Below are 56,793 nucleotides of genomic sequence, written 5' to 3'. Positions count from 1 at the left end.
AACCAGAAATATTTCGCGCTGACGGATGACGCCGGCAAGCTCGCGCCGCGCTTCATCGTCATCTCGAACCTCATCGCCGAGGATGGCGGCGAGGCCATCGTCAACGGCAATGAGCGCGTGCTGCGCGCGCGTTTCTCCGATGCCCGCTTCCTCTGGGAGCAGGACAAGAAAGCGACGCTCGAAAGCCGTCTGCCCAAGCTCGAAGAAGTCGTCTTCCAGGCAAAGCTCGGCACGGTGCGCGAAAAGGCCGAACGCATCGCGAAGCTTTCGCGCGAGCTTGCCGCCGTCATTCCGGGCGTTGATCCCGTGAAGGCGGAAATCGCGGGCCGTCTCGCCAAGGCCGATCTCACCTCCGGCATGGTGGGCGAGTTCCCCGAACTGCAAGGCCTGATGGGCGGCTACTACGCCAAGGCTGACGGGTTGGGCGACGACGTCGGCGATGCGATTGCCGAACATTATTCGCCGGTCGGCCCCTCCGACGCCGTGCCTGCTTCGGCGCTGGGCAAGATCGTATCGCTCGCCGACAAGATCGACACGCTGACGGGCTTCTGGTCCATCGACGAAAAGCCTACGGGATCGAAAGACCCGTATGCCCTCCGCCGCGCCGCGTTGGGCGTTATTCGTATCATTCTCGAGAGCGGCATTCGCATCGACCTGCTGCGTCTGTTCGGTGCGAATGGCCAGGACCTCCTCTCCTTCTTCGCTGATCGCCTGAAGGTCTACCTCCGCGACCGTGGCGCACGGCACGATCTCGTCGATGCTGTTTTCGCGTTGAACGAACTCGGCCAGCCGCAGGATGATCTCGTCCTCATCGTGAAGCGCGTCGAGGCGCTGTCCGATTTCCTCGGCACCGAGGACGGCAAGAATCTGCTCAGCGGCTACAAGCGCGCGGTGAACATCCTCAATATCGAGGAAAAAAAGGACAAGGCGACTTACGGCGGCGAGCCCGATCCGGCCCTGTTCAAGCAGGGTGAGGAACGCGACCTCTTCGACCGCATCGAGGAAGCCCGCGCCGAGGCGACCCACGCCATCGGTCGCGAGGATTTCGCCGCCGCGATGACGGCGCTGGCCCGCCTGCGCGCGCCGGTCGACGCCTTCTTCGACAAGGTCACCGTGAACGCGGACGAGTCGCAAGTCCGCGCGAACCGGCTCCGCCTGCTTTCGCTCATCCGTGCAGCTTTGCATGAGGTTGCGGATTTTTCGAAGGTCGAGGGGTAGGCTCGACAAGATATGTCCGTCATGGCCCGGCTTGTCCGGGCCATCCACGTCTTTTCGTTGAGCGCGTTTCCGAAGAAAGACGTGGATGCCCCGCATGAAGCGGGCCATGACGAAAGTGGTAATGTAGAAGGCCAACCAGAGGCGTAAGCGATATGGCTGATAAGAAGTGGGTCTATTCTTTCGGTGACGGCAAGGCGGAAGGCGCGGCTTCGATGCGCAATCTCCTTGGCGGCAAGGGCGCGAACCTCGCCGAGATGTCGAATCTTGGCCTGCCGGTGCCTCCCGGCTTCACCATCACCACGGAAGTCTGCACCGCCTTCTACGCCAACGACCGCAACTATCCGGCCGAGCTCGAAGGTCAGGTTTCAGCCGCGCTCGAAAATGTCGGCAAGACGGTCGGCGCGAAATTCGGCGATGCGGCGAACCCGCTTCTCGTCTCCGTGCGCTCCGGCGCCCGCGCCTCGATGCCGGGCATGATGGATACGGTTCTGAACCTCGGCCTCAATGACGTGACCGTCGAAGGTCTCGCCAAGCGTTCGGGAGATCGTCGCTTCGCCTTCGACAGCTATCGCCGTTTCATCCAGATGTATTCGGACGTGGTGCTTGAGGTCGATCACCACAATTTCGAAGAGATACTCGAATACTACAAGGAAGAGCATGAGCGCTCACTCGACACCGATCTGACGGCGGAAGACTGGCTCGCCGTGATCGAGCGCTACAAGGCGCGCGTCGCGGAAGAGCTTGGCCGCCCCTTCCCGCAGGATGTGAACGAGCAGCTCTGGGGCGCGATCGGCGCCGTCTTTGGCTCGTGGCGCAATGCGCGCGCGGAAACCTATCGCCGCCTGCACAACATTCCCGAAAGCTGGGGCACCGCCGTCAACGTGCAGGCGATGGTCTTCGGCAATATGGGCGAGACGAGCGCCACGGGTGTTGCCTTCACGCGCAATCCCTCAACTGGCGAACGCGCCATCTATGGCGAGTTTCTCGTGAACGCGCAGGGCGAGGACGTGGTGGCGGGCATCCGCACACCGCAATCGCTGACGAAGAAGGCGCGTCTTGAATCGAAGGACACGAAGCCTTCGATGGAAGAGGCGATGCCGGAAGTCTTCGGCGAGCTGACAGCCGTTTTCGAACGCCTTGAGAAGCATTACCGCGACATGCAGGACGTGGAGTTCACGGTGCAGAGCGGCAAGCTCTGGATGCTCCAGACGCGTTCGGGCAAGCGCACGGCGAAGGCCGCGCTGAAGATCGCGGTCGAGATGGTGGGCGAAGGGCTTATCGACGAGAAGACGGCGATCACGCGCGTCGATCCCGCGGCGCTTGACCAGCTTCTCCATCCGACGCTCGATCCCAACGCGCCGCGCGAAGTCATCGCGACTGGCCTTCCCGCATCGCCGGGCGCGGCATCGGGCGAAGTCGTCTTCTCTTCCGACGAAGCGGCGGCCGCCAAGAGCGACGGGCGCAATGTCATTCTCGTCCGCATCGAGACGAGCCCTGAAGACATTCACGGCATGCATTCGGCAGTCGCGATCCTCACCACGCGCGGCGGCATGACGAGCCATGCGGCGGTGGTTGCGCGCGGCATGGGCCGGCCTTGCGTTTCGGGCGTCGGCTCGATCCGCATCGACTACAAGGCCGAGCAGTTCACGGTCATGGGCGTCACCATCAAGAAGGGCGACATCATCACGGTTGACGGTTCGACCGGTCAGGTCATCAAGGGCGAGGTGCCGATGCTCCAGCCGGAGCTTTCGGGCGATTTCGCCACGCTGATGGCCTGGGCCGACAGCCACCGTCGCATGAAGGTGCGCACCAATGCCGAAACGCCGCTCGACGCGGCGACGGCGCGCAAGTTCGGCGCGGAAGGCATCGGCCTTTGCCGCACCGAGCACATGTTCTTCGACGAGACGCGCATCGTTGCCGTCCGCCAGATGATCCTCGCCGACGATTCCAAGGGTCGCCGCGAGCCGCTGACCAAGATCCTGCCGATGCAGCGGGACGACTTCCGCCAGCTCTTCGTCATCATGAAGGGCCTGCCGGTTACGATCCGCCTGCTCGACCCGCCGCTCCACGAGTTCCTGCCCAAGACGGCGGAAGAGATCGCCCAGGTTTCGGAGGTGACCGGCATTTCGGCAGACAAGCTCGCCCGCCGCGTTCAGGAGCTTCACGAGTTCAACCCCATGCTCGGCCATCGCGGCTGCCGGCTTGGCATCACCTATCCCGAGATCTACGAAATGCAGGCCCGGGCGATCTTCGAGGCCGCCATCGAGGCTGCCAAGGAGACCGGCGAGGCAGTCATGCCCGAGATCATGATCCCGCTCGTCTCGATGAAGGGCGAACTCGACATGATGAAGGAGAAGATCGTCGGCGTGGCCGCCGAGGTCGAAAAGGAGAAGGGTGTGAGCCTGGTCTACCAGATCGGCACCATGATCGAGCTGCCCCGCGCCGCGCTCCTGGCCGGGCAGATCGCCGAATCGGCCGAGTTTTTCTCCTTTGGTACCAATGACTTGACCCAGACGACCTATGGCATCAGCCGGGACGACGCGGCCAATTTCATGAACGACTACATGGCGAAGAAGCTCATTTCGCAGGACCCCTTCGTCTCGCTGGATACCGAAGGCGTGGGCGAGCTGGTCAGCATCGCAGCCGAGCGGGGCCGCAAGACCCGCCCCGACATCAAGCTTGGCATCTGCGGCGAGCATGGCGGCGACCCGGCTTCGATCGCCTTCTGCGAGGAGGTCGGGCTCAACTACGTCTCCTGCTCGCCCTACCGGGTGCCCATTGCCCGCCTCGCGGCGGCCCAGGCGGCCCTTTCGGTCGCCGCCAATGCCGGCCACGAATGAGGGCGGCGGCCTCTGAAAGGCCGATTTACCGGGCATTTTAACGATTGCGTTAACGATTTGAGGGGGCCGAAAGGCCCCCTTTTTCGTTGCCTCGGACGGGCGCCCGGACCCTTCCCGTGATCGCGTCGGCCGGGGCACCGAGGGGGTGGCTAAGCCGGCATAAATATATCCGTATGCGAATAATAGTTTAAATGTCACGTATAAGGATAATTTGTACACAGAATAGTTACCGAGAAAAATTCAAAACCGATTTTTCAAGCATGATTGCTCTATGGGGGTGTGACGCAGCGGAAAGATGCTTGGGCCCCATGCTTTTCTTCGCTTCCGGGTGCCTTTTTTCCGCCGCAGTTGTGCCTGAATCAGTCTGCGCATCAATGCGCGAAATGCGTCGATCGGCACTTCAGATCGCGAAAAAGCCGGCAAACCGGCCCTATTTTCCGATTTATTTCCCTGAAAAAGCCACGAAAACACAATGACATAGCGGAATGTCGCTGGGGCACAGCAATGAAATGGTTGTCGCCCCGTTTCGTGTGTGCTACTTCGGCGGAACTTGTTAAGTGTGTGAATGCCCAGGTGTCGGGATGGCATCGGGCTCTGGCACGTACTGTCGGCGCTGTCCGCAGTATCTCGGTAACGCCCAATGGGGGGCTGACGGCAAATCGCGCAAGCGATGCGCTCCGAGGACTGATTGAACAACAAAGCGGTCGGATTGGAGAACGATGCGTAAACTTCTCGAGTGGCTCGATGCGAGCCACATCATCTCTGGTGCTCTGCATGTCACGGTGGGCCTTATCGGCATCACCGTGGTGTCCGCCACGCTTCTCACCAGCATCACCTCGACTGAGGCGCTTCCCGTCATTGCCCGCGCGAAGCTGGTTGCCGATGCGAAGCCGGAAGGCGCGCGCGTCGTTCCGGCAAGCCTCGATGGCGACGCTTCCGCATCGGTCGCCATTCCCGCCGTTTTCCGCCCGTCCAATTCCAGATCGTCTCTTGTCGAGAATGCGGTGCCACTGAAACCCGCGATCAAGATCGATCTGCGCGATCTCGAGAAAGAACGCCGCTGCCTCACCGAAGGGATTTACTTCGAAGCGCGTGGCGAAAGCGCCATCGGGCAGCTCGCCGTCGCCGAGGTGATACTCAATCGCGTAATGTCGGGCGTCTATCCGGCGAGCATCTGCGGCGTCGTCTTCCAGGGGCAGAAGTCTAAGCAGTGCCAGTTCTCATTCGCCTGCAACGGCGATCTGGACCGTCCGCGCGATCCGGTGGCATGGCGTAAATCGCAGCGCCTCGCGCATTACGTGCTGTCGGGCAGGGTGCGCAGCAGCATCGTCGGGCCGGCGACCTATTATCATGCGAGCTATGTGAACCCGAACTGGGCGCAGCGTATGGTCGAGGTCGCGAAGATCGGGCAGCACGTTTTCTACCGCACGGTTGACGACAGCGATTCCAATCCGTCGTAACGGCTGGTTCTCGGCAGATTGAAAAATGGCGGAGCCTCGGGCTCCGCCATTTGTCGTTTCCGGCTGTTGCAAACCGAAGGGTTCAACCCGCCTTCGCGGCTTCCTCGGCGAGTTTCAGCATGTCGGCAATGGGCCCTGTGGTCGCAAGCTGCTCGCGCACAAGTTCCGGTGTGTTGCCTGCCGCCTTGTCCAGCTCGACGAGTTCCGGCGGCACATACCAATGGAGTTTGTCGGAGCCATAAGCCTCCCACACGGTCTTGGCGACCTCGACCGGCGGAATGGCGCGGAAGATGCCTTCCTTCGGCGCATTTGCGGCAGCGCCTGGCGGCAGGATCGGCGTGTCGATGAGGCCGGGCAGAACGTCGGCAGCGCGCACGCCATAGCGGCGGAATTCGATCGAGAGCGCTTCGGTCAGTCCCTTCACCGCGTGCTTCGTTGCGGAATAGACGGCGATCCCCGGCATGCCATAGGTGGCGGAGGAAGAGGATGTGGTGAAGCACATCGAATTCGGCGTCGCCTTCAGAAGACCGATGGCGGAATGAATACCGTTCAGTACACCGATGAAATTGACATTGACGACGCGCAGCACATCCTCGAAGGGCTGCTCGTCGAAAAAGCCGCCCGCGCCGATGCCTGCATTGTTGAAAAGAACGTCCATCTTTCCGCCGGTGGCGGCGCCGAATTCGGCCAGCGCCTGCTCATAGTCCTTCTTGTCGGTGACATCGAGGCGGCGGGTGATGCAGTTCGCCGCACCCAGTTCGGCTTCGAGCTTTTTCAGTCCTTCGACGTTCACGTCATAGCCGCCGACGAACCAGCCCTTCTGGTTAAAGAGCCGGGTCGTTTCGAGGCCCATGCCCGATGCGGCGCCCGTGATGAAAATGGACTTACGCCCGTTAGCGCTTCCCATAATACCTCCCAAGTGGTCGTTTCTGGTTTTAATAGACCGCATCCTAGTCAGGTTGCGGCCTCAAAGGCGAATAGAAAGCCCGGGGGGAGGTGGGATGCGCGAGGGGCCCATTATCGATCTGGCCTCGAAGCCGCGTCATGCGCCTGCTGAGGGCCGGGAAACACCGTTACGGGCGGTGGGCTGAGATCAGGCGGTCAGGCTGTCGAAATCGAGGCCGAGATCGAGCGTTTTGGCCGAATGGGTGATGGCGCCCGAGGAAATGAGGTCGACGCCTGCCGCGGCGATGGCGGGCGCGGTTTCGACGGTCACGCGGCCTGACGCCTCGGTGATCGCGCGGCCGGCGACCAGATCGACCGCCTCGCGGAGCTGGGCGGGGGTCATATTGTCGAGGAGCACCAGCTCCGCCCTGGCGGCGAGCGCCTCGCGAAGCTGGTCGAGCGTATCGACCTCGACCTCGATCTTGACCATATGGCCGACATGGGCGCGGGCGCGCTCTATGGCGGCGGTGATTCCGCCTGCGACGGCGATGTGGTTGTCCTTGATGAGGACGGCATCGTCGAGGCCGAAACGATGGTTCTGTCCGCCGCCCGCGCGCACAGCATATTTCTCCAGCGCGCGGAGGCCGGGTGTCGTCTTGCGCGTGCAGCAGATGCGGGCCTTGGTCCCTTCGATGGCGCGTGCAATGGCGCGTGTGGCCGTCGCGATGCCCGAAAGGTGCCCCATGAAATTGAGCGCGACGCGCTCGCCGGTGATGATCGCGCGCGCCGAGCCTTCGATGGCGCAGACGACATCGCCGGGCAGGACATCCGTGCCGTCGGGCTTCTGCACGGCAATCTTCAGCGAATGGTCCATCAGGCGGAAGGCCGTGCGGGCGCAATCAAGGCCCGCGATGCGGCCATCCTCGCGCGCACGGATGACGACGCGCGCCTTGGCGCTTGCCGGGATCGTCGCATTGGTCGTGATGTCGCCCGCACGGCCGAGATCTTCCAGCAGTGCAGCCTTGACCGCCGGCTCGATCAGCATCGAGGGCAGGGGTTCGAGTTCCAGTGCGGTCATGCTTGAGCGCTCGCCTTGCGTGTCCTGTTCAATGCATCGGCGGCGATCCTATCCGCCTCCGCCAGCGTGATGAAAGTGCGGTGGCGCCACGCCTCGCGAGGTTCAGGGAAGTCGCTGCGGAAATGTCCGCCGCGGCTCTCCTCGCGTGCCAGCGCGGCTGCCGCAATGAGGCGGGCGGTGGTCGTCATGTTGACGAAGAGGCTTGTCTCGCCGGCTTCCGCTTCGAGGCGGGCAATCTCGGCCAGCGCATGAGCCATGCCTTCGCCGTTGCGGATGACACCGACGCAATCCGTCATGACGCGGCGAAGCTGCTTCACGAGTTCCGCCGGGCTCGCATTTCCGCCGGAGAGTTTCGGCAGGCTGATCTCGCCTTCAACGGCGGGAAGCTCGCGTCCGTCAATGTCCTCCGCGATGCGTGCGCCATAGACGATGGCTTCGAGGAGCGAATTGGAGGCGAGACGGTTTGCGCCATGCGCGCCGGTCGACGTGACCTCGCCGCAGGCCCAGAGACTGTCGAGGCTGGTGCGGCCCGTCGCATCCACGCTGATGCCGCCCATGTGATAATGCTCGGCGGGCGCGACGGGGATCGGGTCACGCACGGGGTCGATGCCCATGCCGACGCAATTCTCGTAGACCGTCGGGAATGCATCGGGCAACCGCGCGCCTACGGCGGCGCGCGTGTCGAGATAGACGGTGTGGCCTGCCGCGATTTCGCGGAAGATCGCGCGGGCGACGATATCGCGCGGCGCAAGCTCCGCATCGGGATGAATGGCCGGCATGAAGCGGCGTCCCGTCTCGTCGATCAGGATTGCGCCTTCGCCGCGCAACGCCTCGGTAACGAGCGGCGCCGGATCGCGCGTGCCCGCGATGGCGGTCGGATGGAACTGCACGAACTCGGGATCGGCGATCGCGGCGCCCGCGCGGGCCGCAAGCGCGACGCCCTGTCCGCGCGCCTGGGGCGGGTTCGTGGTCACGGCATAGAGCTGGCCGACGCCGCCGCTCGCGAGAACGGTCGCGCGGGCGGTGAGAAGGCGGCTTTCGCCGGTCGCGACATTGCGCGCGTAAACGCCGGCGACGCGATTGCCGGCCATGGCGAGTTCATAGGCGGAGTAGTTTTCGATCACGGTGATGGAAGGCGTCTGCCGCACGGTGGCGATGAGCGCTTCCATGATGGCCTTGCCCGCACGGTCGCCGCGAACATGCACGATGCGGCGGTGGCTATGCGCGGCCTCGCGGCCCACGGCGAGATGGCCTTCGAGATCGCGGTCGAAGGGAACGCCATAGCTCAGCAGGTCGGCGATGCGGGCGGGCGCCTCCCTGGCCATGGAGAGCGCCACAGCCTGATCGACGATGCCTGCGCCTGCCGCGACCGTGTCCGCCGCGTGGGATTCCGGCGTGTCGCCTTGCTCCACGGCGGCGGCGATGCCGCCTTGCGCCCAGGCGCTCGACGCGCCGTCGCCGAGCGGCGCGGCGGCCAGCACGGTGACCGGGCGGGGGCTGAGTTTCAGGGCCGTGAAAAGTCCGGCAAGACCTGCGCCGACGATGAGAACATCGCCGGCATCCATTGCATTGACATGGGACATGGGCTTGGGCCCCTCATGCGCGAAGCTGCGCGCGTCAGTTCCCGAGATTGATCATCCGTTCGACGGCCCGGCGAGCGGGCGCGGCGATGGCGGGGTCGATCGTCACTTCCTCGCGCATATAGACGAGGCTTTCGAGAATGTTCTTGAGCGAGATGCGCTTCATATGCGGGCAGAGATTGCAGGGGCGCACGAATTCGACGTCCGGATTCTCGACCGCGACGTTGTCGCTCATCGAGCATTCCGTGACCATGACGACGCGGGCAGGCTTGTGCTCCTTCACCCAGGAGATCATGCCGCTGGTCGAACCGGCGAAATCGGCTTCCGCCACGACTTCCGGCGGGCATTCGGGATGCGCGATGATGACGATGTTCGGATCGTCCTTGCGATACTGGCGCAGCTCTTCCGGCGTGAAGCGCTCATGCACTTCGCAATGGCCCTTCCAGGCGATGACCTTCACCTTGGTCTGCTTGGCGATGTTCTTCGCGAGATATTCGTCGGGGATGCAGAGCACGCGGTCGGTGCCGAAGCTCTCGACCACCTTCAGTGCGTTGGACGAGGTGCAGCAGATGTCGCTCTCGGCCTTCACTTCGGCCGACGTGTTCACATAGGTGACGACCGGCACGCCGGGATAGCGCTGGCGCAGCAGGCGCACATCGGCGCCCGTGATCGACTCGGCAAGCGAGCAGCCCGCGCGCATGTCGGGAATGAGGACGGTCTTTTCCGGGTTCAGCAGCTTCGACGTCTCGGCCATGAAATGGACGCCGCACTGGACGATGACATCGGCATCGACCTTGGTGGCTTCCTTGGCGAGCTGCAGCGAGTCGCCGCGAATGTCGGAGACGCAGTGGAAGATTTCCGGCGTCTGATAGTTGTGGGCGAGAAGGACGGCGCCGCGCTCCTTCTTCAGCTTGTTGATGGCGTGGATATAGGGCGCGAAGAAGGGCCATTCGATCGAAGGGATGACATGGCTCACCTTCTCGTAGAGCGGCGCCATCTCCTTGGCGAGGCCCGGCGTGTACTCGAGATGAGGCATCTCGAGCTGCTTGAACTTGCGGGGTTCGGGTTTGCGAACCGCCGTGTCGCGCTGCATTTCACCTGCGAGGGCCATCCCTGCCTCCTTTATGCTCATTGTGAGCATATTATTGGGATCAAAAACGCCGGCACCTCCTTACAGGGCCGGTTTGCGATCTGGGGATATGCTACGGCTGAGCATTAGCCGCGGTCAACACCGAATATGAAGGGATCGCGACAGGCGGATTCAAGGGCCGATCCGCCGGGAAAGCGGTTCTCTGTCAGAAAGCGGGTCGGCCCGGGACATCCCGGGGGCAAAATCAGCCCTCCGCCGGATTACGGAACACGATCTTCTGGTAGAAGAGGCCGATGACGATCAGGGCCCCTCCCAGGCCCAGGAACGAGGCCGCGCGCAGAATGCCGGTGAGGCCCGCCATGTCCAGGATGAAGACCTTGGCGACCACCAGCATGACAACGGCAAGCGAAGCGAGTCTCACCATTTGGGAGCGGGTGAAGAAGGCGGCGGCGAGAAGCGCGACGCCAAGAACAAGCCATGCAGCCGAGAAGGCGTAGCTCTCGGCTTCCGAACCCGGTGCCGCCGAAAGGGCGATGCTTCCCGTATGGAACAGGCGGCGCACTTCCAGCGAGTAATAGGCGAAGCCGGCGATGAACGAAGACGAGGCCATGATCAGCGCGAGGCGGCGCTGGCCGTCGCGGTGAGCAAGCGCTGAATAGCCGGCGGCCAGCAGGGCCGGCAGGAAATAGGCAAGCAGCATTCTGTCGAGGAACAGCGGCTCCGTTATCGGCTCGTCGTCGATCAGGGGATTGAGGACGGTCAACCCGATGAACAGCAGAATGTAGGAGAGAACGCGCAGTATGGTCGCTCCGGTGCGGTAATGGACGCGTGGCATGCCCATGTAGCGCCTGAAGAGCAGGAGAGAGCCGAGGAGCCAGACGATCAGATGCGCGCCGTTCTGGGCAAGATCGTATCCGGTCAATGTGAAGGCGTGACCCTGCGCGAAGGCGTGGTTGATCTCGAGGTTGCACAGGACCACGGCGAGCAGGATGGCGGCTGCTTCGAGCGGATCGGCGATCTCGCTCAGCGCAAGACGACGATAGAGCCAGGCCCCCAATGCGAGGAAAGCCGCCGGTGCGCCATAGCTGTAAAGCAGCGCGTTGAAGACGATCGTTTCTCCAATGTCGTAATGGAGCAGGGCAGGGTTGAAGATCAGCCGTACAATGACGACACCTGCCAGCACGATGGCCAGCCGTCCAAGCATGCGCAGCGGCAGGTAGCTCCGCACCCATCCGAGACCCGGCACCAGAAGTGCGAGCGCGACCGTCAGCCATTCATTTCTGAGGATGATGGCGCAGGCCGCGGCGAGAAAGCCGACCGTTGCGGCCGCATAGGCGCCGGTTGCGGTTTCATATCCGGGCTCGTTCAAACGCAGGCTCATTTGCCGCGTGACCGCGCCGGAAAGAATGGCGAGGCCGATCGCCAAGCCTGCCCATGGCGCTTCCTGCGCAAAGCCCGTCATGCGCGCATAGGCAACGACAAAAAGGGCGAGAGGCGTGAAGGCGGAAGCCAGCGACCATGTTCTGTGCGGATGCCCTGAGGCAAGTCGGGCATATCCGGCGATGGCGTAGAGCGCTCCGGCAACCGACGAAGCCCGGAGAAAGGCGGAGACCTGATCCGGCGGCAGGGTCTGCGCGAGGAAATGCGTGAACCAGAAGTCAGGCTCGGCCATCCACTTGCCGAGCGGGATCGACCACAATGCAATGCCTGCAATAACGATCGGCGCCGACACGGCGACCGCGGGCAGAAACTTCTCGCGCGCCCACGCCGCTCCGACCGATCCACCCGCATAAATGGCGAGGATTGCGAGGGCTGCCGGACTGTCATGGCCCATGTCGAGAAGCGCGATGACGAAGAGGCCGGTCAAGATGGCGCTCGCGTGGATCAGTGCCCCGGCCGACAGGGGGCTTCGAGCCTCCATGTCTGCCTTTTCGCTGGTTTGGCCGAGGTTGAGAAAGAGGCGGAAGCCATAAAGGGCGAGCAGGTGAAGCCCGATAATGAGCTCGTCACCCGGCTGCCACGGCCCGGCGATCCAGAGCACGGGCCAGACGGCACTCGCCGCAAGCGTCGCTGCGTCGAGCCGGCGCCAACACCTTATGTCGCTTGTCGCGATGGAAGTGCCGAGCACGAAGGTCAGATATAGAAACAGCGTCTCCGGCTTGGGGCTTTCGGATTGCACCAGCGCCGGCGTGAGCACGCTGCCGATGAGGCCGATGGCGCCGACATAGCTGGCGTGCAATCCGGCAAGCAGCATCGCCGCAACGGAGAGAAGGCCGAGAAGGACGAATGCGGCCATCGGGCCGATCATGCCGTAGAGGGCGTAGGCGGCATATGTCGTCGCATATGCGGCGACGAGGCCCGCAGCCGTCAGGATCGGCGGCACTTGCGCGGCTCTGTCCTGCGGCAGCGGCGCGATGTGGGGAAGGCGCCGCATCAACTCGCCTGTTGCCAGCAATATTGCCGACAGCAATACGCTTAACGCGATGCGGACACCGGGACCGAAAAAGCCGCTCTGAATGGAATATTGAACGAGGAAGATAGCGCCGAGGGCGATTGCGACCCCGCCGAGCCATACGGTCCAGCGCGTGCCAAAGGCCTTTTCGAAACCCTCTCTCGCGGCAACGGGCCTGACAGGCGCGGCGGGCTGGGGTACGGCTGCGGGCGGCGCGACGCCCCAGCCCGGTTGAGCATGTGGCTCTTCGACGGCCGGTTCTTCCGGCGCCACAACCGCGACAGGACCTTCGGCGCCGGTCGTCTTCTCAGCTTCGGCCGACGGCGCTCTCGACTGCTGCAAATCGTGTTTGAGGGAGGCGACCTCGCGCGCAAGCGCGTTAATTCGGGATCGTGCGGTGGCCGTCGACACCGTGATCCAGATGAACCAGCCGAAAAGCCCGAGCGCGAGTAATGAGAAGAATTCCATTCCATCCCCCCTCAAGGATGGAAAAGCATAGCTGCGGATGAAGTGGACGGCCAGCGAGGAAGGCTCAGGAGTTCGCGCGGCTCTTCGAAGGTGCGAGCCGCAACCCCGGGGCGGGACGCTCGTTCAGCACTTCGCGGCGGAAGCGGAACTGCTCGGCGGGGCGTCCGCCGGTGCGCGTCGTCATGCGCCCGGTGCGTTCGACAAGACCTGCATTCTCGACGAGGCGGCGGAAATTCTGCTTGTGGACGTGAAGTCCCAGCAGTGCCTCGACCGTCTTCTGCAATTCGAACAGAGTGAAGGTCGGCGGCATCAGCTCGAAGGCGACGGGGCGATATTTGAGCTTGGCGCGCAGGCGGCTCATGGCCGTCGCAAGGATGCGGCGATGATCGAACTGCATCGGGCGGCCGAGGACGGGATCGTTCGCGCCGCCGCGAGCGATGGCGTTGGGGCGCCCGTCGCGCGCCGCCTCGCGCACGAGACCCGCCTCATAAAGAAGCTCATAGCGCTCCAGCACCTTTTCGTCGTCCCACGGTACGCCATCGAGGCCGAAGCAGAGGCGCATGCGGTCGCGGCGCTTACCGCGCGTGAGTTCGTCGTCGCTGGCCTCTGCCTGATGCGAGGCCCATTCGCGCAGCAGCGGCGCGATGACCTGTTCGATGATCGCGGGCTTGCCCTGCCGCCAGTCTTCCCACGGGCAATGCTCGTACCAGTCGCGCCAGGCGGCGCCCGAAAGCTCGCCATCATGGGTTCGCGTCAAGGCGAGATAGCCGACGGAAACGACATGCTCGCCCGGCGCCTCGACCTCGAGGGCGTGGCGGCCGCGATCGCCGAAAGTGTAAAGCTGCTCGACATAGCCAAGCGCCAGATGCGTCTGCTCCTGCACCCAGTCGCGAAGGCCGATTTCGAGCGTGCGATGCTTTTGCGGGTCGAAGGGGCCGAAGGGCAGGGCATCCCAGCTTCCGGCGGTATTGGAGCGCTCGGCCGCCTGGGGCACGACGAGAATCTTGGGCTCCTCCTCCGAGACGGTGACGATTGCCGCATTGAGGCCGATGATGACGGCCTTGCCCGCAAGCCCGGTTCCCAGCATGGCGCTGTATGAGAGCTGAGGCTTCGAGGATGCGGCGTCCCGCTCGGTCGATGTCATGGGGCCTGCCGATCTGGATGAACGGGAATGGCGAAGAGTTCTCCCTCCCAGGTTGCGCGGCCGGGACCGAGCGCCTCGACTGCCGCGCGCATGCGGCCCTGACGGCCGAGAAGATCGTCGGCAATGCGAACCATCAGCCTGTTGGGATGTGCATGCGAGCCGCGCGCCCGGACAAGGCGGGCCAGCATGTCCTCGGGATGGTTTTCATTCAGTGTACAGAGCGCGATGAAGGCCGCCGCCGTCGACCGACTGATGCCCGCCCAGCAATGAACCAGCATCGGGCTCTGCTGATCCCACTCGCGAACGAAGGAAATGAGGTTCGACACATGCGCCTCGCTGGGCGAGACGAGCAGGTCGTTTGGCTCGGCAATGTCGTTGACCGAAAGGCGCAGATGGCGTTCGCGGGCGATGCCTTCCGGCGTGTCGATCATGCTCTCGGGATCGAGCAGGCTTACGAGGTGCGACGGACGGACGGTCCGGATCGCCTCGGTAACGGCACTGAGTGGGCTTACGTAAATCATGTGCTGACAATAGCACAGATTCGTGAAAAGCACCCCTGGAATGCCTTTGTTTACGTGCTTTTTGACAAATCGGCGACGGCGCGAGTTTGCGTCGCGGCATCAGTCCCGGGACAGTTCGGCGAAGCGCTTGAGGAAGCGTGCCTGTGCGTCGCGCGTCGGCAGTGGCTTCAGGCGAAAGGGCGTGAGGCCCCTCGGGCGGCCGAATATCTCGGCGGCTTCCTGATCCTCGAAGCCCGCGATCTGCGTCGCCTCGAAAAATGCGGAAGCCTTGTCGGCGCGCTTGATGAGGTCCTCGACGGATTGGGGCAGCTCGGGCGGCAGGCCGAAGCGGCGATGGATCGCGGCGGCAAGGCGATGCTCGAACGCCTTGTAGTCGACGCCAAGCGCCGCCTTGAAGGGGCTGATCATGTCGCCGATTACATATTCCGGCGCGTCGTGGAGAAGCGCCGCGAGCCGCCAGCGCTTCGGCCAGCCGGGCCGGAGACGGGCGCAGATGTCGTCAACGAGGACGCAGTGCTCGGCGACGGTGAAGGCGTGGTCGCTGCTCGTCTGGCCATTCCACCGCGCGACGCGGGCAAGGCCATGCGCGATGTCCTCGATCTCGATGTCGAGCGGCGAGGGATCGAGCAGGTCGAGCCGTCTTCCGCTCAACATGCGCTGCCAGGCCCGCGGCGTTTTGAGCGGCTTGCCAGTCTTGTTGCGGGTCGGCTCGGCCATGATCTGTCCCATTTCAGAAAGGTTGAAACTTAAGGCGCGGTCGGCGCCTTGTCATCATGGAGTGCGAAGAGGGTGGGGGTTTGCCCGGGGGAAGGGATAGACTTAGACTCGGCGCCGAATGAATTCGCCCGATAAGACAAGTGCCGCATTCCGCTGCGGCGAGCAAAAGGCGACAAAGGAAGAGCATGGCTGTCGATCCGATCCCGGTGGATCTCCTCTATCGCGCTTGCGACCTCTCGCAGTTCACCTTCGATACGACGGCGGAACTTGAGGAACTGCCGGGCCTTATCGGGCAGGAGCGCGTGCTCGATGCGCTGAGGTTCGGCACCGGCATCAAGCGCTATGGCTACAACCTCTTCGTGCTCGGCCCGGATGGCGCCGGGAAGCACGAAGCCGTGACGCGCTTCCTCGCCACCGTCGCACCGCAGCAGAAGGCGCCGTCCGACTGGGCCTATGTGAACAACTTTCAGGCGCCCAACAAGCCCATCATGCTGGAGATGGCGGCGGGCTCGGCGCGTCTGTTGAAAGAAGGCATGGGACGGCTCGTCGAGGAGCTGAAGGCGACGGTGCCCGCGGTCCTCGACAGCGAGGAATATCAGAACCGCCGGCAGTCGATCGACGAGGAATATCGCGACAGGCAGGAGCAGTCTTTCGAGACGCTGCGCGACAAGGCGGCAGGCGAAGGCATCGCCCTGTTGCGCACGCCTGCGGGCTTTGCGCTTGCGCCGGTTCATCACGGCCATGGCCGCGAGGGCGAAGTGCTGAAGCCCGATGAGTTCAGCAAGCTCTCCGAGGCCGAGCGCAAGCGCATCGAGATGACAGTACAGGGCTTGCAGAAAGAGCTGGCCGACGTTCTCGAACATATTCCCGGATGGGAGAAGGAGCATCGCGCCCGCATCCAGAAGCTCAACAGCGAGGTGGCGGAAAAGCTCGTCGAGCAGGCGATGCGCGATATCAGGACCCGCTTCGACACCATGCCCGTGGTGCGCGAGTGGCTTGCCTCGGTGGCGGGCGACCTCATCGAGAACATCGCCATCTTCGCGAGCCCCGGCGACCAGCAGCAACAGCAGATGGCGCTGGCGACGCAGGCTCTGGTGCAGGGCCAGCCGGTGCCTTTCGGCGCACTCAATCCTTTCCGACGCTATGAAGTCAATGTGATCGTCGAGAATAACGATCTCAAACGGCGTCCGGGCGGTTCGCCCTGGCAGGCAGCGGAGCCGGTTGTTGCCGATGCGGGCGGCTATATCGGCGGCGGCGCGCCCATCGTCTATGAGGATCATCCGACGCTTCAGAATCTCGTCGGCCGCGTCGAGCACATGCCGCAGATGGGTGCGCTCATCACCGACTTCATGCTGATCCGGAGCGGTTCGCTTCACCGCGCCAATGGCGGCTATCTGCTGATCGACGCCTTGAAAATCCTGCGCGAGCCGCTGGCCTGGGATGCGCTGAAGCGCGCGCTTCGGCGGCGCAAGGTGGTGATCGAGTCGCCGGGCGAGTTCCTGAGCCTTGTCAGCACCGTGTCGCTCGAGCCCGATCCGGTGCCGCTCGACGTCAAGGTCATCCTTCTTGGCGATCGCTACCTCTATTACGTGCTCTCGAATGCCGATCCGGAATTCGGCGAGCTGTTCAAGGTGGCGGCCGATTTCGAGGACGAATTCGACCGGGAGCCTGAAAACGACATTCTCTATGCGCGGCTTCTGGCCGGCCTCGCGCGGAAGGAAGAACTCCTGCCGCTCGACAAATCGGCCGTGGGGCGCGTCATCGAGCGGGCCTCGCGCCTTGCGGAAGACGCGGAAAAGATTTCGACCGCGGTGAGGCCGATTGCCGACCTGCTGCATGAGGCGGATTTTCTGGCGCGGCGAGACGATGCGACGCGCATTTCCGCGAAGCATATAGACGAAGCCGTCGATGCGCAGATCGCGCGAGCCGATCGCCTGCGCGAGCGCAGCCTCGAAATGATCACGCGCGACATCGTGATGATCGATACCGAGGGCTCCGTCATCGGTCAGGTGAATGGTCTTTCCGTGCTCTCCATGGGCTCTGTTTCCTTCGGGCGGCCGAGCCGCATCACCGCGCGGGTGCGCATGGGCATGGGGGGCTCGCGCGTTCTCGATATCGAGCGTGAGGTGGAGCTTGGCGGGCCCATTCACTCCAAGGGCGTGCTCATTCTCTCCGGCTATCTCTCGGCGACCTTCCTGCCGGAGATTCCCTTCTCAATGAGCGCGAGCCTCGTCTTCGAGCAATCCTATGGTGGTGTGGACGGCGACAGTGCTTCTTCGGCGGAACTTTATGCGCTGATCTCCGCGCTTGCCGAAGTGCCGATCGCGCAGGGGCTTGCGGTCACGGGATCCGTGAACCAGCTCGGCGAGGCGCAGGCGATCGGCGGCGTCAACGACAAGATCGAGGGTTTCTTCGACATCTGCATGCGGCGCGGGCTTACGGGCGATCAGGGCGTGCTGATCCCGGCGGCCAATGTGAAGCATCTGATGCTTCGTCAGGACGTTGTCGATGCGGTCGAGCGCGGCATGTTTGCGATCTATCCCGTGGAGCGCATCGAGGAGGGCGTCGAGCTTCTCATGGGCAAGCCGGCGGGCACGCGTGGGCCGGACGGCAAGTTCACGCCGGGCAGCGTGTTTGCGCTTGCCGAAGAGCGGCTGGCGGCCTTTGCCGAAAACCAGCGCCGTTTCGCGATGCGGCCCTTCGAAGGCAACGGAAAGAAATAGAGATGGCGGAGAGGAAGGGAGTGACAGAACCCTCCAATCGCTCCCATGAGGGAGAAGGGGCTTCCGCGTCTGCTGAAAAGCACAAGACGCTGAATCGCGTCGTCGTCGGGCTTGATACCCATTCCGTGGCGCGCGAGGCTCTTTCGCTGGCGGTGCGCCTTGCGGCCTCTGTCGATGCGCGACTCAAGGGCATATTCGTCGAGGATGAAAACCTTCTGTCGCTCTGCGGGTTGCCTTTTGCAAGAGAGATATCGCTGTCCGGCGAAGTGCGTCAGATCGAACATGGGCGGATGCTGCGGGACATGAGGGCGCAGGCCGAGACCGCGCGGCGCGTATTGCAGCGCGTTGCCTCCGAGGCGCATGTGGACTGGAGCTTCGACATTGCGCGCGGGCGCCCGCTGACATCGCTCGCCACCTTCGCAAGCTCGGGAGATACGCTCGTTCTTCGCGCGCCGGAAGGAACAGCGGGAGAAATCGGGCGTGCCGTGCGTTCCGCCACGCATGAAGTGCGGGCGGATGTCCTGCTGGTCGCGCGAGGTGTCGGCGTGGGGGCGCTTTTTGCAGGCGCGGCCTCGCGGATGGACAGACCCGCTGCCGCGGCGCGGATGGCGCGGCCGATCGCCGCCGTCGACGATGGGTCGAGCATCGGGCAGATCTGCAGCGGCTTTGCGGAAGCATTGGCGGCGCGGGCCGGGCTTCCCTTCTATCGACTGCCTATCGTCGGCCGCGACATGGCCGAAATCGCCGCGGCGGCGCGACGGGCGAACGCGGGATTGATTGTCATCAATGCGGAGCGACTCGGCAGCGATGAAGATGCGGCGAGGCTTTCGGCCGCGGCCGGTTGTCCTCTCCTCCTCCTTGGCGCCGGGCGTGATCTGCAAGGCGCCTCCATCAACCCAGAAGACCTGAAAAAGGAGACCGGGCGATGAGCATTCGCAAGATTCTCGTTCCGCTTTCTGGCGTGAATGCAGAGGCGCCCGTGGTCAGCACGGCGCTGGCGGTCGCGCGGAAATTCGGCGCACAGGTGGTGGGTCTTTTCGTGCGGCCCGACCCGACAGAAGCCTTGCCTTATCTTGGCGATGGCGTCTCCGGCCAGGTGATCGAGCAATTGATGAAGGCGGCGAAGGAGGCCTCCGACGTTTCTTCCGGCAAGGCGCGCGAGAGCTTTGCCAATGCGGTGCAAAAGTCGGGCATTCCTCTGGTCAGGGAATCCGCCGCGGGCACGCTCCCTTCCGCGCGCTTTCTCGATGTGACCGGCCATCGCGACGACGTCGTGGCGGCGCATGCCCAACTCTCGGACATCATTGTCTTCGGTGAGGCGACATCCGGCGTCGCCGGCGGCAGCACGCTCGAAGCGGCGATGATGAGCGCGGGCCGCCCGGTTCTGATCGCGCCCAAGGCGGCGGTGCCCGCCATTGGCGGCACGGTCGCCATAGGCTGGGACGACAGCCCGGTCGCGGCCCATGCCGTCACGGCGGCGATGCCCTTTCTTGACGGCGCCAACAGGGTCATCATCTTCAGTATCGGTCGGAAAGAGCTCGATCCGGCGCCAGCCAGCATGCTTGCGGATTATCTCGCGCTGCATGGCGTTTCGGCCGAAATCCATCTGGTGGAGGCGCAGGGCCAGCCGATCGGCAGTGTTCTGCTTGCAAATGCGGAAAAGGCCGGCGCCGATCTGCTCGTCGTCGGCGGATATGGCCACAGCCGGCTCCGCGAATTCATTCTTGGCGGCGCGACGCAGCACATCCGCTCGCATGCTACGATCCCGGTTCTGATGGCGCATTGATCGTCGCGCCGCATTGAAGGAAGAAAGATATGACTCTCTATCGCGTCCGCATGGTGCTGGCCCGCAACGACGAATTTCCCGAGGGCTCAAACGCCCATGGCTACGATCTCGTCGTGCCGCTGGACAACGCAGGCAAGCTCGATCCGGTGGCCTGGAAGAACCATACGAAGGATTGCATCGTGCATCGCTTCTGGAAGAACGCGGATGACCGCCGCGGGATTCTGCGCCATTCAGGCAAGAGCTGGTTCATCGATTATGACCTGAAGGCCGAGGGCGACGAAGAACCCTTCTTCAAGCTCGACCGGCACGATGTGAAGGTCGGCGAATATCTCTCGGTCACGGAAGCCGATGGCGTCAGCCACACGTTCCGCGTCGTCACTCTGGAGCCTTATGTGAAGAAGTGACACCCGTCCGGGTGTTGCCCCGGCTTACGCCGTCATGCCGGACCCTATCCGGCATGACGGCAAGCGGGAAATGCAGGGAGCGCTTTTACGCCCGCTTGCGAACCAGAATGTTGCCGGCAGAGTAGCCCGCGCCGAAGCTGCAGATGAGGCCGAGATCGCCGGCCTTCAGGTCTTCATTATACTTGCTGAAGGCAATGATCGAGCCGGCAGAACTCGTATTCGCATATTCGTTGAGAATGTTCGGCTGCTCGCCGGGGCCCGGTTCGCGACCGAGCACCTTCTTGCCGATCATGTCGTTCATGCCCTTGTTGGCCTGATGGAGCCACATGCGCTTCAGCTCATGCGGGTCGAGGCCCATATCGGCCATGTGCTCGAGAATGAGCTTCGAGACCATCGGCACGACTTCCTTGAAAACCTTGCGGCCTTCCTGAACGAAGAGCTTGTCCTTCGCGCCGATGCCTTCCGGCGTCGCGCGGTTGAGGAAGCCGAAATTGTTGCGGATGTTGTTCGAGAACTTCGTCAGCAGGCGCGTGCCGAGAACTTCCCAGGCGCCCTTCGCGGTGCAGGTTTCTTCGCGCTCGACGATGATGGCGGTGCAGACGTCGCCGAAGATGAAGTGGCTGTCGCGGTCGCGGAAATTGAGGTGGCCCGAGCAGATTTCCGGATCGACGATGAGGACGCAGCGCACCGAGCCCGAGCGCAGCATGTCAAAGGCGGTCTGAATCGCGAAGGTGGCGGACGAGCAGGCGACGTTCATGTCGAAGCCGAAGCCCTCGATGCCGAGCAGGTCCTGCACTTCGACGGCGATGGCGGGGTAGGGACGCTCGAGGTTCGAGCAGGCGACGAGCACGGCGTCGATATCGGCGGGGGTCTTGTTCGCGCGCGCCATGGCCTTCTTCGCGGCATCGACTGCCATTTCGGCGAGAATGCCAGGCTCCTCGTTCGAGCGCTGGCGCAGGCGCGGCGCCATGATCTCGGGGTCGAGGATCGCGTCCTTGTTCATCACATAGCGGGCTTCGATGCCTGACGCCTTCTGGATGAATTCCGCGCTCGATTCGTTCAGCGGTTCGACTTCACCCTTCGCGATCGCGGCGGCGTTCTTCTCGTTGAAGTTCCGGACATAGGTGTTGAAGGATTCGACGAGTTCCTGATTGCTGATCGAATAGGGCGGCGTGAATACGCCGGTCCCGCTGATGACGACTTTTGTCAATTGCACACCTGATTATTGTCGGCACGATATCCGGCGGCCTGCGGGTTAGCTCCCGTTTTGGTTCGCCCGGACGCAACGTCCCACCCCAGAATGGGCGCTAAACTAGAACACCCCGGCGATGGTTTCCACTCCCTAACCGTAATATCGATCGGTGCGGGTGGAACACCGAAAGCGCCAGACCTTTTTCAAGGCCAGCGTTCCGCTGCGTCGGGCCGGATGAGGTGGTTAATCGCAAGAACGAGGCTCAGCTTCGCGGACACCGGCGTGCGCGCCCCCGGGAGAGCGTCCGAATACGCGCACGCAGGCTGGGTCCCCTTGCGTCGGCTTATTCAGGCGATTCAACGGGACTTCTGGAGACAGGCGAAGCGGCCGGCGCCGACGGACGGGTGCCGCTGCCTGCGCCCGCATCGGCGGCCTCAATCTGGCCGGTCAGGCGGCCTCCCTGTTCGACCTTGAGTTCTCCATAACGGATCGTGCCGGTGACTTTGCCGGTCGAGTTGATCGTCAGGCATTTGCGGACGACGAGCGTTCCGTCGAAGCGGCCCTGGATTTCCGCCTGATCGACGGTGGCTTCGCCGCGCACTTCGCCCGTTTCGCTGATGGTGAGCGTGCCGCTCTCGATGGTCGCCTGCACGTCGCCCTCGATGACGAGGCTGTCGCAGGACTCGATCTTGCCTTCGAGCTTCAATCCACGGCCGACATGGAGATTGGCCGGCGTCGCGTTGGCAGAAGAAGATGAAAAGCTCTGAAGCGTTCGCACGGCTGGTTTCCTTATCTCATAGGCGGGGGTCACTGCGCGATTGGCGGACGAAGCATCGCCCTCGGTCCGCGCCGTTTTCTCGACGATGCGTGTGCCGCCTGGCGGCGACCTGTCTTCCGTCGGCTTCGAATCCGGCGTGTCCTTTGGGCGTTTGAACATCGTCCCAAGCCTCCCTGCGTTGTGTGTCGATACGACGCGAAACTAGAGCGGCAACTTGACGTGCATGCGTCCACAATGTGGCGAAACAAGGCGAAGCGGAAATAGAGCCGTTATTTCAGCGCTTTTTACGCGCGAGCTCTGCACATTCCTTGTGGCGCGTACATCCGATCATATGATCGTTGACCATTCCGACCGCTTGCGCAAATGCATAAACGATCGTCGGGCCGCAAAAGCGGAAGCCTTCGGCTTTCAGCGCCTTTGAGAGCTTCTGGCTCATCTCGGTTTCTGCCGGAACCTCGCGGATATTTTTCCACTTGTTCTGCAGCGGTTTTCCGTCGACGAAGCTCCAGATGAAATTTGAGAAGCCGTCGCGCTCCATAATATCGGCATAGGCGCGCGCATTGCCGATGGTCGCTTCGATCTTGCCGCGATGGCGGATGATGCCTTCGTTCTTCAGCAGTTTCTCGACGCGGGCGGGCGTATAGCGCGCGATGCGCTCTGGATCGAAATAGTCGAAGGCCTCGCGGAAATTCTCGCGCTTCCTGAGGATCGTGATCCAGGAAAGCCCCGCCTGGAATCCGTCGAGGATCAGCTTTTCGAAGAGCGCCCGGTCGTCATATTCCGGCACGCCCCATTCGGTGTCGTGATAGGTGAGATAGAGCGGATCGGTGCCGGGCCATGTGCATCCCGTCGAAGCTTCAGGCTTCATCGTTCGCTCCATCGAGTTCGAAATTCGCCCAATCGGGCTTTTCCGGCGTAAGGCTGGCGTCGCCTGCTTCGAGCACTGCGCCGTCGATGAGATCGAGGCGGAGAAGCGCGAGAACGCGGCCCGTCTCCGCGTCGCCGGAAAACACCATTCCCGCCTCGCGGCCCGAGGAGCGCACAGGCGTATGCGGCTTCGGCAGGTCGCCTTCGACCCGGCAGGGGATCAGGCGCTTTCTCACGCTGCCGCGCCGCTTGGTGCGCGAGGTCACTTCCTGTCCGACGAAGCAGCCCTTCTTGAAGTCGATGCCGTGCAGTTCGTCCAGATTCACTTCGAGAGGGAAGGTGCGGTCGGGCTCGAAATCATGCGCGGCATCGCCCACGCCAAGCGCGATGCGGTGGCGGTGATATTCGGCGGGGGTCGCCGGGGCGGCGTCTTTCAGCGCTTCCTCCGGCGAAGAGGTGACAAGACGGTAGCCGAGCGCCGCCAGTCTCGGGTCGGACAACGCCCCGGCGGGCGCCGCGCCCTCGCCCCAGAAGGCGATGACGGCCCGGTTGGCGCTCAGGTTTTCCAGCGTCACATCCGCGCGGAGCTTGTAGAAGGCGAGGCGCTTCAGGAGATCGGCGGCTCGTGCGCCGTCGCAATCGAGGAGAAGCGCATCGCCGTCGGCGGTGATGAAGAAGTCGAACAGGAACTTGCCCTGCGGCGTCAGGAGGCAGGCATAGACCGCATGCGCTTCCTCTACCAGATCGACGTTGTTGGTGATGAGCCCTTGCAGGAAGGGCCGCGCATCGGCACCGCCGACCCTCAAAATGCCCCGTTCCGGCAAAATCGACGCCTTCAAGCCGCTCATGTCTCTCTTATGACTTTCGTTCTGCTGTCCCGCCCGGTCCGGGCATCATGGGACATTTGGTGAGCCGTTTTGCCGCCCGCAAGCGCCCCGCCTTGGCACGGCCTGACAGCGCACCTATACTCCGCACGCTTTTTCATTTCACGGCAAGGTCGGCGTTCCGCCGGATGCGTATTCTCTTCATCACCTCAAACCGGATCGGCGATGCCGTGCTCTCGACCGGCCTTCTGGCCGGTCTGATGGAGCGCTATCCGGGCGCGAAAATCTGGGTGGCTTGCGGGCCGCTCGCGGTTCCCATTTTCGAACATGCGCCGGGCGTCGAAAAGGTCATCGTCCTCAAAAAGGCCCCTTGGGCCGGTCATTGGCGCAAACTTCTGCGGCAAACCATGTTCCGCCACTTCGAAGCGGTGGTCGATCTGCGCGGTTCCGCAACGGCTTACCTGCTCTGCGCGAAGAAGCGCCATGTGCTGAAGGCCAACCACACTCTGCACAGGGTCATTCACAATGCCGGCGTGGCGGGCTTCGACCCCGCGCCATGGCCGCGCGTCTGGCCGGGCGAGGCCGCGCGCAAACGCGCCCGCGAGCTTATTCCGGATGGCCGTGTGGTGCTGGCCATCGGCCCTTCGGCAAGCTGGCCGCGCAAGATGTGGCCGGTCGAATATGGGGCAGAGCTTGTTCGCCGCCTGACGGGCCCGGGCGGTCCGCTCCAGGACGTTCACGTTCTCATCGCCGCCGCGCCGGGCGAGCGCGAGCTTGCGAAGCCGATCATCGACGCGGTGCCGGACGAGCGGCGCATCGAACTGATCGGCGAGGATCTGAGCCTCGTCGCGGCTTGTTTCGAGCGCATCAGGCTTTATATCGGCAATGATTCCGGTCTGATGCATCTCTCGGCGGCCTCCGGCGCGCCCACGCTCGGTCTTTTCGGGCCGACGCCGGACGGGCGCTACGATCCCTGGGGCACTAACACGGCGCGCGTGCGCGGCCCGCGCTCCTACGAGCAGATACTAGCGGAAGAGGGCGAGAAATATGCGGGCGAGAGCGCCATGCGCGACCTCTCCGTCGACAAGGTTTATGATGCCGCCTGCGCCCTTCTCGCGCGGACGGACACCAAATCTCAGGCAAAGGACATCGCGTGAGCGCCAGCTACGATCTCATCTTCCGGGGCGGCACCATCGTCAATCATGACGGCGTGGGCCGAGGCGACGTCGCGGTGAAGAACGGGCGCATCGCCGCCATCGGCGATCTCGGTCAGGCAAGCGCCGGCGAAATTGTCGATGTGACGGGGCTCCACGTGCTGCCCGGCGTCGTCGACAGTCAGGTGCATCTGCGCGAGCCCGGCAACGAGCACAAGGAAGACCTGGAGTCGGGCGGCCGTGCGGCGGCGCTGGGCGGCGTGACCTCCGTCTTCGAAATGCCGAATACCAAGCCGCCGACGACGACGCCGGATGCGCTTGCCGACAAGGTCGCTCGCGCGACCCACCGCATGTATTGCGACTTCGCCTTCTATGGCGGCGCGACGACCGAGAATGTCGATCTGCTGCCGGAGATCGAGCGCATGGCTGGGTGCTGCGGCATCAAGATTTTCATGGGCTCATCCACCGGCACGCTTCTCGTCGCGAGCGATGAGGACGTCGCCCGCGTGCTCGGCGCGATCAGCCGCCGCGCGGCGGTTCACTCGGAAGATGAATTCCGCCTGCGCGACCGGCGTCCGCTTGCCGAGCTCGGCAAGGTCGAGACGCATCCGGTTTGGCGCGATGCAGAGGCGGCGGTGCTTTGCACGACGCGGCTTCTCCGGCTCGCGCGCGAGGCGGGCAAGCGCATTCATGTGCTGCATGTCTCGACCGCCGATGAAATTCCGCTGCTCGCCGCCGCGAAGGACATTGCCAGCGTCGAGGTGACGCCGCAGCATCTGACGCTTGCCGCGCCGGAATGCTACGAGGAACTCGGCTCCTACGCCGTGATGAACCCGCCGATCCGCGACGCGCATCACCGCGCCGGGCTCTGGGCGGGACTCGCTGCCGGTGTGGTCGATGTTCTCGGTTCCGACCACGCGCCGCATACCCGCGAGGAAAAGGCCGAGACCTATCCGAAATGCCCCTCCGGCATGCCCGGTGTGCAGACGCTGGTGCCGATCATGCTCGACCATGTGAATGCGGGCAGGCTGACGATCGAGCGTTTCGTCGATCTCACGTCGCATGGGCCGCAGCGCGTGTTCGGCATGGCGCGCAAGGGCCGCCTCGCGGTGGGCTACGATGCCGACCTTACCATCGTCGACATGAAGGCGAAGCGCACGATCACCAACGACTGGATCGCCAGCAAATGCGGCTGGACGCCCTATGATGGCAAGACCGTCACCGGCTGGCCCATCGGTACGGTGGTGCGCGGGCGCCGCGTCATGTGGAACGACGAGTTGATCGGCGCCGCGACCGGCGAGCCGATCGTCTTCCTGGAGGCGCTGCCGAAGGGGTAGGCCCTAGTGAAGCATTGCTGTCAGGCTTTTAAGCAGTATATCGATGCGAAGTTTTACGGCGTTTTAGGTTCGCTGATGGCTGATGTTCGAATTAGCGTCGACTAATTCAATCACTGTCCCTGCAGCGGATCTGAGGGGCTCAGTTAGAGCCTTGGTTGCTTAGCCACCTCTCCTCTCTCTCTGCCTCGAATTTGCGCCGATCGTGCCTGTTGAGAACAGGGGTGGTTACACGATCTGTGGCGCGCTCCAAGGCGTATTCACAAGTGTACACGTCACGCAAGAGCGCTCCGAAGCTGTTCTGAGCATCGTATTCAAGGAATACAGTTCGCTTTATTGGAGCATATCCATCGCTCGCTTTTTTCTTGAGCTGCGCGAGGTCGAACTCGGCAATCTTTATATCTCCTCGATAATTTTCGATCTCCAATTCGTATATCTTCACCTTCATCTGGTTGGTGGCGTCAAAATCTCGAGGGGGCGGGGTGCCAACTATGAGTCGAAGATATTCTTCGTCAGAGACGCTCTCGTTAAATACTTTTGCTGAGATCAGATTAAAAGATGATGGCGCCGCCAACTGCTTGATGAGCTCTTCCTGGCACGCACTCACTTCTGTTGGGGGGCGGAATAATCCATAGTAGATTGAAAAAATGAGAAAGAGCGGGGTTGTCAACCAAAGTAGATATTTCATGAGTCTTTGTGCAGGAAAATGAATGATGTTTTTCCTAACGCATATAGATAAGTTCGTCCAGCCGATCGCCGGGAGAAGAGGCGCAGGTGGGTGGCTGCTGTATAACTGTGTGACGTTTGACGACCCCATGACCTTTTTCAGGGCGCTTCCGAGGGGCTGACGTCGTTCGCTTTAGTGCAACGTCGCCATATAGTTTGCATACGGAAATTCGGCCGGGCTGATGATCCGCTTCGTCGCAACGCGCACGGAGTGCAGCGGGCCTTCGAGGTTTTTCTCCCAATGGTCGAGGAACTTCGTCAGCGCCGGATAGCGCGGCGCGAGGTCGTATTCCTGCCAGATGAACGTCTGGAAAAGGCCGGGATGATCCGGCATGTGGTAGAGGATTTCGGCGGTGATCAGCCGGTACCCGTCGAGCATCCTGGCGAACTCGGAAACTGTCGTCACGCAAGCACCCCCTGCTGTCCAAATGACGGACGCGTGAGGCCCAACGACTCGTTCGGCTCATCGCGCCGATGAACGAATCCTAGCGAAGGGGCAGGCGGCGCGTCGACGCCGGCGCGCTCATCTGCCTGCAATTTTTCCTTTGTGTGACATTCGCATTGGCACTCGCGAAGCGGGGCTGCTGCCGGCGGCCTCGACGCGGCGGAAGGCCTGGCTTGACCGGGGCGGCGATTTGGGTTCGTTTGTTTCCCAAAATGCCGGGCCGTCAGAAGCCCTTAGTCAGAAAAACCCGCGGGGAAGCCCATGACCGAGACATTTCACGCCATTCGCGTGTCGAAATCCGATGCCGGCCAGAAGACGGATTTCGTCGATATCACGCTTGCCGATCTCATGGAGGGCGATGTCACGGTCGCCGTCGATTACTCGACCGTCAATTACAAGGACGGGCTGGCGCTGACGGGTTCGGCGCCCATCATCCGCAGCTTCCCGCTGATCCCCGGCATCGACTTTGCGGGCACGGTCGAGACATCCTCCCACGCAGGCTTCAAGCCGGGCGACAAGGTGGTGCTTAACGGCTATGGCGTCGGCGAGGGCCATCATGGCGGCTACGCGCAGAAGGCGCGGGTGAAGGGTGACTGGCTGGTGAAGCTCCCCGCCAATATCTCGACCGCCCATGCCATGGCGATCGGCACGGCAGGCTATACGGCCATGCTTTGCGTGCTCGCTCTTGAGCATGAAGGCGTGACGCCCGACAAGGGCGATGTGCTGGTGACGGGCGCGGCGGGCGGTGTCGGCTCGGTGGCCATCGCTCTTCTGGCGAAGCTCGGCTATCGCGTGATCGCCTCGACGGGCCGCGCCTCCGAAGCGGATTACCTGAAGGGTCTTGGCGCCGCCGACATCATCGATCGCAACGAGCTTTCTGCGCCGGGCCGTCCGCTCGGCAAGGAGCGCTGGGCGGGCGCGGTCGACGCGGTGGGCAGCCACACGCTCGCCAACGTCCTGTCGATGACGCGTTATGGCGGCGCGGTCGCGGCATGCGGCCTCGCGCAAGGGCTCGACCTTCCGGCCTCCGTCGCGCCTTTCATTCTGCGCGGCATCACGCTTTGCGGCATCGACAGCGTCATGGCGCCGATGGCGAAGCGCGAGAAGGCGTGGGCACGCCTCGCCAAAGACCTCGACCTCGCCAAGCTCGATGCGATGACGTCGCGCGCGACGTTGAAGGATGTGCCGCAGCTTGGGCAGGACATCCTCGCGGGCAAGGTTCGCGGGCGCGTCGTCGTCGACGTCAACGCCTGACGCATTGGGGGGAGAAGCATGGATATGTCGAAGCCGCCGTTCCGTGAGCCGAAATATGTCGAGCGCAAGGTGGAGGTGGAGCGCAGGGAGGATGGCTCCATCATCCTGCGCAATCCGCATCCGCTTCGTGGTGTGCCGGAAAATCTGATCGCGCCTTTCCGCCGCTGGGCGGTGGAAGCGCCGGATCGCATCTGGCTCGGCATGCGCAGGCCCGCGAAGGAAGGCTTCGGCGAGTGGGAGCTTCTGACCTACAAGGATGCCGAACGGAAGATCAGCGCGATCGCGCAGGCGCTTCTCGATCGGGGGCTCGGTCAGAAGACGCCGCTGATGATCCTGTCCGGCAATTCGATCGAGCATGCGCTCATCACCTATGGCGCGATGCTGGCGGGTGTGCCCGTCGCGCCGGTGTCTCCGTCCTACAGCACGATCAGCTCGGCTTTCGACAAGCTCGAATATGTCTTCGGGCTGATCGAGCCGAAGATGATCTTCATGCAGTCAGGCGCGCCCTTCGAACGCGCGCTCGGTTCGCTCAATCTCGAAGGCATTGAACTCGTCTCGGTGGATGGGTCGCATGGCACGCGCTTCGCCGATCTTCTGGCGACGGTGCCGGGGCAGGCGGTGGAAGACGCCTATGCGCGCCTCAATGACGACACGGTCGCGAAATACATGCTGACTTCCGGTTCCACCGGGATGCCCAAGGCCGTCATCATGACGGCGCGCATGATGTGTGTGAATTCGGTCATGCCGCGCAGCCTGACGCGGCCGGAAGAAGACGATGTGCCGCCGGTGCTGCTCAACTGGCTGCCCTGGAACCATTGCTTCGGCGCAAATGCCATCCTCAACAACAACACGGTTGCGGGAGGGACGCTCTATCTAGATGGCGGACGTCCTGTCCCCGGCGGCTTCGCCGAGACGGTGATGAATTTGCGCGAGATCGCGCCGACCAATTTTTCAAGCGTGCCGGCAGGCTACAACATGCTCGTCGAGGAGCTTGAAAAGGACGACGAACTGGCGCGGCATTTCTTCTCGCGCCTGCGGACGCTTGCCTATGGCGGCGCCGCTCTCTCGCAGGACCTCTACGAGCGCATCCAGCAGGTCGCGATCCGCCTCACGGGCGAGCGCATCGTCTTCTCGTCGGGTTACGGCGCGACGGAGACCGCGCCCACGATCATGAATGTGCATTGGGCGACGGAGCGCATGGGGCTCATCGGCCTGCCGCTGCCCGGCGTCGAGATCAAGCTCGCGCCTGTGGGCCAGAAGCTCGAAGTGCGCGCGCGCGGCGCCTGCATAACGCCCGGCTATCTCAACAATCCGCTGAAGACGCAGGAAGCCTATGACGAGGAAGGTTTCTATCGTCTCGGCGATGGGGCGCGCTTCGTCGACCCGGAGCATCCGGAGGAGGGCCTTGTCTTCGACGGCCGTGTGGCGGAAGACTTCAAGCTCTCCACCGGTACATGGGTGAGCGCGGGCAAGCTGCGCGTCGATGCGCTGGCCTTCACGAACGGGCTTTTGCAGGATGCGCTGGTGGCCGGGCTCGACCGGGACTATATCGGCATTCTCGGCTTCCCCAATCTCGTCGCCTGCCGCGCGGCGGCGGGCGAGCCAGACCTCAATGTCGAGGACGTGGTGCGACATCCTGCCGTCCTCGAAGGCCTCGCGGCGGGCCTGCGGGCGCATAACAAGGACAATCCCGGATCGAGCACGCGCATCGAACGGGCGCTCCTGATGGTCGAGCCACCGAGCATCGGCGCTGGCGAATTGACCGACAAGGGGTATATCAATCAGTCTGTCTCACTTGCCCGACGGGCCGCATTGGTGGAAAAGCTTTATGCAGATCCGCCCGGCAACGACGTCGTGGTTGTGTAACGAGGAAGACGGACGGCGATGCTTGATCTTGGGCTTGTGGTGAGCGGATTGGCGATCGGAATCGCGGTGGCCGCTCCCATCGGCCCCGTTAACCTCATCGTCATCCGGCGCACCCTGCGCTTCGGCTCCCTGATCGGATTTCTTTCCGGCGCGGGAGCGGCTATCGGCGATGGCCTGTTTGCGACAATTGCCGGCTTCGGCCTCACCGCCGCAATCGACTTCGTCGTGCGCCATGAAATGACGCTGCAGCTTATCGGCGGAATTTTCCTCATTGCGCTCGGCCTTCACACCTTTCGGACGCACCCTCACCTTTATGAAGGCGTGCAGGAAAATCTGTCGGGTGCCCTGGCGCGCGTCTTCGCGACGACTTTCGCGCTCACCATCACCAATCCGGCGACCATGCTCGGCTTCATCGCCATTTTCGGCGGCGTGTCCGGGCTGACGGTGCAGGGCAATGGGTACGGCCACGCGGCTATGCTGGTGGGCTCCGTCTTTCTCGGTTCGATGCTCTGGTGGGCGGGGCTTTCCGGCTTTGTCAGTCTTTTCCGCCAACGCATGAACGACCACATGCTCGAACTGGTCAATCATGTCTCGGGCGGCCTCATCACGCTGTTTGGGCTCGTTGTGCTCGGGCGTGTGGCCTGGCGCTTTTTCGGTTAAGCTCGCGACGCGCGACAAAGCCGCATAGATAAAAAATACGGGAGACGGGGATGAGTGAGATGAACGGCGCAGAGAGCCTGGTGCGGACGCTTGTGGCATCCGGCGTCGAGGTCTGCTTCAGCAATCCCGGTACATCCGAAATGCATTTCGTCGCCGCTCTCGACAAGGTCGATGGCATGCGCGCGGTTCTCGGCCTGTTCGAGGGCGCGGTGACGGGCATGGCCGACGGCTATGGCCGCATGGCGGACAAGCCCGCGGCGACGCTTCTCCATCTCGGGCCGGGCCTCGCCAATGGTCTCGCCAATCTCCACAATGCGCGCCGCGCCTCGACGCCCATCGTCAATATCGTCGGCGACCATGCGACCTATCACGCGCAATACGATGCGCCGCTCGCCTCCGACCTCGCCGGTTTCGCGCGGCCCGTTTCCGGCTGGCTGCATTCGAGCCCGAATTCGAAGACCGTCGCCGCCGATGGCGCCCGCGCGGTGCAGGCGGCGCGCTCCGCTCCCGGCCGGATCGCGACGCTCATCCTTCCAGCCGACACCGCTTGGCTCGAAGCGGACGGCCCTGCGCCCGCGCTGCCCGTGGCTGGCCCTGCGCCCGTTGCGCCCGAGACGGTCGATCTCGTAGCCAGGGCGCTGAAGAGCGGCCGCAAGGCGGCAATCATCATTCGGGGTCTTGGGCTTCGGAAGCGCGGCCTGCACGCGGCGGGCCGCATCGCGGCGAAGACCGGCGTGCGCATCATGTGCGATACATTCGCGCCGCGTCTCGAGCGTGGGGCGGGCGTCGTCGCCGTCGAGCGCATTCCCTATTTCGCCGAGCAGATCGTCGACACATTCAAGGATGTCGAAGAGCTGATCCTTGTCGGCGCGCAGCCGCCGGTTTCCTTCTTCGCCTATCCGGGCAAGGCGAGCTACTGCGCGCCCGAAAGCGCGAAGATCCATTATCTCGCGCAGCCGCATGAAGACGGCGTCGCCGCGCTCGAAGCGCTGGCGGACGCGCTCGGCGCGCCGAAGGAGCCGATTCATGTGGCGCAGGGAACGAAGGGCGACCTGCCGAAGGGCAGGCTCGATCAGTTCAGCGCCGGCCAGATCATCGCGCATTTCCTGCCCGAAGGCGCGATCATCTCCGACGAGGCGGCAACGTCGGGCCTCGGCTCGATGATCGCGACGGCGTCAGCACCCTTTCACGACTATCTGTCGCTCACGGGCGGTTCGATCGGTCAGGGGCTTCCGCTGGCGACGGGCGCGGCAGTGGCGAAGCCTGACCGCAAGGTCGTCTGTCTCCATGGCGATGGCGGCGCGATGTACACGTTGCAGGCGCTGTGGACACAGGCGCGCGAGAAGCTCGACGTCGTGAACGTCATCTTCGCCAATCGCTCCTATGCGATCCTGAATATCGAGCTTGCGCGGGTCGGCGCCGGCAATCCGGGCCCCAAGGCCCTCTCCATGCTCGATCTGCACAACCCGGAACTGAACTGGGTGCATCTCGCGCAGGGCATGGGCGTCGAGGCGACGCGCGTCGAGACGGCGGAAGAATTCGCCGACGCCTATTCGAGCGCGATCAAGGCCAAGGGCCCGCGCCTCATCGAAGTGATGATCTGAAGGGAAGCCGCGAGGTCAGTTGACCACGCGGTTGAGCGTGAACTCGCCCTGACGGACGCGATCGGGTAGGCCGGCGGCCATTTCGGCCACGGCTTCCTCGCCATAGGCCTCTACCATGTCGGACAGGGCGGCGAAGATCGCGGTCGTGGCGAGGATGTCGGCGGAGACGCCTTCGGCCAATGCCTCGTCCCAGGCATCCAGAATGTTCTGCAGCGCCATGCGGCGCTGTTCACTCTCATTCGGGGCGGAGGGGTCGAGACCTTCGTCGTCGATCGAGCTGAACAAGGAATCACCGGAAGAATCTTCGGCCATCACGCCCTCTGCTTGCGCCCCCGGGGAGAGGGCAAGGGCGGCGTAGCGATGGAGAACGTCCCCATCTGGTACCCAAACCGCCCAAACAGGGCTCTTGTACCATATTTCGGGGAAAAGTCGCCTGTGTCGTGAAAGAGAGGTTAACGGCCGTGATCCATCGGCCACAGTCGTGGTCGCGCCGCTGCGTTGCGGTTCGTTCATTCATGGCGGGAAGCAGGGCAGGCCTCCGAAACAGCACGTCCCGCCCTTTGGGGGGGCGGGACGCGATTCCGGCGAAAGCGGCGGCGATCAGAAGATCGAGTAGGCGCCGTCGATGATGAAGGTATCGCCCGAGTGGTAGGACGAGGCGTTCGAGGTCAGATAGATCGCGACGCCGCCGAAGTCCTCCGGCTCGCCCCAGCGGCGGGCGGGAACGCGCGGGATCACCTTTTCGGCGAATGCGCTGTTTGCCTGAGCGCCCGCCGTCATATCGGTGGCGATCCAGCCCGGCAGGATGGCGTTGGCGCGAATGCCGTAACGCGCGAATTCGACGGCGCAGGATTTGATCATGGAGATGACCGCGCCCTTGGTGGCCGCATAGGCCTGATTGCGCGCGGCGCCCTCGATGGCGGCGAGGCTTGCCACGCCGATGAGTGATCCGCCCGTGTCGCCGGTCTTGGCGCGCTCGACCATGTGGCGCGAGGCTTCGCGCAGCGTCCAGAACACGCCGTCGAGATTGACGGCCAGCGTCTTGCGGTAGATCTCGGTCGTCATTCCGATGAAGGAGGGCGCGCCGAAGCCGACGCCCGCATTGGCGAAGACGCTGTCGATGCGGCCGAGTTCGGCGACCGTCGCGTCGATGCCGTCGACGACTTCCTGTTCCTTGGAGACGTCCACCTTACGCGCATAGACCTTGCCGCCATGCGCCTTCAGCTTCTCGACCGCCTTGGCCGTCTTTTCCTCGTTGGTGCCCCAGATGGCGACCGTGCCGCCGGCCTGGGCGATGGCGTCGGCCATGCCGAGGCCGATGCCGCCATTGCCGCCGGTGACCAGCGCGACCTTGCCCGTGAGATCGAAGGGTTTGTAAGCCATGAGTCTCTCCCTGATTTGAATTCTTGTGGGGCTTTTATGCCCTCTTGGCCGCCCGCGCTCAATGCGTTCCGGGCGTGAGACCGGATTGCGCAGGGGCAGCCGTGTTCCCCGGCGCCTCTTCCCGCAGCTCCGAACAGACGAAACGGGGCTGATAGCTCAGATGCTCGGGGTCCGGCGGGATCGTGCAGGAATAGATCGAGGCCTGCTTCTGCAGCACCAGCGCCGTGCCGAGATTGCCGCGTATTTCATAGCCATCCCTGGCAAGCTCGGTGAGCGTCCGCTTGGTCGCCACGAAGGGACCTGAGCGGGCGCCCTCGGCAAAGGCATCTCCTGCAAGGGCGGAACCGCTCGCGAGAAGCGACAGGGCGAGAATGAGAGCGGCGGGAGCCGCAAGGCGCAAGGTCATGATGGATTCCGATGGGGCGCAGTGCGCAACGAAGGATTTCGCTTGTGGCCGCAAGTCTAGATGAAGGGATGTCATGCGTCAGCCGGCGCAGCGGCTGCAAAGACCGGCAATCTCGACCACCTTGCGTTCGATGGTAAACCGGGCCCGCTTTGCCGCGGCGTCGAGGGCCTGATCGAGCTTTGGGTCCACGATCTCCTCGGCCGTGCCGCAAGCCCGGCAGATGAGAAACTGGCTCGTATGGGCCACGCCCGCCTCACCGCAGCCGAGATAGGCATTGAGCGACTCGATCTTGTGAATGAGCCCTTCGGCGATGAGGAAGTCGAGCGCGCGATAGACCGTGGGCGGCCGCGCCGCCTTGTGCGTACGGGCAAGTTCGTCCAGCACCTGATAGGCGCCGACCGGCTTGTGCGAGCGCCAGACGATCTGCAGCACCTTCTCGCGAATGGGGGTGAGCTGAACCGAGCGCTCCTCGCAAAGCGTCCGCGCACGCGCAATCGCCGTGTCGATGCAGGCGTCGTGGTTGTGCGGTTTGTCGGCGTCCCGGCGGGCGCCCATGCGATGCTCAGCCATGGGCGAATGATACAATATAACTTTGGGCCTTGTCGCCCTCCCGTTAAGCTCGCCACATGTGCGGACGCTACACCATCACCACACCGCCGGCGCCCATGCGGGCGCTTTTCGGCTTCGTGGAACATCCCAACTTTCCGGCGCGCTACAATGTGGCGCCGACGCAGCCCGTGCCCATTATCCGTGTCGAAGGCGGCAGGCGGCATTTTGCGCTGGTGCGCTGGGGGCTCGTGCCTTCATGGGCGAAGGAGGAGCCGCAATCCCTGCTCATCAATGCGCGGGCGGAGACGATTGCCGACAAGCCCTCCTTTCGCGGCGCCTTCCGGCATCATCGCTGCCTGATGCCGGCGGACGGATTTTATGAATGGCAGGCAAAGGGGAGGGGGCCCAAGCAGCCATATTACATCCGCCGCCGCGACGGGAAGCCCTTCGCCATGGCGGCGATCTGGGACAACTGGATGCCTGCGGACGGGAGCGAGCTTGATAGCTGCGCCGTGGTGACGACCGACGCCAACGCCACGCTTGCGCCGATCCACAATCGCATGCCGGTCATTCTCGACGAGAAGGATTGGGCGCTCTGGCTCGACCCGGCGGCGACGCCGAGGGAACTCGCGGCGCTGATGAAGCCGGCACCCGACGATCTTCTCGATGCCACTCCGGTCGGCACAGCCGTGAACAGCGTCGCGAACGATCAGTCGGGATTGATTGTCGAGGCGCATGTGACGCCGCCCGACCCCGTGCCGGAGAAGAAGAAAAGGAAGCCTGCGGACGATCGGCAGAGCAGCCTGTTCTGATCACCGCGGCGCGTCGGGATCGATATGCGGCATGGGTTGCAACCGCTTCGACAGGGGAACCGTTTCGTCCTCGCCATAGCCGAGCGATTTGTAGAAGTCGATGACGGGGACGTTCGACTTGCGGACGAAGAGGTTCAGCTTCCAGGCGCCGCGCTGCACGAGCCAGGCTTCGGCGGCTTCCATGATGAGGCGGCCATAGCCCTGCCAGCGATGCTCCGGGTCCGACGAGACGTAGTAGACGCCGCCCCGGTGCCCGTCATGGCCGACGATCACGGCGGCGAGGAGCTTGCCTTCGTCTTCCGCTACCAGAACATCCGAGTTCGGTCCCCGGCGGGCGAAGGCGATATCGGTCGGGGCGTCGTTCCAGGGGCGGGTGAGGCCGCAGGCGTCCCAAAGGCGCACAAGGGCGGGCACGTCCCCGTCGCGGGCGGGGCGTATGGAAAGGCGGGGCCTTGATTCGAGACGGGAGGGCGGCGCGGTGTCGGTCATGAGGCTTCCCCAAAAAGGTGAGAAAGCGCGAAAGCCTGGCATATATCGACGCTTGGTGTAACCGATTTCCACATATAGCGTGAGGTCTTAAGTCATTCGCGCGAAATGCCCATGTGCCTGTATAATGAAAGCCGGCCGTGGTTCCCGGGAACAAGATGCTATCTGACATAGTCATTCTGCTCGTGATGATCCTTCTGAACGGGTATTTCTCGCTCGCAGAAATGGCGATCGTCTCCGCGCGCCGTCAGCGGCTCCAGGCGCTGCTGTCCGCCCGCAAGCGCAGCAGCGGCAATACGACAGGCTATGAGGCGGCGCTTGCGCTTCATGCGGAGCCCGGACGGTTCCTCTCCGCCCAGCAGATCGGCATCACGCTGGTCGGCGTCTTCAGCGGCGCCTTCGGTGGCGCGACCCTGTCCGAGCCGGTCGCCAAGGTGCTGGCGCCGCTGCCCTTCGTCGGAGCCTATGCCGAACAGGTGAGTCTCGGCGCGGTGGTTCTCGCGATCACCTACCTCTCGCTCATTCTGGGTGAACTCGTCCCGAAGCGCCTCGCCCTCGCCAATCCGGAAGCGATTGCGGCCACCATTGCGCGCCCCATGACGGCGCTGTCGCGCTTCCTCGGACCCGCGGTCGACCTCCTTTCGTGGTCGACGGAAGCGGTGTTGAAGCTCTATGGCATTACCGGTCAGCAGGTGCCGCGGGTCACGGAAGAAGAGATCAAGCATCTGGTCGAGGAGGGCGCGGCCGCGGGCGCCATCGACGGCGTCGAGCGCGACATCGTCAATCGCGTTTTCGGCCTCGGCGATACGCGCGTCACCGAGATCATGACGCCGCGCGTGCAGATGGTCTGGCTCGATACGGATTTCACGGTTGAAGAAAACCTCGCGCTGATCCGCTCCGAACAGAAGATGCGCTATCCGATCCGCAGGGGCGCGAACGGCGAGCCGCTGGGCTTCGTCCGGCTCGAGGATATCTACATGACGCCGCGCTCCAACGAGGAGATGCTGAGCAGGATGTCGCCGCCGCTCTATGTGCCGCGCACGACGTCGGTGCTCAAGGCGTTGAGCATCCTTCAGGCCGACAACATGTATATGGCCTTTGTCATCGACGAATATGGCGACGTCGTCGGCTCGATCACCATGGCGGAGATTTTCTTCGCCATGATCGGCGACATCACCGATCATTCGGCGGACTCGAACCCTGCGGTCGTCACGCGCGAAGACGGCTCCTATATCGTCGATGGCGTGGTGTCGGTCGATGAGGTGCGTCGTATGCTCAACCTGTCGAAGCTGCCCGGCGACGAACATGTCGAAGTGAACACGCTGGCGGGCGTGATGTTCAACTGGTTCGGGCGCCTGCCGCGCGAAGGCGACTATTTCGGCTGGAACGGCTATCGTTTCGAGATCGTCGACATGGACGGACCGCGCATCGACAAGGTGCTGATCGTGCCCGCGCAGAACCTGCCTATCGGCAGTCCGCTGGCGCGCACGGCAGACTGAGCGGGCCGCTCATCTTGCCGTCAGAACTTTTCCAGGATTGAGAATTCCCTTCGGATCGAGCGCGTGCTTCAACGCGCGCATCAGTTCCATCTCGACAGGGGATTTCGTCTCGGCGATCTCGTCGCGCTTCATGCGACCGATGCCGTGCTCGGCGCTGATCGAGCCGCCGAGGTCGCGGACGATGCCATGCACGATGGCGCTCATTTCATCCCACCGGGCAAGGTAGCCCGCCCTGTCGGCCCCGACCGGCTGGCTCAGGTTGAAATGGATATTGCCGTCGCCGACATGGCCGAAGGGCACGGGGCGTATGCCCGGCAGCGCCGCCTCTACAGCCTTTGTGGCGCGGGCGATGAATTCGGCGACCGATGACACGGGCACCGAGACGTCGTGCTTGATGCTGCCGCCTTCCATCTTCTGCACATCCGACATGGATTCGCGCATGCGCCAGAAGGCGGCACGCTGCGCTTCCGATGCCGCAATGGCGGCATCGGAGACGAGAGATTTCTCCATCGCGCCACCCAGCAGGGCTTCGAGCGTTGCGGCGAGGCCCTCGCTGTCATTGCCCGCCGAGAGTTCGATCAGCACATACCAGGGCGATGGCGCCTTCAGCGGATCGGTTGCGCCGGGCAGATGCTTCACCACGAAATCGATGCCGATGCGGGGCATGAGCTCGAAACTGGTCACGAGCCCGCCCGTCGTGGCATCGGCGAGGCGCAGAAGTTTCACCGCCGCTTCGACATTCGGAACCGCAACGAAGGCAGTCGCCATGGCGCGCGGGAGCGGGAAGAGTTTCAGAACCGCGCGGGTGATGATGCCAAGCGTGCCTTCGGAGCCAAGAAAGACCTGCTTCAGGTCGTAACCCGTATTGTCCTTGCGCAGACCTTTGAGCCCGCTCCAGATGCGTCCGTCGGCCAGAACGACTTCGAGTCCGAGCACGAGATCGCGCGCATTGCCGTAGTGAAGAACCGCCGTGCCGCCGGCATTGGTGGCGAGGTTGCCGCCGATCTGACAGCTCCCCTCGGAGGCGAGGCTCAAGGGGAAGAGGCGGTCGGCATCTCTGGCGGCAGCCTGCGCTGCGGCGAGCGTAACGCCTGCCTCGACCGTGAGCGTATTGTTGCCGGTATCGAGCGCAAGGATGCGGTTCATGCGCTGGAGCGAGAGCACGACCTCCTTGCCCGTCTCGAAGGGAATCTGCCCGCCGACAAGGCCCGTATTGCCGCCTTGCGGCACCACAGGCGTTCCGGTTTCATGGGCAATGCGCATCAGCGCGGCGACTTCTTCCGTGGAGGCGGGTTTCAGGATCGCCGCCGCGCGGCCCTTGTAGAGATCGCGCCGTTCGACGAGATAGGGCGCCATGTCGGCTTCGGTGTCGACAAAGCCCTTGGGGCCGACGACCGACTTCATCCTCGCCAGCGTTTCCGCAGATGCCATCACGCAATCGTCCTTCCGAGAGAGCGGCTCGGCGCCCGATCGTCAAGCAGAGAATTCATATCCCGCATTGTCGTCTTCGTTCTTCGCATTACGTTTCGTGAAGTCTAGCATGGCCGCAACAAAATGAAGCGTCCGAGGGTGGAATGACGGGAGAGGCTTTGGTCGGCGGTATCGATCGGATCATGATCGGCGTGCGGGATCTCGCGGAAGCCGAGCGCATCTATACGCGCATGCTTGGCCGTTCGCCCTCATGGCGCTATCGGGATGGCGGGACGGAGCGCGTCATCTATCGCCTCGGCAATGTGTCGCTCGATCTTCTGTCCTCCTCCGAAACAGGCGCGCCCTGGGGAAGTCTCCTGTCAGCCCAGCTTGACCGGGCCGGCGAGGGCATTGTCGGCATTGTCTTCTCGACGCCGGACGCCACGCGGACCGTCGAGGGGCTGAAGGCCAGGGGGTTGCCCGCCGTCCTTTTTCCCGAGGCGGAGGTTTCGGGCCCTGCCGGAGAGCGGCGGCGCTGGAAATCCCTGTTGGTCCCGGCCGAGATCGCGCGCGGCCTCTTCATGATGGGGCACGAGCAGCTTTCACCCGAACCATTGCCGGAGGCGGCGCTGCGACCCGGCGTCGGCGAAGGCGAGGCGATCTCCGCGCTCGATCATGTCGTGGTGATGACCTCGGATGCAGAAGCCTGCAAGCATCTCTTCGGAGAACAATTCGGGATCCGGCTGGCACTCGACCAGTCGAAGCCCGAATGGGGCGTGCGGCAGCTCTTTTTCCGCCTCGGCGGCGTGACGCTCGAAGTGGTCGAGCCGCTCGACAAGGCGAAGGCGCCGGCGAACGACTACTTCATGGGCCTCGCCTGGAAGGTCGGACATGTCGGCGCTGTTCGCGAGCGGCTGGTCCGGGAGGGCGCGGATGTATCGGAGGTGAAGCTGGGCCGCAAGAAGGGCACGGAGGTTGCCACCATTCGCAAGCCGACATGCGGCGTGCCGGTGCTTCTGATCGGCCCTGCGGCGGAGAGCGCCTGATCCCGTTTGAAATCTGGCGTGACGACGCTATATGTCATCCTCCGCTATCCATCGAGGGTGTTATGAAATCCGTTGAGTTGCTGATCGAACGCGTGATCCTGTCGAGCCGCTGGGTGCTCGTGGTCTTTTATCTCGGACTTGCCGCGGCGCTCACGCTTTACGCGGCGAGCTTCACGCTGAAACTCGCCAAGGTGTTCCTCAATGCCTTCAACTATAGCGAAGCCGAGATGATCCTGGCCATGCTCGGCCTGATTGACGCCGCGCTGGTGGCAAGCCTCGTCCTGATGGTGATGATTTCGAGCTACGAGAATTTCGTCAGCCGCTACGACGCGAAGGTCGATCTCACCTGGCTCGGAAAGCTAGATGCGGGCAGCCTCAAGGTGAAGGTTGCCTCCGCCATCGTCGCCATTTCATCGATCCATCTTCTGCAGATATTCCTGAACGCCACGCAGTACACGGAGCCTCAGATCATGTGGATGACGATCATGCACATGGCTTTCGTGGTATCCGCGGTGGCGCTCGGTTTCCTCGACCGCATTGCCATCAAGGCGCATTAACGCGGCGCGGCCGCACGGCGCAGGCGGTCGTTGATCGCCTCGCCGAGGCCATTTGAGGGAATGGGCGTCACGGCGATGCCCTTCCCATGCGCCTTTTCGTCGAGCGCGCGCAGCATGGCGAAGAGATTTGCGGCGGCCTCGCGAAGATCGCCCGTCGGCGAAAGGTTGAGAACCGCATTTTTCGCCGGTCCGAAGCCCAGCAGTATTTCACCGTCTCGCGTTTCCGTGGCGTTGAGCCGGAGCCGCGCCCGGGGCGCGTAGTGACTGGCGAGCTGCCCGGGCGATGAGCGGCCGGCCTCGCCGGAAGCAACATCGGCTGCGGCGAGAGGACGTCCCAGCACACGCTCGATTTCCTCGCGGGCAATGGCGCCGGGCCGGAGCAGCGTCGGCGCGCCGCTTTCCGGGAAGCCGATGACGGTCGACTCGAGCCCGAGCGGGCATGGGCCGCCATCAAGGACCATCGACAGAAGTTCCGAATGTCCGAGTGAAGCCATGACATGTTCGGCGCGGGTCGGGCTCACCTCGCCGGATGCGTTGGCGGAGGGCGCGGCGATGGGCCGTCCGGCGGCGCGGATCAGCGATTGCGCAACGTCATGCGCGGGCGCACGCAGCGCCACCGTGTCGAGGCCGGCGCTGACGAGAAGCGAGATGGGCGTTGTCGCAAGGCGCGGCAGCACGAGCGTAATGCCGCCCGGCCAGAAGGCGCGGGCGAGCGCATCGGCCTCCGGCGTGAAGCGGGCATGCGCTTCCGCTTCCTCGCGGCCGGAGACATGCACGATGAGCGGATTGAATGTGGGCCGCCCTTTCGCCTCGAAGATGCTCGCGACGGCGCGGTCGTTCGTCGCGTCCGCGCCGAGGCCATAGACCGTTTCGGTCGGGAAAGCGACGAGCCTGCCTTCGCGGAGGAGGGCGCCTCCGCGCGTAATGGCCTCGTTGTCCGCGCGAAGAAGTTCAGGCGGCACGGGGCTTCGCCTTTGCGTTGCGCTGGTTCCGCGCCATCAGGGCATGGACGAGGCGCTGCGGCAGGAAGCGCGCGAGCAGCGCGATGAAATTGTTGAGGCCGCCATTGATGACGACGGGGCGTCCCGCCATCACCGCGTCATAAGCCTGTCGCGCGACGACATCGCCGGTCATCCAGATGAATTTGGGCAGCTTGTTCATTTCCTCGCGATTGCCCGCGACGTCGTGAAATTCCGAATAGGTGAAGCCGGGGCAGAGCGCCGTGACGTGGACGTTCTTGCCGACATTTTCGAGCGCGAGGCTTTCGGACATCTTTATGACGAAGCTCTTGGCCGCCGCGTAGAGCGTGCCGCCAGCGGCGCCCGGAAGATGGCCTGCGAGTGACGCGACATTGATGATCCGGCCATAGCCGCGTGCAGCCATGCCCGGCCCAAACAAATGGCAGAGTTCGGCCACTGCAGTCACCATAACCTGAATGAGGTGTTTCTGGTCGTCCCAATGCGTATCGCGGAAATAGCCCGGCACGGTGAAGCCCGCATTGTTGACCAGCGCATCGACCATGATGTGGCGGCGGGCCATTTCATCGAAAATCTGACGGGGCGCGGCGGGATCTGTGAGATCAACCGCCAGAATATGGGCTTTCGCTCCGAATTTGCCCTGCGCTTCCTGCGCCAGCGCTTCCAGCCGCTCCTTGCGGCGCGCGACGAGCACCAGATCGAAGCCGTTTTCGGCGAAGACCAGCGCGAGTTCGCGCCCGATGCCCGCCGACGCGCCGGTGATGAGCGCAGTGCGTGTTTTCCGGTCATTGCCCGTCGTCATGCGGGCCTCCTATCTGTCGCAGTTCAAACGCGGGTCAGAATAGATTAAAACGCCCCCGGCTGTTAGAACCGGTTCAGTATTTGCCCGAGGATTTTCCATGACTTACCGCGCCCCCGTCCGTGACATGGCTTTTGTGCTTCAGGAAGTGGCGGGGCTCGGGGCACTCGCGGGCAAGGGCGATTTCGCCGAATTGACGCCGGACCTTATCGAGGCGGTGCTTGAAGAGGGCGCGAAGCTCGCCGGCGACGTTCTCGCGCCGCTGAACAAATCGGGCGACCATGAGGGCGCGCGGCTCGAAGCCGATGGCGTGAAGACACCGAAGGGCTTCCCGGAAGCCTATGCGCGCTGGGTCGAGGGCGGCTGGGGAAGCCTCGCGGCCTCGCCCGAATTTGGCGGACAGGGGCTTCCGCTGGCCCTCGCCACCGCCATGCAGGAGATGTGGAACGCCGCCAATATGGGCTTTGGCCTCTGCCCGATCCTGAGCCAGGGCACCGTCGAGGCGCTGACGGCGCATGGCACGGAGGAGCAGAAGCGGCTTTATCTCTCCAGGCTCATCTCGGGCGAATGGACAGGCACGATGAACCTGACCGAGCCGCAGGCGGGCTCGGACCTCAATGCGCTGAAGGCCAAGGCCGTGCCGCAGGGCGACGGCACCTATCGCATCACCGGAACCAAGATCTTCATCACCTATGGCGACCACGACATGGCCGAGAATATCGTCCATCTCGTCCTCGCGCGTCTGCCCGATGCGCCTGCGGGCACCAGGGGCATTTCGCTCTTCCTCGTGCCGAAATTTCTCGTCAATGCGGATGGTTCTCTCGGCGCGCGCAACGATGCGAAATGCGTCGGCCTCGAAGAGAAGCTCGGCATTCACGGCAGCCCCACCTGCGTCATGTCCTATGGCGACAATGGCGGCGCCATCGGCACGCTGATCGGGCAGGAGAACAAGGGCCTCGCCTGCATGTTCACGATGATGAACAATGCGCGGCTTCTCGTCGGCACGCAGGGCGTCGCAATTGCCGAACGTGCCTATCAGCATGCCCTGGCCTATGCGACGGAACGCAGGCAGGGCAGGTCCATCGGTTCGACGCTTGCGCCGGGCGAGATGGAGCCCATCGTCGTGCATCCCGACGTACGTCGTATGCTCTTCACGATGAAGGCGCTCACCGAAGCCGCGCGTGCGATCTGCTACGCCAATGCCGTGGCGATCGACCGCGCGCATCATGGTGCAACGCCGGAGGAACGCGCGGCGGGCCAGGCGCGTGCCGATCTTCTGACGCCGATCGCGAAGAGCTTCTCCACCGACATCGGATGCGAGGTCGCGTCCCTCGGCGTGCAGATCCATGGCGGCATGGGTTTCATCGAGGAAACGGGCGCGGCGCAATATTACCGCGATGCCCGCATCTTGCCGATCTACGAAGGCACCAACGGCATTCAGGCCATCGACCTCGTGACGCGCAAGCTGCCGCTCGGCAATGGCGAGGTGGTGAAGGGCTTCATCGCCGAGATGCGCGAGACGGCGGCAAAGGCGCGGGAGGCCAACCATGAAGGCCTCACTTCGATTGGTGCCGCGCTCGATCAGGGGCTCGACACGCTCGACAAGGCGACAGACTGGATGCTCGCGCGTCTGAAGTCGGCGACCGACGATTGTCTCGCCGGTGCTTCGCCCTATCTGCGCCTCTTCGGCACGGTCGCGGGCGGGCACTTCCTCGCGCTGGGCGCTCTGGCGGCAGTGAAGGCGGAGGGTGATTCCTTCCTCGCGGCGCGGCTCGCCACGGCGCGGTTTTATGCGGCCCAGCAACTGCCGCTAGCAGCCGGTCTGCTTGCGCCCGCGACGGCCGGCTCGGAGACGCTCTACGCGCTCGATGCCGAGGCTCTCGGCGTCTGAGGTTCCCCAGCGGCGCCCTTGAAAAATCTTCTGGCGTTTGACCTCTCCCGCCGACGCGCCTATCACGGGTGCAAGGAGAATTTATATGTCAGACGTGTCATTGACCGAACCGGTCGAAAGCGCCTTGCGCTATCCGTTGTCGCGGATTCCAGCGCCCGGCGAAGCGATGGAAGCGGCCCCCGGTATCTACTGGGTGCGCATGCCGCTGCCTTTCCAGCTCGACCACATCAACCTCTGGCTGCTTGAGGAAGATGACGGATGGACGGTGGTCGACACAGGTGTGTCGAGCGACGAGGTCATGGGTCTCTGGCGGCAGGTCTTTGCGACGGGGCTCAAGGGCAAGCCGATCACCCGGCTCGTCGTCACCCATCTCCATCCCGATCATGTCGGGCTTGCGGGCTGGTTCACGCGCGAATGGGGCATCGATCTCCAGATGTCGCGCACCGATTTCCTGATGTGCCGCAATCTCGTTCTCGACACGGGCCGCGAGGCGCCCAAGGCGGCGCTCGACTTCTATCGCGCGGCGGGCTTCGGCGAGCGTGGTCTCGAAAGCTACGCCAAGCGCTTCGGCAATTTCGGCGAGCGCGTCTCGCCGCTGCCTGAAATCTTCCGCAGGCTGAAGGCGGGCGACGAGATGACCATTGGCGGCCGCCGCTGGCAGGTCGTGATCGGTTCGGGCCATGCGCCCGAGCATGTCTCGCTTTATTGCGAGGAAGCGAAGATCCTGATTTCCGGCGATCAGGTCCTGCCGCGCATTTCATCCAATGTCAGCGTGCACCCGACCGAGGCCTATGAGAATCCGCTCGAGGACTGGCTCGAAAGCTGCCACCGCATCCGCGCGACGCTTCCAGCCGACCTTCTGGTGTTGCCCGCGCATAACGAGCCATTCTACGGGCTCCATACGCGCATGACACAGCTCATCGAAGGCCATGAGGAAGGCCTGTCGAAGCTTTACGATCTGCTTGCAGAGCCGAAGCGCGTCATCGACGTCTTTCCGGCACTCTTCAGGCGCAAGATCGGGCCTGAAGTCTTCTTCATGGCGACGGGCGAAAGCATCGCCCATCTCAATTGCCTGCTCGGGCGTGGCAAGGCCACGGTGGAGCGCAACGAGAAAGGCGTCGACTGGTACCGCGCCACATAAGGCGCGGCACCAGTGTAATCGGCGTTGGCGTCAGGCTGCGTCCTGCGCGCCGCTGGTCAGCCCTTCGAGGATCGTTTCCATGCTCTGGCGCAGGCGGTGTGCCGCCTCGCCGACCTCGCCCGACACATCGCGCAGATAGGTGCAATGTTCCGTTGCGGTGCGGGTCTGGCCCGCCACTTCGACGATCTTCGCCGAGACGTCCTGCGTGCCGGCGGCGGCTTCATCGACATTGTGCGAGATATGCGCGGCGGCGGCGGTTTGCTGCTGCACGGTCGCGGACACCTCGATCGAGATGCCGTTGATCTCGCCGATCGTCTCATTGATGTCGGCGATTGCCGACATGGCGAGGCCCGTTGCTTCGCGGATGCTGCTCACCTGATTGGTGATGCCCTCTGTCGCGCGCGAAGTCTGGTTGGCGAGCGCCTTGACCTCGGCGGCGACGACCGCGAAGCCGCGTCCCGCTTCGCCCGCGCGCGCCGCCTCGATGGTGGCGTTGAGCGCGAGAAGATTGGTCTGGCTCGCAATGTCCGCGATCAGCTTCACCGTGTCCGAGATATTTTCGCTGGCGCTGTGAAGGGCGGCGATGCTTTCTGCCGCGCGCTCGGCACGGACCACGGCTTCCTGCGCGATGATGGCGGAATGGCCGACGCGCTGATCGACATTTCGCACGGCGTCGGAGAGTTCGCGCGTCGCCCGCGCACTTTCCTGCACGTTGGTCGTCGCTTCTTCGGAGGCCGAGGCGACGGCGTTGGCGCGATCCTCGACCGCAATCATGGCGTCGGTGATTTTTGAGGCTGCGTCGCGCACTTCGTTGCCGCGATGTGCCATCTGGTCGACCGCGTCGCCGATGCCGCTGCTGAGCTTCGCCGCGATGGAGCGCAGGTCCATCAGGCGTCGCTCCTGACCCTTTTCGAGGTAGACCGAGATCGCCAGTTCCATGTCGAGGGCGATGGCCTTTGACATGGCGGCCATGGCAGCGGCGAGCCTGGCAGGCTGCCACCGATATTCCTTCGTCAGCACAGGCGCGAGTTCGGACATGACAAAGGCGTATGCGCCGATATACCAGCGCGGCGTCAGGCCGATGCGTTCATGCGCCGCGCCGATACGGATGGCCTGGGTGATGAACTGCTCGCTGAAATCACCTCTGAAGAGGCCGGCCCAATGCTGACGCTGGGCGGCCTTGAGGCGGGGAATGTTGGAGGGGTCGCCGATCAGCTTCGCCAGTTCCGGCTCGCGGCTCACATGGTCATAGAAGCCGTCGAGAATGCGCTCGATATGCTTGGGAAGAACGGCGCTGATGTCGTTGAAGGCTTGCTTGTCGGCGTCGCTGATACGTACGAAGGCGAGATGCTCGAAGCGGGACATGACTGATACCTGACTCACTAGGTGGGAACCCTTTACTCAATACGCAACGTGAACACGGCCCGGATTAGTTCGACCTGCCGGACCAGAGACGGGACGCTATCGGCCTCCCCTTAACGAGGCGTTGAAAGCGGCGGCGATGCGACCTTTTGACCGCCTCCAGGGCGCCTGTCGTAAAAAGGTGACGCGGGCAAGGGGACTGTGGCCCCGCGGCGGTGCTAGAATGCCGCTTCTCAAGCATCCGGATCGTTCATGGATACTCTTCTCGTCACTCATTCAGCCTGCTTCGCGCATGAAATGCCCGAGGACCATCCCGAGTGCGCCGACAGGCTTCGGGCGGTGCTCGGCGTACTGGAGGCCGAGGAGTTCATGCTTCTGCATCGTGTGGAGGCGCCGCGAGCGACCGTCGAAGCCATCGAGCGCGTGCATCTGCCGATCTATGTCGAAGCGATCCTGAACGGCGCTCCGGAGCATGGCTTTCGCCGTGTCGATGCGGACACGATGCTCTCGCCGGGTTCGGTCGAGGCGGCGCTCAGGGCGGCGGGTGCGGTGACCTTCGCGGTCGATGAGGTCATGTCCGGGAGGGTGCGCAATGCCTTCTGCGCGATCCGCCCGCCGGGACATCATGCGGAACCCGACCGGGCGATGGGCTTCTGTTTTTTCAACAATGCGGCCATCGGCGCTCTGCATGCGCGCCACGTGCATGGGCTCTCGCGTATCGCCGTCGTCGATTTCGACGTGCATCATGGCAACGGCACACAGGCGAGCTTCGAGACGGACCCGAACCTCTTTTATGCGTCCACGCATCAATGGCCGCTCTATCCCGGCACGGGCCGGGCGGGCGAGCACGGGCTCGGCAATATCATCAACCGGACGCTGCCGCCGGGTTCCGGCTCGGCAGAGTTCCGCGAGGCGTTTGGCGACGTGATCCTGCCCGCGCTGGAGATGTTCCAGCCGGAGTTTCTGCTGATCTCGGCAGGATTCGACGGACATGCCGCCGATCCTCTGGCCAATCTGAGGCTCACGGAAGACGACTTCGCCTGGGTTACGACCGAGCTGGTGCGGCTTGCCAACAAGTTCTGCAACGGCCGCGTTGTTTCCACGCTTGAGGGCGGGTATGACTTGGCTGCGCTGGCTTCGAGCACCAGAGCCCATGTGCGGGCGCTGCAACTCGGCGCCTGACCGAAGGAGAATGACATGGCGGCTCCCGCGTCCGACATCGACAAACTGAGCTTCGAGGATGCGCTGGCGCAGCTCGAAAAGATCGTGAGCCAGCTTGAATCCGGCGAAGCGCCGCTTGAAAAGTCGATCGAGCTTTATGAGCGCGGCACCGAGCTGAAGGCCCATTGCGAGGCGCGGCTCAAGGCGGCCGAAGCCAAGGTCGAGAAGATCACGCTTTCGGCCGGCGGCGAGGCGACGGGCACCGAACCTCTCGACGTCGAATAAGCCAGCATGATCCGGTCCGACGACGCGCCTGTCTTTGAAAGGGCGATGGCCGAAGCCGTCGCCAGGGTCGAGGAATCGCTCGACCGCTTTCTGCCGCGTGCGGAAGGCCCGGAGGGGCAGCTTTTCGAGGCCATGCGTTATGCCGTTTTTTCGGGCGGCAAGCGCTTCCGCCCGTTTCTCGTCTGCGAGAGCGCCCGGCTTTTCGGCGTCGCCAGCCAGTCCGCGCTCCGGGCCGCCGCTGCCATCGAATGCGTGCATATCTATTCGCTGATCCATGACGATCTGCCCTGCATGGATGACGACGACCTCCGTCATGGCCAGCCGACCGTGCACCGGAAGTTCGACGAGGCAACCGCCGTGCTGGCGGGCGACGCGCTGCTGACACTCGCCTTCGAGCTTCTGGCGGGCGAAGACACGCATGAGGATGCGCGGGTGCGGCTCGATCTCGTCCGCCGCCTTGCCGACGCCGCCGGCGGCCGCGGCATGGTGGGTGGCCAGATGATCGACCTGTCGAGCGAGGGGGTGGCGCTGGATATCGGCGCCATTACGAGGCTCCAGCGGCTCAAGACCGGCGCGCTGATCGCCTTTGCCTGCGAGGCGGGCGGCGTGCTCGGCCATGCCTCGGCGGAGGCGCTTCACGCGCTCCACGCCTATGCCCATGACCTGGGGCTCGCCTACCAGATCGCCGACGATCTCCTCGATGCCGAGGGCGACGCGGAACTCATGGGCAAGGCCGCCCGCAAGGATGCGGAAGCGGGCAAGGCGACCTTCGTTTCGATTCTCGGCCTCGACCGGGCGCGGGACCAGGCCCGGATATTGTCGGATCAGGCGATCCAACACCTTGATTTATTTGATGAAAAGGCCGACCTTTTGCGTGAGGCGGCGCGGTTCGTTATAAACCGTCGCAACTGAGCTTCCGGGGGTTCCGGAAGGTACCGGCTGCGGCCGAGGATAGACTTGAGCAACATTTCCAAAACGCCTCTTCTCGATGGCATCAACAGCCCTGCCGATCTGCGCGCGCTGCCGGAATCCGACCTGCGCCAGGTGGCGGATGAGCTGCGCGCCGAGACCATCGACGCCGTTTCCGAGACGGGCGGCCATCTGGGCGCTGGCCTCGGCGTTGTCGAGCTGACGGTCGCGATCCATTACGTCTTCAATACGCCGGACGACCGGCTGATCTGGGACGTGGGCCATCAGGCCTATCCGCACAAGATCCTGACCGGTCGTCGCCCGCGCATCCGTACGCTGCGTCAGGCCGGTGGCCTGTCCGGCTTCACCAAGCGGGCCGAGAGCGAATACGACCCCTTCGGTACGGCGCATTCCTCGACCTCCATTTCGGCCGGTCTCGGCATGGCGGTGGGGCGCGACCTCAAGGGCGCAAAGAACAACGTCGTCGCCGTCATTGGCGACGGCGCCATGTCGGCCGGCATGGCCTATGAGGCGATGAACAATGCCGGCGCCATGGACAGCCGGCTCATCATCATCCTCAACGACAACGACATGTCGATTGCGCCGCCCGTGGGCGGCATGAGCGCCTATCTCGCGCGGCTCATTTCCGGCAGCACCTATCGTTCGGTTCGCCATCTCGGCAAGCAGATCGCGAAGCTCTTTCCCAAGGGCATCGAGGAGAGTGCCCGCCGCGCCGAGGAATTCGCGCGCGGCATGGCGACTGGCGGCACGCTGTTCGAGGAGCTGGGCCTCTATTACGTCGGGCCGATCGACGGCCACAATCTCGACCACCTTCTGCCGGTGCTCAAGAATGCGCGCGATGCGGGCGAGGGGCCGATCCTCGTCCATGTCGTGACGCAGAAGGGCAAGGGCTATGCGCCCGCCGAGGCCGCCGAAGACAAGTATCACGGCGTTTCGAAATTCGATGTCATCACCGGCGCGCAGGCCAAGGCCATCGCCAATGCGCCGAGCTACACCAAAGTTTTCGGCGAAAGCCTGATCGCCCATGCTGAAAGGGACGACAAGATCGTCGCCATCACGGCGGCGATGCCTTCGGGCACGGGCATCGACATGTTTGGCGAGCGTTTCCCGACGCGCACTTTCGACGTCGGCATTGCCGAGCAGCATGCGGTGACCTTTGCGGCGGGTCTTGCGACGGAAGGCTTCAAGCCCTTCTGCGCCATTTATTCGACCTTCCTGCAACGCGCCTACGATCAGGTCGTCCATGACGTCGCGATCCAGAAGCTGCCGGTGCGCTTCGCCATCGACCGCGCCGGTCTCGTGGGCGCGGACGGGCCGACCCATGCGGGCTCCTTCGACATCACCTATCTCGGCTGCCTACCCGATTTCGTCATCATGGCGCCCGCCGATGAGGCGGAGCTGAAGCACATGGTGGCAACCGCCGTCGAGATCGACGACCGGCCCTCCGCCTTCCGCTATCCGCGCGGCGAGGGCGTCGGCGTCGAGATGCCGCCAATCGGTGTTCCTCTTGAGATCGGCAAGGGCCGCATTCTCCGTGAAGGGACGAAGGTCGCGATCCTGTCGCTCGGCACGCGCCTCGCCGAGGCGATGAAGGCGGCGGAGCAGCTCGCAGCGCTTGGTCTTTCGACCACGGTCGCCGATGCGCGTTTTGCCAAGCCCCTCGACGAGGCGCTGGTGGCACGGCTTGCCCGCGAGCATGAGGTGCTCATCACCGTCGAGGAAGGCACCGTCGGCGGTTTCGGCAGCCATGTGCTTGACTATCTCGCCCGGTCTGGCGCGCTCGATCATGGGCTGAAGGTTCGGCCCATGGCTTTCCCGGATGTCTTTATCGATCAGGACAAGCCGGAAAGGATGTATGAGCGCGCGGGGCTGAATGCCTCCGCCATCGTGGAGACAGCCCTTTCGGTGCTCGGCATGCAGAACGAGATCGCCGAACTTGCGGCGATCCGTGCCGCCGCTCCCAAGCTCGTCTGAACATCATGAGCGAGACACGCAAGCGCCTCGATCAGATGTTGATCGAGCGCGGCATATTTCCTTCGCGCGCCAAGGCGCGAGCGGCGATCGAAGGCGCGCTGGTGCATGTCGATGGCAAGCTCGTGACCAAGGGCGCGCAGATGGTCGGCGAGCATGTGACGATCGATGTCGATCCATCGGCGCATCTCTATGTCTCGCGTGGAGCGCTGAAGCTCGAACATGCACTGAAGAATTTCGGGGTCGATCCGGCTGGACTCGACTGTCTCGACATCGGCGCGTCGACCGGTGGCTTCACGCAAGTCCTGCTCGCGCACGGAGCGCGGCATGTCACTGCCGTTGATGTGGGCCACAGTCAGCTCGCCGCCGAACTCGCCTCCGACCCGCGCGTGACCTCGCTTGAAAGCCTCAACGCCAGGGACCTGACGGCGGAACATCTTTCGCATGGCATCGACCTCATCGTTGCCGATGTGAGCTTCATCAGCCTGACAAAGGCGCTGCCTGCGGCTCTGGCGCTTGCGCAGCCCGGTGCGAAGCTCGTCGCGCTCATCAAGCCGCAATTCGAGGTCGGCAAGGGCAGGGTCGGCAAAGGTGGTATCGTGCGCGATGTTGCGCTTCATGCGGAAGCCTGCGAAACGGTAACTGGCTGGCTCGCCGCCACGCCCGGCTGGCGGGTGCTTGGCGTTACCGATAGCCCCATTGAGGGTGGCGACGGCAACAAGGAGTTCCTTGTAGCCGCAGTTCTGGACGGAAAGAGCAAGTGACCGACATTCCCACGACAGAGCTTGAAGTGACGATCGCCTCGCTCGGCCATCTGGGCGACGGCGTCGCGGAGACGCCGACGGGCGAAGTCTTCGTGCCCTTCGTGCTGCCCGGCGAGCGTGTGCGTATTCAACCGACCGGCGAAGGCCGGGCCGAGCTTCTCGGCATCGTCACGCCGTCTGCGAGCCGCGTCGCTGCGCCTTGCCGTCATTTCCGTCAGTGCGGGGGCTGCGCGCTTCAACACGTGGAAGCGAAGGCCTATGCCGAATGGAAACGCGAACAGGTGGTGGCAGCGCTCAAGCCCCGCGGCATCGAGGTTGAAGTCGATTCGATCGTGCCCGCAGCGCCGCGGAGCCGCCGCCGCGCGACCTTTTCCGCGACGCGCACCAAAAAAGGCGTGACGCTTGGATATTACAGCCGATCCAGCCATACGATCATTCAGCTGACGGAATGTCCGCTCGTCGTGCCCGAGATCGAGGCGGCGCTTCAGAGCCTCGCCCATCTCGTTGAGCCGGGTCTTTCGCGAAAAGGCCATGCCTCGGTCGCCGTGACGGCGACGGAGACGGGCCTCGATGTGGCGGTTACCGGCGGCAAGGATGTCGACGGGCCGCTGCGGGCGGAGCTTGCCAAGCGTACATCGGCGCATGATCTCGCGCGGCTCGTCTGGAACGGCGAGATGATTTCCGAACGCCGCGCGCCTGTGGTGACGCTTTCGGGGCTCAAGGTCGCGCCGCCGCCAGGAAGCTTTCTTCAGGCGACGGCCGATGGCGAGGCGGCGCTTGTCCGCCTTGTGGTCGAGGCTGTGGGAGATGCAAGGCGCGTGGCCGATCTCTTCGCGGGTTGCGGCACATTCACGGCTGGGCTGGCGAAGCGCAGCTCGGTGTTCGCCGTCGAAAGCGAGAAGCCACAGACGGCTGCGCTCGACCGGGCGATCCGCGAGCAGGGGCCGGGGCTCGGCCTGAAGCCCGTCGAAATCCTGATGCGCGATCTGTTCCGCCGACCGATCCTGCCGAGCGAGTTACTCAAGACCGACGCCGTCGTCTTCGATCCGCCGCGTGCGGGCGCGGCGGCGCAGGCTGAACAGCTGGCGAAATCGGCCGTGCCGCTCGTCATCGGCGTGTCGTGCAATCCGGCGACCTTCGCGCGGGATGCGCGGACGCTCATCGATGGCGGATACCGCCTGACCCGCGTGACGCCGGTGGACCAATTCCTCTGGTCGCCCCATATTGAACTGGTAGGCATCTTCCGCAGGGAGTGACGGATGGCAGGCCCCTTGTCCCGGATCGGCTATGGCGTGCAGCAGGGCGCGCGGGTCGCCTGGTATGCGGGCCATTACATCGCGCTCAATCGCATACGCGGGCCGCTGGTGCCGCCGGGAGAGAAGCCCGTTTCGGTCGAGGGCAAGGTGCCGAAATGGCCTGCCCTCGTCGCCGGGATGAGGGAGCTTTTCGAGCGCGACTGGAAGAACATTGCGGCGGGGCTTTATCGCGCGCCGGACGGATTGCTTCCGCCCTCGGCCGCCATTCGCGCCAGCCTTCGTTTCTTCAAGGACGCGCGAAAGGTGGATGAGCGGCGCTTGTCGCGGCGCCATTCCGAAGTGCTGACGCCGGAACTGCGCAAGCGCTATCCGCGCTATTACCTCCAGAATTTCCACTATCAGACCGGCGGCTGGTTCTCGGACGAATCCGCGAAGCTCTACGACACGCAGGTCGAAGTGCTGTTCACCGGCACGGCGGACACGATGCGCCGTCAGGCGCTGGTGCCGCTCGCCAATGCGTTCAAGGGGCGCGACCAGCGCAAGCTGCACCTCCTCGATGTTGCTTGCGGGACAGGGCGCTTCCTTGATGAGGTGACCGCGAATTATCCGCGTCTCAATGCGGCGGGGCTCGAACTGTCGCCCGCTTATGTGGCAGAGGCGCGCAAGCGGCTGAAGCGGCGGCGCTCTGTTGAGATCATCGAGGCCAACGCGGAAAATATGCCGGTGGCCGACGCGTCGCAGGATGCGGTCACTTGCATCTATATTTTTCACGAACTGCCGCCCAAGGTTCGCAAGATTGTGGCGGCGGAGATCGCCCGCGTGCTGAAGCCGGGCGGCATCGCCGTCATTGTCGATGCGTTGCAGACCGGCGACCGGCCCGATTATGACGGGCTTCTCGAATTCTTCCCCATTGGCTTTCACGAGCCCTATTTCGGCACTTATCTCGCCGAGGATTTTGCGGCGCTTTTCGCGCGCGCGGGGCTCGCCTTCGATGGTTCAACACCGGCCTTTCTGTCGAAGGTCATGGTCTTCCGGAAAGTTGTGGACTGATGGCGAGCCTTTTTGCGCGATATATCGTCTTTGCTCTTTGCGTGGCGGCGATGCTGTTGACATTGCCCTTCGTCGCGACGGTGAATGGGCTCTGGATCGTCACGCTTGCAGCGGGGCTTCTCTCCGTGCTTGGCGTGGTCGACATTCTGCAGACGCGTCACGCTGTGCGTCGCAACTATCCGGTCATCGGCAATATTCGCTATCTCGTCGAAGAGATCAGGCCTGAGATAAGGCAATATCTCCTTGAGGGCGATGACGAGAAACTTCCCTATTCGCGCGCGCAGCGCTCGCTCGTCTATCAACGTGCAAAAAATGTTGTAAGCGAAAAACCGTTCGGAACGCTGCTCGACGTTTATGGCGACGGGTATGAATTCATCGGGCATTCGGCGCAGCCGGCATTGAATGTCGATCCGTCGAGCTTCCGCATCGAGATCGGTGGGCCGCAATGCACGCAGCCCTATTCGGCGTCCGTCTTCAATATTTCCGCGATGAGCTTCGGCGCCTTGAGCGCCAATGCGATCCGTGCCCTGAACAAGGGTGCGAAGGAGGGTGGTTTCGCGCACGACACGGGCGAGGGGAGCATCAGCCCGTATCATCGTGAATTCGGCGGCGACCTCATCTGGGAAATCGGCAGCGGTTATTTTGGCTGCCGCACCAAGGATGGACATTTCGATCCGGAGAAATTCGCTGCCCAGGCCACGACGCCGCAAGTGAAGATGATCGAGATCAAGCTGAGTCAGGGCGCGAAGCCCGGCCATGGCGGCATCCTTCCCAAGGGCAAGGTGTCGGCTGAAATCGCGCTGACGCGCGGTGTCGAGACGGGCGAGGAATGTATCTCTCCCGCACGGCATTCGGCTTTTGGTACGCCCATCGAGATGATGCATTTCATTGCGCGGTTGCGGGAGCTTTCGGGTGGCAAGCCCGTCGGCTTCAAGCTCTGTCTCGGCCACCCATGGGAGTTCATGGGGCTCGTCAAGGCGATGCTCGAAACGGACATCCTGCCGGATTTCATCGTCGTCGACGGCGCGGAGGGCGGCACGGGCGCGGCGCCAGTGGAGTTTACCGATCATATCGGCGTCCCGATGCGCGATGGACTGCTTTTCGTTCACAACGCGCTGGTCGGCACGGGACTTCGTGACCGGATCAAGATCGGTGCGGCCGGCAAGATTGTCAGCGCCTTCGACATTGCGAGCACTCTGGCCATCGGTGCCGACTGGGTCAATGCGGCGCGCGCCTTCATGTTCGCGGTTGGTTGCATCCAGTCGCAGAGTTGCCATACCAATCGATGCCCGACGGGGGTTGCGACGCAAGACCATCTGCGGCAGCTCGCGCTTGTCGTTCCAGACAAGGCGACGAGGGTTTTCAATTATCACCGACATACGATGAAGGCGCTGGCGGAGATCCTTGCCTCGGCGGGGCTCGACCATCCCGATCAACTGGGCCCGCATCATCTCGCGCGGCGCACCGGTTCGACGGAGATCAAGCTGTTCTCGCAGATTCACTATTTCGCCAAGCCGCGCGAGCTGATCGCCGGCACATCGGCCAGCGAGTTCTATCGCGCGAACTGGGCGATGGCGCGGATGGACAGCTTCGATCCTATCCGTCTCTAGAAGCCGGCCTCAGCCGATCTGCCCGCGATGGCGCAGGAAATGATCGGCAAGCACACAGGCAAGCATGGCTTCGCCCACGGGCACCGCGCGAATGCCGACGCAAGGGTCGTGACGGCCCTTGGTCATGATCTCCGTTTCCTCGCCCGTCACCGTGATGGACTTGCGCGGCGTGAGGATCGAGGAGGTCGGCTTTACGGCAAAGCGCGCGACGATGTCCTGGCCTGACGAAATGCCACCCAGAATGCCGCCCGCATGGTTCGAAGTGAAATAGGGCCCTTCATTGCCGATGCGGATTTCATCGGCATTTTCTTCGCCGGTCAGCGCGGCGGCGCCGAAGCCCTCGCCGATCTCGACACCCTTGACCGCGTTGATGCTCAT

51 protein-coding genes (1 of these 51 only partly in view) are annotated in these 56,793 nt (G+C 63.6%); 27 read left to right on the top strand and 24 right to left on the bottom strand.

Features of this window, described 5'->3' with window-relative positions:
* The 3 genes from glyS to ABFC66_RS03975 form a co-directional block, all read left to right on the top strand.
* Positions 1 to 1,218, top strand: the 3' portion of a protein-coding gene (gene glyS / locus ABFC66_RS03985; RefSeq protein WP_346739668.1) for a glycine--tRNA ligase subunit beta. The gene continues 822 nt to the left of window position 1, outside the view; 1,218 of the gene's 2,040 nt are visible here — the last part of the coding sequence; its start codon lies beyond the left edge, outside the window; the stop codon is at positions 1,216 to 1,218.
* Positions 1,219 to 1,370: 152 nt separating this feature from the next.
* Entirely contained in the window at positions 1,371 to 4,058 is a 2,688-nt protein-coding gene (gene ppdK, locus ABFC66_RS03980) for a pyruvate, phosphate dikinase (RefSeq protein ID WP_346739667.1), read from the top strand.
* Between the two features lie 719 nt (positions 4,059 to 4,777).
* Positions 4,778 to 5,518 carry a cell wall hydrolase gene (locus ABFC66_RS03975; RefSeq protein ID WP_346739666.1) on the top strand — a complete coding sequence of 247 codons (741 nt, stop codon included), beginning with the start codon at positions 4,778 to 4,780 and terminating at the stop codon, positions 5,516 to 5,518.
* Between the two features lie 82 nt (positions 5,519 to 5,600).
* On the opposite strand, the gene ABFC66_RS03970 is transcribed toward ABFC66_RS03975, so the two are convergent.
* The 8 genes from ABFC66_RS03970 to ABFC66_RS03935 form a co-directional block, all read right to left on the bottom strand.
* Complete coding sequence (locus ABFC66_RS03970; RefSeq protein ID WP_346739665.1) at positions 5,601 to 6,425, bottom strand: SDR family oxidoreductase; 825 nt, start codon at positions 6,423 to 6,425, stop codon at positions 5,601 to 5,603.
* A gap of 186 nt (positions 6,426 to 6,611) precedes the next feature.
* The gene (nadC, locus tag ABFC66_RS03965) at positions 6,612 to 7,481 is read right to left on the bottom strand and encodes a carboxylating nicotinate-nucleotide diphosphorylase (protein ID WP_346739664.1); all 870 of its coding nucleotides are present in this window, start codon (positions 7,479 to 7,481) and stop codon (positions 6,612 to 6,614) included.
* A complete protein-coding gene (locus ABFC66_RS03960; RefSeq protein ID WP_346739663.1) occupies positions 7,478 to 9,064 on the bottom strand; it encodes an L-aspartate oxidase in 1,587 nt (528 codons plus the stop codon). Before ABFC66_RS03960 ends, nadC begins: the two co-directional genes overlap by 4 nt.
* A gap of 34 nt (positions 9,065 to 9,098) precedes the next feature.
* Positions 9,099 to 10,172, bottom strand: a complete 1,074-nt coding sequence (gene nadA, locus ABFC66_RS03955; RefSeq protein WP_346739662.1) for a quinolinate synthase NadA — start codon at positions 10,170 to 10,172, stop codon at positions 9,099 to 9,101.
* 223 nt (positions 10,173 to 10,395) lie between these two features.
* Positions 10,396 to 13,071, bottom strand: a complete 2,676-nt coding sequence (locus tag ABFC66_RS03950) for a DUF2339 domain-containing protein (protein WP_346739661.1) — start codon at positions 13,069 to 13,071, stop codon at positions 10,396 to 10,398.
* Between the two features lie 64 nt (positions 13,072 to 13,135).
* Complete coding sequence (locus tag ABFC66_RS03945) at positions 13,136 to 14,158, bottom strand: NAD regulator (protein ID WP_346739677.1); 1,023 nt, start codon at positions 14,156 to 14,158, stop codon at positions 13,136 to 13,138.
* Positions 14,159 to 14,211: 53 nt separating this feature from the next.
* Positions 14,212 to 14,736 (bottom strand): protein-tyrosine phosphatase family protein, encoded by a 525-nt coding sequence (locus tag ABFC66_RS03940; protein WP_346739660.1) that lies wholly within the window; start codon positions 14,734 to 14,736, stop codon positions 14,212 to 14,214.
* Between the two features lie 99 nt (positions 14,737 to 14,835).
* On the bottom strand, positions 14,836 to 15,453 hold the full coding sequence (locus ABFC66_RS03935; protein ID WP_346739659.1) for an HD family hydrolase: 618 nt from the start codon (positions 15,451 to 15,453) through the stop codon (positions 14,836 to 14,838).
* Between the two features lie 185 nt (positions 15,454 to 15,638).
* Between ABFC66_RS03935 and ABFC66_RS03930 the strand changes: the two genes are divergently transcribed.
* From ABFC66_RS03930 to ABFC66_RS03915, 4 genes are read left to right on the top strand one after another with little or no spacing between them, the layout of a single operon-like run.
* Positions 15,639 to 18,176, top strand: a complete 2,538-nt coding sequence (locus ABFC66_RS03930; protein ID WP_346739658.1) for an AAA family ATPase — start codon at positions 15,639 to 15,641, stop codon at positions 18,174 to 18,176.
* A 20-nt stretch (positions 18,177 to 18,196) separates the two neighbouring features.
* Entirely contained in the window at positions 18,197 to 19,105 is a 909-nt protein-coding gene (locus tag ABFC66_RS03925) for a hypothetical protein (RefSeq protein WP_346739657.1), read from the top strand.
* Positions 19,102 to 19,962, top strand: coding sequence for a universal stress protein (locus ABFC66_RS03920; protein ID WP_346739656.1), 861 nt, complete (start codon positions 19,102 to 19,104; stop codon positions 19,960 to 19,962). The genes ABFC66_RS03925 and ABFC66_RS03920 overlap by 4 nt, the downstream gene beginning before the upstream one ends.
* Before the next feature lie 29 nt (positions 19,963 to 19,991).
* Entirely contained in the window at positions 19,992 to 20,366 is a 375-nt protein-coding gene (locus ABFC66_RS03915; protein ID WP_346739655.1) for a hypothetical protein, read from the top strand.
* 85 nt (positions 20,367 to 20,451) lie between these two features.
* On the opposite strand, the gene ABFC66_RS03910 is transcribed toward ABFC66_RS03915, so the two are convergent.
* The 4 genes from ABFC66_RS03910 to ABFC66_RS03895 form a co-directional block, all read right to left on the bottom strand.
* A complete protein-coding gene (locus tag ABFC66_RS03910; RefSeq protein WP_346739654.1) occupies positions 20,452 to 21,576 on the bottom strand; it encodes a beta-ketoacyl-ACP synthase III in 1,125 nt (374 codons plus the stop codon).
* 325 nt (positions 21,577 to 21,901) lie between these two features.
* Entirely contained in the window at positions 21,902 to 22,495 is a 594-nt protein-coding gene (locus ABFC66_RS03905) for a polymer-forming cytoskeletal protein (RefSeq protein ID WP_346739653.1), read from the bottom strand.
* A gap of 115 nt (positions 22,496 to 22,610) precedes the next feature.
* Positions 22,611 to 23,204, bottom strand: a complete 594-nt coding sequence (locus ABFC66_RS03900) for a DNA-3-methyladenine glycosylase I (RefSeq protein ID WP_346739652.1) — start codon at positions 23,202 to 23,204, stop codon at positions 22,611 to 22,613.
* The gene (locus ABFC66_RS03895; RefSeq protein WP_346739651.1) at positions 23,194 to 24,051 is read right to left on the bottom strand and encodes a folate-binding protein; all 858 of its coding nucleotides are present in this window, start codon (positions 24,049 to 24,051) and stop codon (positions 23,194 to 23,196) included. The genes ABFC66_RS03900 and ABFC66_RS03895 overlap by 11 nt, the downstream gene beginning before the upstream one ends.
* A 164-nt stretch (positions 24,052 to 24,215) precedes the next feature.
* On the opposite strand from ABFC66_RS03895, the gene ABFC66_RS03890 reads away from it, so the two are divergent.
* The gene (locus tag ABFC66_RS03890; RefSeq protein ID WP_346739650.1) at positions 24,216 to 25,184 is read left to right on the top strand and encodes a glycosyltransferase family 9 protein; all 969 of its coding nucleotides are present in this window, start codon (positions 24,216 to 24,218) and stop codon (positions 25,182 to 25,184) included.
* Positions 25,181 to 26,518, top strand: coding sequence for a dihydroorotase (locus ABFC66_RS03885; RefSeq protein WP_346739649.1), 1,338 nt, complete (start codon positions 25,181 to 25,183; stop codon positions 26,516 to 26,518). The genes ABFC66_RS03890 and ABFC66_RS03885 overlap by 4 nt, the downstream gene beginning before the upstream one ends.
* 139 nt (positions 26,519 to 26,657) lie before the next feature.
* Here ABFC66_RS03885 and ABFC66_RS03880 read toward each other — a convergent pair whose 3' ends face one another.
* Both ABFC66_RS03880 and ABFC66_RS03875 read right to left on the bottom strand, forming a co-directional pair.
* Positions 26,658 to 27,203: a hypothetical protein gene (locus tag ABFC66_RS03880; RefSeq protein WP_346739648.1), complete on the bottom strand. Its 546-nt coding sequence runs from the start codon at positions 27,201 to 27,203 to the stop codon at positions 26,658 to 26,660.
* Positions 27,204 to 27,374: 171 nt separating this feature from the next.
* Positions 27,375 to 27,647: a Usg family protein gene (locus tag ABFC66_RS03875; RefSeq protein ID WP_346739647.1), complete on the bottom strand. Its 273-nt coding sequence runs from the start codon at positions 27,645 to 27,647 to the stop codon at positions 27,375 to 27,377.
* Between the two features lie 300 nt (positions 27,648 to 27,947).
* Between ABFC66_RS03875 and ABFC66_RS03870 the strand changes: the two genes are divergently transcribed.
* Genes ABFC66_RS03870 through ABFC66_RS03855 form a run of 4 tightly spaced genes read left to right on the top strand, consistent with a single transcriptional unit; the run spans position 27,948 to position 33,070 of the window.
* The gene (locus ABFC66_RS03870) at positions 27,948 to 28,940 is read left to right on the top strand and encodes an MDR family oxidoreductase (RefSeq protein WP_346739646.1); all 993 of its coding nucleotides are present in this window, start codon (positions 27,948 to 27,950) and stop codon (positions 28,938 to 28,940) included.
* Positions 28,941 to 28,958: 18 nt separating this feature from the next.
* Complete coding sequence (locus ABFC66_RS03865; RefSeq protein ID WP_346739645.1) at positions 28,959 to 30,806, top strand: AMP-binding protein; 1,848 nt, start codon at positions 28,959 to 28,961, stop codon at positions 30,804 to 30,806.
* An 18-nt stretch (positions 30,807 to 30,824) separates the two neighbouring features.
* Positions 30,825 to 31,466, top strand: coding sequence for a LysE family transporter (locus ABFC66_RS03860; RefSeq protein WP_346739644.1), 642 nt, complete (start codon positions 30,825 to 30,827; stop codon positions 31,464 to 31,466).
* 59 nt (positions 31,467 to 31,525) lie between these two features.
* Positions 31,526 to 33,070: an acetolactate synthase large subunit gene (locus ABFC66_RS03855; protein ID WP_346739676.1), complete on the top strand. Its 1,545-nt coding sequence runs from the start codon at positions 31,526 to 31,528 to the stop codon at positions 33,068 to 33,070.
* Between the two features lie 15 nt (positions 33,071 to 33,085).
* Here the strand turns inward: ABFC66_RS03855 and ABFC66_RS03850 are convergent, their stop codons facing one another.
* From ABFC66_RS03850 to ABFC66_RS03835, 4 genes are all read right to left on the bottom strand, one after another.
* Complete coding sequence (locus tag ABFC66_RS03850) at positions 33,086 to 33,382, bottom strand: hypothetical protein (protein WP_346739643.1); 297 nt, start codon at positions 33,380 to 33,382, stop codon at positions 33,086 to 33,088.
* Between the two features lie 288 nt (positions 33,383 to 33,670).
* Complete coding sequence (locus ABFC66_RS03845; RefSeq protein ID WP_346739642.1) at positions 33,671 to 34,453, bottom strand: SDR family oxidoreductase; 783 nt, start codon at positions 34,451 to 34,453, stop codon at positions 33,671 to 33,673.
* A gap of 58 nt (positions 34,454 to 34,511) precedes the next feature.
* Positions 34,512 to 34,859 (bottom strand): hypothetical protein, encoded by a 348-nt coding sequence (locus ABFC66_RS03840; protein WP_346739641.1) that lies wholly within the window; start codon positions 34,857 to 34,859, stop codon positions 34,512 to 34,514.
* 78 nt (positions 34,860 to 34,937) lie between these two features.
* Positions 34,938 to 35,429, bottom strand: coding sequence for a Fur family transcriptional regulator (locus ABFC66_RS03835; RefSeq protein WP_346739640.1), 492 nt, complete (start codon positions 35,427 to 35,429; stop codon positions 34,938 to 34,940).
* A 56-nt stretch (positions 35,430 to 35,485) separates the two neighbouring features.
* Between ABFC66_RS03835 and ABFC66_RS03830 the strand changes: the two genes are divergently transcribed.
* Positions 35,486 to 36,220, top strand: a complete 735-nt coding sequence (locus ABFC66_RS03830) for an SOS response-associated peptidase (protein WP_346739639.1) — start codon at positions 35,486 to 35,488, stop codon at positions 36,218 to 36,220.
* Here the strand turns inward: ABFC66_RS03830 and ABFC66_RS03825 are convergent, their stop codons facing one another.
* A complete protein-coding gene (locus tag ABFC66_RS03825) occupies positions 36,221 to 36,709 on the bottom strand; it encodes a GNAT family acetyltransferase (protein WP_346739638.1) in 489 nt (162 codons plus the stop codon).
* 155 nt (positions 36,710 to 36,864) lie between these two features.
* On the opposite strand from ABFC66_RS03825, the gene ABFC66_RS03820 reads away from it, so the two are divergent.
* On the top strand, positions 36,865 to 38,205 hold the full coding sequence (locus ABFC66_RS03820) for a hemolysin family protein (protein ID WP_346739637.1): 1,341 nt from the start codon (positions 36,865 to 36,867) through the stop codon (positions 38,203 to 38,205).
* Positions 38,206 to 38,214: 9 nt separating this feature from the next.
* Here the strand turns inward: ABFC66_RS03820 and ABFC66_RS03815 are convergent, their stop codons facing one another.
* Positions 38,215 to 39,636: an FAD-binding oxidoreductase gene (locus ABFC66_RS03815; RefSeq protein WP_346739636.1), complete on the bottom strand. Its 1,422-nt coding sequence runs from the start codon at positions 39,634 to 39,636 to the stop codon at positions 38,215 to 38,217.
* 143 nt (positions 39,637 to 39,779) lie between these two features.
* Between ABFC66_RS03815 and ABFC66_RS03810 the strand changes: the two genes are divergently transcribed.
* A complete protein-coding gene (locus ABFC66_RS03810) occupies positions 39,780 to 40,661 on the top strand; it encodes a VOC family protein (RefSeq protein WP_346739635.1) in 882 nt (293 codons plus the stop codon).
* A 62-nt stretch (positions 40,662 to 40,723) separates the two neighbouring features.
* Complete coding sequence (locus ABFC66_RS03805; protein WP_346739634.1) at positions 40,724 to 41,218, top strand: TIGR00645 family protein; 495 nt, start codon at positions 40,724 to 40,726, stop codon at positions 41,216 to 41,218.
* On the opposite strand, the gene ABFC66_RS03800 is transcribed toward ABFC66_RS03805, so the two are convergent.
* Positions 41,215 to 42,180: an L-threonylcarbamoyladenylate synthase gene (locus tag ABFC66_RS03800; protein ID WP_346739633.1), complete on the bottom strand. Its 966-nt coding sequence runs from the start codon at positions 42,178 to 42,180 to the stop codon at positions 41,215 to 41,217. The two genes, ABFC66_RS03805 and ABFC66_RS03800, sit on opposite strands and share 4 nt — an antisense overlap.
* Positions 42,170 to 42,997, bottom strand: a complete 828-nt coding sequence (locus tag ABFC66_RS03795; protein ID WP_346739632.1) for an SDR family oxidoreductase — start codon at positions 42,995 to 42,997, stop codon at positions 42,170 to 42,172. Before ABFC66_RS03795 ends, ABFC66_RS03800 begins: the two co-directional genes overlap by 11 nt.
* A 97-nt stretch (positions 42,998 to 43,094) precedes the next feature.
* Between ABFC66_RS03795 and ABFC66_RS03790 the strand changes: the two genes are divergently transcribed.
* Positions 43,095 to 44,885, top strand: a complete 1,791-nt coding sequence (locus ABFC66_RS03790) for an acyl-CoA dehydrogenase family protein (RefSeq protein ID WP_346739631.1) — start codon at positions 43,095 to 43,097, stop codon at positions 44,883 to 44,885.
* 85 nt (positions 44,886 to 44,970) lie between these two features.
* Positions 44,971 to 46,026, top strand: coding sequence for an MBL fold metallo-hydrolase (locus ABFC66_RS03785; protein ID WP_346739630.1), 1,056 nt, complete (start codon positions 44,971 to 44,973; stop codon positions 46,024 to 46,026).
* Between the two features lie 30 nt (positions 46,027 to 46,056).
* Here ABFC66_RS03785 and ABFC66_RS03780 read toward each other — a convergent pair whose 3' ends face one another.
* A complete protein-coding gene (locus tag ABFC66_RS03780; protein WP_346739629.1) occupies positions 46,057 to 47,391 on the bottom strand; it encodes a globin-coupled sensor protein in 1,335 nt (444 codons plus the stop codon).
* Positions 47,392 to 47,640: 249 nt separating this feature from the next.
* Here ABFC66_RS03780 and ABFC66_RS03775 point away from each other — a divergent pair, with 249 nt between their 5' ends.
* The 8 genes from ABFC66_RS03775 to ABFC66_RS03740 are packed head-to-tail and all read left to right on the top strand — an operon-like array spanning position 47,641 to position 56,415.
* Positions 47,641 to 48,570, top strand: a complete 930-nt coding sequence (locus tag ABFC66_RS03775; RefSeq protein ID WP_346739628.1) for a histone deacetylase family protein — start codon at positions 47,641 to 47,643, stop codon at positions 48,568 to 48,570.
* A gap of 15 nt (positions 48,571 to 48,585) precedes the next feature.
* On the top strand, positions 48,586 to 48,834 hold the full coding sequence (locus ABFC66_RS03770) for an exodeoxyribonuclease VII small subunit (protein WP_346739627.1): 249 nt from the start codon (positions 48,586 to 48,588) through the stop codon (positions 48,832 to 48,834).
* Positions 48,835 to 48,840: 6 nt separating this feature from the next.
* Positions 48,841 to 49,746 carry a polyprenyl synthetase family protein gene (locus tag ABFC66_RS03765; RefSeq protein ID WP_346739626.1) on the top strand — a complete coding sequence of 302 codons (906 nt, stop codon included), beginning with the start codon at positions 48,841 to 48,843 and terminating at the stop codon, positions 49,744 to 49,746.
* Between the two features lie 45 nt (positions 49,747 to 49,791).
* A complete protein-coding gene (gene dxs / locus ABFC66_RS03760; RefSeq protein WP_346739625.1) occupies positions 49,792 to 51,738 on the top strand; it encodes a 1-deoxy-D-xylulose-5-phosphate synthase in 1,947 nt (648 codons plus the stop codon).
* Positions 51,735 to 52,499, top strand: a complete 765-nt coding sequence (locus ABFC66_RS03755; RefSeq protein WP_346739675.1) for a TlyA family RNA methyltransferase — start codon at positions 51,735 to 51,737, stop codon at positions 52,497 to 52,499. The genes dxs and ABFC66_RS03755 overlap by 4 nt, the downstream gene beginning before the upstream one ends.
* Positions 52,500 to 52,504: 5 nt before the next feature.
* Positions 52,505 to 53,755 carry a class I SAM-dependent RNA methyltransferase gene (locus tag ABFC66_RS03750; RefSeq protein WP_346739673.1) on the top strand — a complete coding sequence of 417 codons (1,251 nt, stop codon included), beginning with the start codon at positions 52,505 to 52,507 and terminating at the stop codon, positions 53,753 to 53,755.
* A gap of 3 nt (positions 53,756 to 53,758) precedes the next feature.
* On the top strand, positions 53,759 to 54,805 hold the full coding sequence (locus tag ABFC66_RS03745) for a methyltransferase domain-containing protein (protein ID WP_346739624.1): 1,047 nt from the start codon (positions 53,759 to 53,761) through the stop codon (positions 54,803 to 54,805).
* A complete protein-coding gene (locus ABFC66_RS03740) occupies positions 54,805 to 56,415 on the top strand; it encodes an FMN-binding glutamate synthase family protein (RefSeq protein ID WP_346739623.1) in 1,611 nt (536 codons plus the stop codon). Before ABFC66_RS03745 ends, ABFC66_RS03740 begins: the two co-directional genes overlap by 1 nt.
* Positions 56,416 to 56,424: 9 nt before the next feature.
* On the opposite strand, the gene ABFC66_RS03735 is transcribed toward ABFC66_RS03740, so the two are convergent.
* Positions 56,425 to 56,793 (bottom strand): chorismate synthase (locus ABFC66_RS03735; protein WP_346739622.1); only part of this gene is annotated, 369 nt, incomplete at its 5' end.

Source organism: Parvibaculum sp., from assembly GCF_039680535.1.
Classification (GTDB): domain Bacteria; phylum Pseudomonadota; class Alphaproteobacteria; order Parvibaculales; family Parvibaculaceae; genus Parvibaculum.
The sequence above is the reverse complement of the archived record's forward strand: the minus strand, read 5'-3'. Positions and strand labels throughout refer to the sequence as shown.

What these genes read in the sequence shown, in the direction of transcription:
- ppdK (WP_346739667.1), top strand. Translation starts at nt 1,371, where the DNA reads ATGGCTGATAAGAAGTGGGTCTATTCTTTCGGTGACGGCAAGGCGGAA.
- ABFC66_RS03975 (WP_346739666.1), top strand. Translation starts at nt 4,778, where the DNA reads ATGCGTAAACTTCTCGAGTGGCTCGATGCGAGCCACATCATCTCTGGT.
- ABFC66_RS03970 (WP_346739665.1), bottom strand. Translation starts at nt 6,425, where the DNA reads ATGGGAAGCGCTAACGGGCGTAAGTCCATTTTCATCACGGGCGCCGCA.
- nadC (WP_346739664.1), bottom strand. Translation starts at nt 7,481, where the DNA reads ATGACCGCACTGGAACTCGAACCCCTGCCCTCGATGCTGATCGAGCCG.
- ABFC66_RS03960 (WP_346739663.1), bottom strand. Translation starts at nt 9,064, where the DNA reads ATGTCCCATGTCAATGCAATGGATGCCGGCGATGTTCTCATCGTCGGC.
- nadA (WP_346739662.1), bottom strand. Translation starts at nt 10,172, where the DNA reads ATGGCCCTCGCAGGTGAAATGCAGCGCGACACGGCGGTTCGCAAACCC.
- ABFC66_RS03950 (WP_346739661.1), bottom strand. Translation starts at nt 13,071, where the DNA reads ATGGAATTCTTCTCATTACTCGCGCTCGGGCTTTTCGGCTGGTTCATC.
- ABFC66_RS03945 (WP_346739677.1), bottom strand. Translation starts at nt 14,158, where the DNA reads ATGCTGGGAACCGGGCTTGCGGGCAAGGCCGTCATCATCGGCCTCAAT.
- ABFC66_RS03940 (WP_346739660.1), bottom strand. Translation starts at nt 14,736, where the DNA reads ATGATTTACGTAAGCCCACTCAGTGCCGTTACCGAGGCGATCCGGACC.
- ABFC66_RS03935 (WP_346739659.1), bottom strand. Translation starts at nt 15,453, where the DNA reads ATGGCCGAGCCGACCCGCAACAAGACTGGCAAGCCGCTCAAAACGCCG.
- ABFC66_RS03930 (WP_346739658.1), top strand. Translation starts at nt 15,639, where the DNA reads ATGGCTGTCGATCCGATCCCGGTGGATCTCCTCTATCGCGCTTGCGAC.
- ABFC66_RS03920 (WP_346739656.1), top strand. Translation starts at nt 19,102, where the DNA reads ATGAGCATTCGCAAGATTCTCGTTCCGCTTTCTGGCGTGAATGCAGAG.
- ABFC66_RS03915 (WP_346739655.1), top strand. Translation starts at nt 19,992, where the DNA reads ATGACTCTCTATCGCGTCCGCATGGTGCTGGCCCGCAACGACGAATTT.
- ABFC66_RS03905 (WP_346739653.1), bottom strand. Translation starts at nt 22,495, where the DNA reads ATGTTCAAACGCCCAAAGGACACGCCGGATTCGAAGCCGACGGAAGAC.
- ABFC66_RS03900 (WP_346739652.1), bottom strand. Translation starts at nt 23,204, where the DNA reads ATGAAGCCTGAAGCTTCGACGGGATGCACATGGCCCGGCACCGATCCG.
- ABFC66_RS03895 (WP_346739651.1), bottom strand. Translation starts at nt 24,051, where the DNA reads ATGAGCGGCTTGAAGGCGTCGATTTTGCCGGAACGGGGCATTTTGAGG.
- ABFC66_RS03890 (WP_346739650.1), top strand. Translation starts at nt 24,216, where the DNA reads ATGCGTATTCTCTTCATCACCTCAAACCGGATCGGCGATGCCGTGCTC.
- ABFC66_RS03880 (WP_346739648.1), bottom strand. Translation starts at nt 27,203, where the DNA reads ATGAAATATCTACTTTGGTTGACAACCCCGCTCTTTCTCATTTTTTCA.
- ABFC66_RS03870 (WP_346739646.1), top strand. Translation starts at nt 27,948, where the DNA reads ATGACCGAGACATTTCACGCCATTCGCGTGTCGAAATCCGATGCCGGC.
- ABFC66_RS03865 (WP_346739645.1), top strand. Translation starts at nt 28,959, where the DNA reads ATGGATATGTCGAAGCCGCCGTTCCGTGAGCCGAAATATGTCGAGCGC.
- ABFC66_RS03860 (WP_346739644.1), top strand. Translation starts at nt 30,825, where the DNA reads ATGCTTGATCTTGGGCTTGTGGTGAGCGGATTGGCGATCGGAATCGCG.
- ABFC66_RS03855 (WP_346739676.1), top strand. Translation starts at nt 31,526, where the DNA reads ATGAACGGCGCAGAGAGCCTGGTGCGGACGCTTGTGGCATCCGGCGTC.
- ABFC66_RS03850 (WP_346739643.1), bottom strand. Translation starts at nt 33,382, where the DNA reads ATGGCCGAAGATTCTTCCGGTGATTCCTTGTTCAGCTCGATCGACGAC.
- ABFC66_RS03845 (WP_346739642.1), bottom strand. Translation starts at nt 34,453, where the DNA reads ATGGCTTACAAACCCTTCGATCTCACGGGCAAGGTCGCGCTGGTCACC.
- ABFC66_RS03840 (WP_346739641.1), bottom strand. Translation starts at nt 34,859, where the DNA reads ATGACCTTGCGCCTTGCGGCTCCCGCCGCTCTCATTCTCGCCCTGTCG.
- ABFC66_RS03835 (WP_346739640.1), bottom strand. Translation starts at nt 35,429, where the DNA reads ATGGCTGAGCATCGCATGGGCGCCCGCCGGGACGCCGACAAACCGCAC.
- ABFC66_RS03830 (WP_346739639.1), top strand. Translation starts at nt 35,486, where the DNA reads ATGTGCGGACGCTACACCATCACCACACCGCCGGCGCCCATGCGGGCG.
- ABFC66_RS03825 (WP_346739638.1), bottom strand. Translation starts at nt 36,709, where the DNA reads ATGACCGACACCGCGCCGCCCTCCCGTCTCGAATCAAGGCCCCGCCTT.
- ABFC66_RS03820 (WP_346739637.1), top strand. Translation starts at nt 36,865, where the DNA reads ATGCTATCTGACATAGTCATTCTGCTCGTGATGATCCTTCTGAACGGG.
- ABFC66_RS03815 (WP_346739636.1), bottom strand. Translation starts at nt 39,636, where the DNA reads ATGGCATCTGCGGAAACGCTGGCGAGGATGAAGTCGGTCGTCGGCCCC.
- ABFC66_RS03810 (WP_346739635.1), top strand. Translation starts at nt 39,780, where the DNA reads ATGACGGGAGAGGCTTTGGTCGGCGGTATCGATCGGATCATGATCGGC.
- ABFC66_RS03805 (WP_346739634.1), top strand. Translation starts at nt 40,724, where the DNA reads ATGAAATCCGTTGAGTTGCTGATCGAACGCGTGATCCTGTCGAGCCGC.
- ABFC66_RS03795 (WP_346739632.1), bottom strand. Translation starts at nt 42,997, where the DNA reads ATGACGACGGGCAATGACCGGAAAACACGCACTGCGCTCATCACCGGC.
- ABFC66_RS03790 (WP_346739631.1), top strand. Translation starts at nt 43,095, where the DNA reads ATGACTTACCGCGCCCCCGTCCGTGACATGGCTTTTGTGCTTCAGGAA.
- ABFC66_RS03785 (WP_346739630.1), top strand. Translation starts at nt 44,971, where the DNA reads ATGTCAGACGTGTCATTGACCGAACCGGTCGAAAGCGCCTTGCGCTAT.
- ABFC66_RS03780 (WP_346739629.1), bottom strand. Translation starts at nt 47,391, where the DNA reads ATGTCCCGCTTCGAGCATCTCGCCTTCGTACGTATCAGCGACGCCGAC.
- ABFC66_RS03775 (WP_346739628.1), top strand. Translation starts at nt 47,641, where the DNA reads ATGGATACTCTTCTCGTCACTCATTCAGCCTGCTTCGCGCATGAAATG.
- ABFC66_RS03770 (WP_346739627.1), top strand. Translation starts at nt 48,586, where the DNA reads ATGGCGGCTCCCGCGTCCGACATCGACAAACTGAGCTTCGAGGATGCG.
- ABFC66_RS03765 (WP_346739626.1), top strand. Translation starts at nt 48,841, where the DNA reads ATGATCCGGTCCGACGACGCGCCTGTCTTTGAAAGGGCGATGGCCGAA.
- ABFC66_RS03745 (WP_346739624.1), top strand. Translation starts at nt 53,759, where the DNA reads ATGGCAGGCCCCTTGTCCCGGATCGGCTATGGCGTGCAGCAGGGCGCG.
- ABFC66_RS03740 (WP_346739623.1), top strand. Translation starts at nt 54,805, where the DNA reads ATGGCGAGCCTTTTTGCGCGATATATCGTCTTTGCTCTTTGCGTGGCG.